Below are 57,671 nucleotides of genomic sequence, written 5' to 3' on the forward strand. Positions count from 1 at the left end.
GTGGGATTAGCGAGACAGGTGAGACCCCGCACGTAGCGTTAGCGGAGGAGGAGGCTCACCGCTCGCCCCACGGAAAGCGTCCGCCTGGAGCGGAAATCATGGCGGACATCTTAGTATCTTACCGCGCCGTTTCCCTAAATGGTGAAATAGTCAATCACTTACCGTATTTTATAATTTTCTAAAGATGAAAAAAGCTGAGATATCTTATACATCTCAGCCGTTTTCCTCACAATTATTTACTTGTCTCTCTTCGCACGATCGGGGCAACTTCTGTTGCAAGTAGTTCAATGCCTTTTGCAATCTCACTAAATGATTGACCACCGATATCTATTTGTGCGATAAAACGGTCGTGTCCGAACGCTTCATGCTGGCGAAGTATTTTTTCAACGATTTGCTGTGGACTTCCCACAAAAAGAGCAGTTTCTGGACTTGCTACTTGCTCGAAATCAGAACGAGTTATTCTAGTTGTCATTCCTCTTTGCTTATTCACATAAGACCAATAATTAGCGTAATAAGGATAAAACTCGTCTTTTGCCTGTTGGCTTTCTTTTGCTATATAGGTGTGTCCGTTTACTGCAATCGGTAAGTTTTCTCGTTTATGCCCCTCTTCAATACCCGCTTGTATATATAAATCTACTAAGGATTTAAAGTGTGTTAGCGGTCCTCCTAATATAGCCATTGCCAATCCAACTCCGAGTTTACCAGCTCTGATTGCACTTTTAGCAGTCCCACCTACTCCAACCCAAAGTGGCAGCTTTTTTTGAATTGGTCGTGGAGAAATCATTGCATTCTCCAGGTTAGAACGGAATGTACCTTGCCAAGTCACCATTTCCTCTGTATTTAACTGTTGCAGTAATTTTATATTTTCTTCAAACAATGCATCATAATCATCCAATTCATACCCAAAAAGGGGAAAGGACTCTATAAATGCTCCCCTACCTGCTATGATTTCAGCCCGTCCTTCGGATATCAAGTCTACCGTTGCAAAATCTTCAAATAAACGAACTGGATCTAGGGTGCTTATAACACTTGTTGCACTCGTTAGTTTAATATGTTTTGTAGCTTGTGCAAGAGCTGCAAGGACAATTGCCGGAGACGAAATAGTATAATCTAACCGGTGGTGTTCGCCAACACCGAAAATATCAAGACCCGCCTCATCAGCCATTTTCCCCAATTCAATCACTTCTTTTAAACGCTGTTTCGCACTAATTGTTTCTCCAGTGTGTGGATTTGGACCTAGGTCCCCAAATGTATATATACCAATTTCCATTATCTACTCCGCTTCTGAAACAACTGAAAAACGTTCATTAACATGCTTGGCATTTTCAATTTCATCTACAATGGCAATAGCATAATCTGCATAACTGATATAGCTTTTACCTTCTGAGTTTAAAATTAGATTATCTTTTCCTAATTGATATGCCCCAGTTCTTTTACCTTCCGGGTCAAAGTGGCCAGCAGGGCTAACAAATGTCCAATTAATATCAGCTGTTTCTTGAAATTCTTTTAAGTTTCTTCCTTGACCTGTTGCTGTAGGTTTGAAAATGGCAGGAAATTCAGGAGTATCCATTACACGGATTGTTTTCGCCTCGTCTACATATAAACTTCCTGCTCCGCCTACAACAATTGCTCTTGTATCAGTTCCTTTGATCGCCTCAATTAAAGCGTGACCAGCATCTACATGGGCTTGCTCTTCTCCAAGCGGTGCACCAAATGCATTTACCACAACATCAAACTGTTTTACATCCTCTGAAGTAAGGGCAAATATGCTTTTTTCTAAAACTTGAACGTCTTTCGCATTCAGCCTCGTAGCATCTCTAACAATTGCCGTTACTTCATGCCCTCTAACTTTTGCTTCTTCTAATATATGACTTCCCGCTTTTCCTGTTGCCCCAATAATACCTATTTTCATGTTTTTCCCTCCAATAAAATTTCATTTCGTTGTAACATAACCTGTTACAACTATAGCAAAAAAATTGAATAGTAATTATCCAATTTTTTTGCTTAACACTTGAACTAACTCTTCCATCGTAACTTCCTTTAAAACTGCCTCCATTGCATCTTGCGCACGGAACAGTATTAGCTCCAAAACCCCTTGAATATTAGCACCGACTGGACAATTGGGATTGGGATTCTCATGTATTTGGAAAAGTTCTCCTTCTTCCACCACTTCTACCGCATCATATACATCTAAAAGGGTTATATCATGTAAAGGCTTTAGAAGTGTCGCTCCTCCTAGCCCACGTCGAATCTCTATAAGTCCTGCTTTTTTTAACTTGCCCATTACTCTTCGAATTACCACTGGATTTGTATTAACACTCTCTGCAATCCACTCAGAAGTACAAACGATGTTTCGATCTAATGTTACGAGAGATAGTATATGAACAGCGACAGTAAATCGACTACTAATCTTCATATTTTTCCACCTTCCGATGTAACCATCATAATTACATCTATTGTTTTTGTCAAATAAATTGCTGGTTCCTTACACAACGTAGTATCTTCCCCTTCTATTATCCCAAAAACTTCTATAAAATAAAAAGAAAGCCTATAGAAAAGAGGAGATTAAATTGAGTGACGTATCTGTAGAACTAAAGGTTGAAAAAACGCCCCATAGAAATGCTCCTAAAAAAGTCATCTTTGCACGAACAGTAATGATTGCTATTGGTGCTATTTTAATGGCAGTTGGACTGGAGTTATTTTTAGTACCAAATCAAATATTAGACGGGGGAGTAGTTGGGGTCTCAATTATCCTTTCACACCTTACTGGTGTCCGTTTAGGTATTTTTATATTTATCCTCAACATCCCATTCTTTTTCCTTGGCTATAAACAAATAGGGAAAACCTTCGCATTATCCACCTTATTTGGCATTACAGTCTTATCTATTTGTACATCCTATTTACATAATATAGATCCCATCACGAAAGATTTGTTGCTCTCCACTGTGTTCGGAGGAATCATTTTAGGAATGGGTGTCGGCCTCGTTATTCGAAATGGCGGTTCCTTAGATGGTTCAGAAATTCTAGCGATTTTATTCAATAAAGCCCTACCATTTTCTGTTGGTGAAATTATTATGATTATTAACTTAGTTATTTTCAGTGTGGCGGGCTTCGTATTTACTTGGGAACAGGCGATGTATTCATTTTTAGCCTATTTCATTGCATTCAAAACAATCGATATTGTCATTCAAGGATTAGATGAGTCCAAATCTATTTATATTATTAGCGATCAGATAGAGGACATTGGAGATGCTATCATGGATCGACTCGGGCGCGGGGTTACCTACTTACACGGGGAAGGTGCCTATACGGGGGACAATAAAAAGGTGATTTTCACTGTGGTTACCAGAATTGAAGAAGCAAAACTAAAGTCGATAGTAGAAGAAATTGATGACCATGCATTTTTAGCAATCGGCAATATCGCCGAAGTTCGTGGCGGAAGATTTAAGAAAAAGGATATTCACTAATAAAAACTACCCTTTTACTTTATATAACAGAAGGATTATTCCTTTCATGCAAAAACCGATCTCAACATAAATGAGATCGGTTTTTGCATTAAACATATGATTTTACTTTTTCATCAAGCATTGTGCCATTTTTCGCTAGATTCGTATGGAACGAGAATGCTTTTTCAAGTACATGTGGAGTTTGTCCACCTCTTGTTAAAGCTTCTTCATAGTAACTACGTAATTGTGATTTGTACATTGGATGTACGCAATTATTAATAATCAGTTCTGCACGTTCTCTTGGAGCTAATCCACGAAGATCTGCATAGCCCTGCTCGGTCACAACCACATCCACATCATGCTCGGTGTGGTCTACATGCGCAACGAAAGGAACAATACTTGTAATGTTTCCGCCTTTTGCTATAGACTTCGTGACGAAAATGGCAAGTTTTGCATTTCGTGCGAAATCCCCTGAACCGCCAATACCATTCATCATTTTTGTTCCTGAAACATGTGTAGAGTTAACGTTTCCGTAAATATCAAACTCAAGCGCTGTGTTGATCGAGATCAATCCGAGACGACGAATAATTTCAGGATGATTAGTAATTTCCTGTGGACGTAGGACTAACTTATCTCGATACTTATCCAAGTTCCCGTATACTTGCTTCATCATCTCTTCTGAAAGCGTAATGGAGCAAGCAGATGCAAAATTGACTTTCCCTGCATCGATTAACTCGAACACAGAGTCTTGCAGCACTTCCGAGTATACTTGTAAATCTTCAAATTCGGAATCAATGAGGCCGTGTAACACTGCATTCGCAACCGAACCGATACCTGCTTGTAGAGGAGCTAGGTTATTAGTAAGTCTTCCTGCTTTTACTTCTTCTCGTAAGAAAGAGATTAAATGGTTTGCCATTTCTTTTGTCTCGTGATCTGGCGGAACAATCGGTGATGGTGAATCTGTGCATTTAGTAAAAACGATACCTCTAATTTTATCCGTGTCAACAGGCATTCCAACTGTACCGATTCGATCATCTGCTTTTGTTAATGGAATCGGAAGTCTTTGTCCTTGTTCAGCTGGCTCGTATAGGTCATGCAATCCTTCTAATTGTTCCGATTGGTCTAGATTAATTTCTACAATAATGTTTTTAGCGTGTGTTACAAAAGCTAAATTGTTACCAATAGATGTAGTAGGAATAATCATACCATCGGCCGTTATTGAAACCGCTTCCACTATAGCGAAGTCAATTTGTGGTAAAGCTCTATTACGTATCATTTCTGCTGTATGTGATAAATGTTGGTCGACAAATAAATGATTACCGGCATTAATATTTTTACGCATCGTTGCATCTGCTTGGAAAGGCAAGCGTTTGTTAATAATACCTGCTTCCGACAAGACTTTATCTAAATCAGAACCTAAAGAAGCTCCTGTAAAAATATTTACTTTAAACTTTTCTTTCTTCGCTCGCTCAACTAATGCAAATGGAACCGCTTTCGCGTCACCCGCACGTGTAAATCCACTTAAACCTAATGTCATACCGTCTCTAATCCACGATGCAGCATTCTCCGCTTTTACGACAAGATCATGCAAGCTGCTATCTTTTATACGCTCAAGATTCTTTTCCATCAATTAACCCCCCCGTATAGTATATGTATCTTATTTTATCGTAAATTGTCACAATTTCGATAAAAGTAGATAAAGAAGCTTAATGATCGATTAAAGCAGAGAATTTTATGATTAAACCAGCAAATACTTTACCGTATAATTTAAAACCATTATTTTAATATAACAAATTAATAAATAAGGCTTGAATAAAAGGATACTTTCCCCTTATACAAGCCTTATTACTATCATTCAGCAGAAGACTCCACCTCTAGAGGTGGTCAAACACTTGGGCATAATGGATTGTTAAAATCCTAATAACTTTCGAAAATAACTAGAGTATGACTGACTAACAGAAACTTTTTCGCCATTGTCCATCACTAGAATAAACGTAGAATGTGTATCTGGATAAATTTCTTTTATATGATGAACATTCACGATAAAAGAACGATGACAGCGTATGAAGGATTGTCTAGGAAGCCTATATTCGAAGTCATTTAGTGAACTAGTATGGGTTCCCGAGAATGTCTTCGTCACTATATGTGTTTTTCGATCCTTTGCTTCTAAATAAATAACATCTGAAAACGAAATAGGAATCCAGCCATCCTGTGTTTTGATCGTTACGACAGACTTTCCTTCCGTAAATGCTGGATAAATAGCTAGTACACAACCTTCAAGCTCTCCTTGATGTTGAAAAGGTACAGCCATCCCGTGATAAGGAACACCAAACACTTCTCGGTCGATAAACTCCGACACTTTTTGCTTTCCGCTCATCGCTTTATAAGCAAGTGTTCCTTCTACCACTGGATCACCAGGAGAAATTTTCAAATCTATTCGTTTACTTGGTCGATAATAGATATATTTTTCTTTATCGGATACTGCAATAGATATTTCATCGGAAAATAGTTCGCCTATTACATCTAAAAGTCCACCAATGGATAAATCCTTCATTCCTGTACTTTCCTTTCGTTCTAAATTACACACAAACGACTATTTCACGCGAAAACTGCTGTTTCTTTGTAATACAACGATCGATTATTTGGAATCCAATCGATTCCAATCGCTCATCCATAGACTCAATTGTTACAATAACGACCTTTTTGGCTATTCTTCTAGCGTGCTTCAATATCGTAAATTGTTCGTCCCATGATGCATGCGTGTACAAATTATACGGCAAATCAATAATGGCAACATCGTAAGTTTCTGTGATATCTTCAATAGCACTTTTTCTTACATCCCCTGTTAAACCAAAGTGTGCAATATTTTCTCTAGAACCTACGCAAACAAGTGGATTAATATCCCTTCCGACTATGTTTATTCCCATAGATAAAGCTTCGACAAGCACTGTTCCAATTCCGCAGCAAGGATCGATTGCTCGAATCCCTTCAGAACGTGGAACTGCGATATTGGCTACTGCGCGAGCCACTCTTGTGCTAAGTGCAGTTGAATACTCTCTTGGTTTTTTCATATGCTTAAACCAAATAGGTTCACTTTTCGTATATAATCCAAAGTACCAGCGACCGCCGTATGGAACTACTGCATATAGTTGATCGGGATTATGTAAATCGAAATCTCCTTGCATTTCACTTCCAATTGCTCGTTCTATTTGAAGGCGCTCATTATTTTCGATTTTATCTTTCCCTTGTCGATCATTAATCTTGAGAAACATTACTTTGTTTGTCTGTTCTTCATTGCCAAACATGGATGCACGTGCAATGATCTCTTCTACCGTGTCTCCCTCTACTAATACTTCGACTCTTCCTTTTATAAATGGGCTTCTACTAGGATCTATCTTCACATCGCTTTTTATGATTTTGGCTTCCGTATCTGCTCCAAAAAAAGAGCGCATCTCTAAATGACATAGGGAGCGTTCTGCATCGTTATATGCAAATGTATAAATGAATGCCGGTTGTCGGCTAAAATTCGTCAATGTATTCCCTCCAATAATATTTCTATTATAACACGCAACAACCGATTCCTCTTTTGAAAGAAATCGGTTGTTTGCTTACTTTATATGTCAATGGAGCTTTCTTGTAAATAGTTATATATCTCTTCACCAATTTCCGCTAGAATTTGCTTGGATAACAGGTCATCTTCTTCCTTTGATAAAACAGTTGCAAGTAACTTTCTTTGTCCAACATAAAAAATGCCAACATCATGACGAGTTCCAGGTATCCAACCTGTTTTATGGGCTAGTTCCCATGGTGTCATACCATCATTAAAGTTAGAATAGGGGGAAGGGAGTTTTTCAGGTAAGCAATCTTTTATTTGTTGCTTTTTCATAATAGCAATCATTTGTTTACTAGCCTCTTCACTTGCTAGCTTACCTGTAGCCATCAGCTTTAATAGTTTTCCAATATCATTCGCTGTTATTTGATTGTAGCCTTTTGGTCTCGGATTATTCATCATTAACTTATTATAAAAAGTGCTCTTTTCCATACCCGCTTCTTTCATCGTTTGTACAATATGTTCTACCCCTACTAAATCTATTAATATATTAGTCGCTGTGTTATCACTTTGAATAATCATTAACATCACTATGTCGCAAATTGAAAGAGACGTGCCAGGAGTTAAATGTTGAAGAACACCTGAACCTCCTACAAAGTCATCTTCCTTTAGAATCAATTCATCTGTTAATGATATTTCCCCGCGTTCAACAGCAGAGAAAACCGCTACCATGATTGGGACTTTTATAACACTTGCTGCATAAAAAAGTTCATCCCCATTTGATATCCACTTTGCCCCTCTATCAAGATCTTCCAATACAATACCCCATGTTCCCGCTGACTGTTCAGTTAAACTTCGGATCTTATTTACTAGTATTTTCATCTTTCGTCCCCCTTTATTTAAAATCATGAAATTACATTCTATTATAATGGAATAATAAGATATATTATGAATAATAGATGAATTTAAAAGGTGGCAATTGCTATACAACAGTTATTATTATTACAACAAGTAATTGATTACATAGACGAACATATTAAAGAGGACATTCATCCTGAGGAGCTAGCTAATCTTGTTGGCTATTCCCCTTATCATTTTTATCGAATCTTTGATAAACATATTGGGTATACGGTTATGAACTATGTGCAGAAAAGAAAGCTCCAATTCGCTTTGTACGAGTTAGTCCGAGGCAAAAAAATTATTCAAATAGCACTAGATTATGGATTTGAAACGCATTCTGGTTTTACAAAAGCCTTTAAAAAGTGTTTTGGAAGTCCTCCAAGTTTATATAGGCTTCACTGTCCAATCTCCTTACCACAAAAACTGGATTTAATTAGTCTTCGTCAAAAACAGACTGGTGGAATAGTGATGCAACCAAAAATTATGTACAAAGATGCTTTTGATATTGCAGGGAAAACATTTGAGAGTCACTTGGAAAGAGTTTCTTACACAAGAGATGCACCTGCTTTTTGGGAACAAAGGATTCCAGCTGATGAAGCAATTGAAAGAACGCTATACAATCTATTGTCTCCTAAAGAACATGGGGAATATTGCATTAATATAAGTGGAACCGAATTGAAAGACAAATTCACTTATTTATTTGCCATAAACTATGATCAAGATGTCAATCTTCCTAAAGAACTGACAAAGTTGAAAATCCCAGCAGCAACATACGCGGTTTTTAGAACCCCGCTCGTTGCAGTAGAACATTTTGTCAGTTCTATTAAAGGGACTTGGCAATATATTTTGGACGATTGGTTGCCATCATCTCATTATGAAGTCGATGAAAGCGTCTATGACTTTGAATACTACGACGAACATTGCCACGACTGGATATACGAAAAAATATTTATGGAAATCTACTTGCCGATTAAGAGAAGAGAAATAGACTGAGCTAAATTCCATAAATATTACCAGTTTGCCCTTTTTCCTACGGGGTAAATATATACGGAGAAACAGATTTAGCATCTGAAAAGATCTCCCTTCGTTTTTCTCATAACTATTTGACAATGCTGCTTGTCCAAATAGGAGCCTCACTCGGCAGAGTGAGGCTTTTAAATTTATTGGATTTAATAAAGAAATATAATATGCGACTTATATTCCCCTCTCTAATGTAGAATTTCTTCGGAATGGTATATTAACAAATTAAGTGCCGAGTTAAATAACGAAAGCATCAGTATTAAGACTGGTGCTTTTTCATAACGATATTATATAAAAATAGAACTGGAGTTAACAAAACTGCGCTAACAATAATCGCTGTTTTTATCGTAGAATTAGCAGCAACAGAACCCATTACAGGACCTCCTCCAATTTGACCGATAGCATCCACTTGGCCTTTTACAGAAAAAAATGTTGCGCGCGTAGAAGATTCTGGAATAATCTTATTTAGCCAAATATCCTCTAACGGATACATTACTTTTCTGGTTACTTGAATAACGATATAAAATACTAATAAGCCAATCGCATACGTTGACACTGCAAAGCCGATTAATGAAGCAATAATAAATAAGCTACAAGTAAATAGCAAGGCATAAATATGCTTTAAATTCTGATGGATGGAGCTTCTATTCATGAAATGGAGTACCCCAAAAGAAATGAGCACAACTATAAATTCAATACCTCCAGTTAATAAAACTAGCTTTTCAGCCGTTAGTGCTACTAAATTAGATACATCAAAAAAATGGGACATCCACAAACGATCGAATCCTTCACTATAAAACCCAATGAATAAAGCAATGAGGAATAGCATTCTGATGATAAAGCTGGTTCTAGTATGAAATATAATCTTCTCCATGCTTACCTTCATACTTTTCCAACTAGATATTCCCTCCGTTTTGTCTAAAGGTTTAAAGTTTTCTTCCTTCATAAATAGGATTAAATATATCGCCAACCCAAACATACAAAGTCCGCCAATAACGATTGGTAGATTAATCATATAAAGACCAGTTAATATACTTAGAGGTATTGCTATGACTTGCCCAAGATTACCAGCCTTTGCTCCTTTCATAAATGCTAAGGAAGCTTGCTCTTCCCCTACTTCATCTGCAATCCAAGCTTGCAAGGAACCACTTGTAAATGTATAACCAATCCCCCATGCAACTTGCGCTAAAAGCACAGCGATAAAATATGGGAATAACCCCTCGATTAAAAAACCACTCCCTATTAAAAAGTACCCAATTATTATGGAGAGCTTACGGCTTTTTGCATCTGAAATTACTCCAGTTGGAATTTCAAATAGAAAAACAGATAGCTCCAAAACAGTTCCTACTAAAACTAGTTGTAATGGATCTAGCATGACAATTTTCACTTGATATAACAAACTTACAGTGAAAATAAATGTAAAAAACAACTGTGATAAAAAACAAGTATAAATATAAACTTGATAAGGATTTTTTGTCTTCCATAGTGTCATTTTTCTCCCCCCTCCTATTGATTATAGAAAGGAGCCTTATCGTTTTCTTGTCCAAATTTGCGATTGTTCACAAAAAAAATCCTTCTACTTCATCTATGTTATATATAGTAAAAGAACATCTGAATAACGTGTAACTTTTGATGCTATTTTCCTTCTGTAAAATAGCTTAAAAGAGAAGTTCGGTGATAAACCGACGCTGTCCCGTAACTGTTTGCCCTATATCACGTATAAAATAAAAAAATCACCTTCTCTTCCTATTTTCCCCTCTTTTCTAAACAAGAAAAAAGCGTGCCGAATCAACAAATATTCGGTACGCTCTCAAATTACTAATTTATCTCTGCATTGTGCCTCCACTAATGGTACCGCCTTTGAAAGCATGTGCATCCATATCCACTACAAACAAGACAACTGTTGTATCTTTGTTTGCTCTGAAAGAAGGGAGTTCCTCAACTAAATCAAGTCATAGCTTCCTGTTTAATGACCGTATAGTCCGCAATTTGAATAATACGAGTAATTGGGAATGGTCCTCTAAAAGGTTGAGCATGATTTCTTGCTCGTAGAACTTGAATCACTAGCCTCTTCTCCTTTACCAATTATAAATCTTGATAATCCTTCTGATATCTTCCGCCGTCTTTTACTTCTGAATGATATAGCGCTTTTAAAGCAAAACTTTTTTCTAAGTCGTGCTCTTTCATTACTTCTTTCAAACGTTTGGAAAGCTCTGCACTATGTTTTACCAGTTGCTCCATTTTAGACTTCGAGTATTGCATGAGCTATCAACTCCTTTCCATTCAATTTGTCATTAAAGTATAACACTAACAAAAGTTTTTTCTTATAATCACCATTATTAAAAAATTTACATACATTACTTTGACAAAATAAAAATGAAGTGTTATCCTTGTGAACAAATGTTTCCCTAAGGAAATTTAATAGCACTTAAGAAAAAGGTGATTTTTTTTATTCTAAAAGTTTCCTAAGGGAAATAAAGTGGAGTGTAGGAAAGTGGAGGAATCAAATTGAAAAAAATCTTGTTTTTATTCATTACAGCTATTTTGTTAGTGGGATGTAGCAACAATGCTAGTGGAGATATTGGAAAAGAGACGAAGCCTTTAGTTGTTACAACAACCGGGCAAATTGCGGATGCTGTTAAAGAAATTGCCGGCGACCAAGTAGAAATAAAATCATTAATGGGACCTGGTGTAGATCCTCACCTCTATAAAGCGACACAAGGGGACTTACAAACCTTAGAAAAGGCCGATATCATTTTTTATAACGGTCTAGAACTAGAAGGCAAAATGAGCGACATTTTTGAGAAAATGAAGAAAGAAAAAAAGGTTGTCGGGATTGGTGATATAGTCCCGCGAAATCAAATACTAAAGGATGAAGCACATCCTGAACTGTCAGATCCACATATTTGGTTTGATATAAAGGTATGGGAATTAGCGACAAAAGAAATAACCAAAACACTTTCGGAAGAACTTCCGGACAGTAAAGAAGAATTTGCAAAAAATGAAGAAGTATTTTTCAAAAAATTATCCGATTTATCCGAATGGACAGATCAACGCATAAGTGAAATTCCGGAAAAACAACGAGTGCTTGTAACAGCCCATGACGCATTTAACTACTTTGGAAATAGTCACGGCATGGAAGTACGAGGTTTACAAGGTTTAAGTACAGATTCCGAGTATGGCTTAAAAGATATTCAAAATATCGTAGACTTTCTAGTAGAAAACAATATTAAAGCTGTTTTCATAGAATCCAGTGTTTCTGATAAAGCAATGAAGGCTGTGATAGAAGGTGCGAAAGAAAAAGGGCACACAATTAAAATTGGCGGGGAACTCTACTCCGACGCAATGGGTGCGGAAGGAACAGAAGAAGGCAACTATATTGGCATGTATAAACATAACGTCAACACAATTGTAGATTCACTTAAATAGGGGGGAAGCAACATGGATGCTTTACAAGTAACAAATTTGTCGGTTGCTTATGAAGAAAAAGTGGTATTACAAAATGTGAATTTAACTACTCCAGTAGGTCATCTAACAGGCATTATCGGACCAAATGGTGCTGGTAAATCTACACTAATCAAAGCAATACTGAACCAATTACCAAATAAAACAGGGGCTGTTCATATTTTAGAACGCCCCCTTAACCCAAAAGATCATCTAGTCGGCTACGTTCCACAACGGAATGCAGTCGATTGGGACTTTCCTGCAAATGCTTTAGATGTTGTTCTAATGGGACGTTACGGACATATCGGTATGATTAGAAAACCTTCAGCAAAAGATAAACAAATTGCCATGGAGTGTTTAAAAAACGTTGGAATGGAAGCTTTTGCTGATCGATCAATTGGTCAATTATCTGGAGGTCAACAGCAGCGTGTATTTTTGGCTCGTGCACTAGCGCAAGAAGCGGAAGTCTATTTTATGGATGAACCATTCGTTGGTGTGGATGCAGCCACAGAACGTACAATTATTGCTATTTTAAAAGACTTAAAAGCAAAAGGAAAATCTGTTTTTGTTGTTCACCATGACTTACAAACAGCAGCTGACTATTTTGATTGGATGATTTTGTTGAATCAAACGATTACTGCATCAGGACCAACAGAGCAAACATTTACAGAAGACAATCTGCAAGAAGCATATGGCGGAAAATTATTTTTTATGGATCAAACGAAATTGAACAAAACGTTCAATTGAGAGAGGTGAGGGAATAATGCTAACCGGAAATTTGCTTTGGGTTCTTATAGGGGCTATTTTGCTAGGTATAGCTGCAGGTTTAAATGGAACCTTTGCCTTTCTTCAAAAACAAAGCTTAGTAGGAGATGCAGCTGCACACGCTGCTCTCCCTGGAATTGCAATAGCGTATTTAGTTACTCAGCAAAAGGATTTACCAATTTTAATGTTAGGTGCAGCCATTACTTCTGCACTTGCTGTCTATATGATCCAGTGGATTGTCGGAAACTCAAAACTAAAAGCAGATGCAGCAATCGGATTTGTTTTATCCGTATTTTTTGGTATTGGAATCGTTCTCCTTACCATTGTCAATCAAAGCGGCACAGGAAATCAAAGTGGATTGAATGATTTTATATTTGGAAAAGCTGCTACCATGGCGAAAAGCGATCTAGTTTGGCTATCAAGTAGCGCTTTGTTAATCATACTAATGTGTTTACTATTCTTTAAAGAATGGAAGTTAATGATTTTTGACCCGATATTTGCAAAAGGGATCGGATTACCAGTCGAAAGACTACGTATTTTGTTGACAGCACTTACCGTCCTAACGATTGTAACTGGCATACAAGCAGTTGGTGTTATATTGATGGCAGCTATGCTCATTATACCTGCTGCTGCCGCTAGATTTTGGTCCAATCACCTTGGAGTTATTCTTGTTACTAGTGCTTTCTTCGGTGCTCTTTCTGGGGCGTTAGGTACGATTATTAGCTCCGTTCGTACAGGACTTTCAACCGGACCAATTATTGTATTATGTGCTGCTAGTCTCTTTGTCATATCCTATTTTTTTGCACCAACGCGAGGGTTCATCGCCAAATCATTAAAGAAAAAAGCATTTAAGCAAAGAAATGTAGTAAAGGAGGCAGCAAACCATGAATGAATTCTGGGTGCTTTTGACTGGGTCATTAGTTGGCATTACTTGTGGGTTAACTGGTGTATTTTTGATCCTGCGCAAAACAGCTATGATTGCAGATGCCATTAGTCACACCGTGTTATTTGGAATCGTAGTGGCATTTATGGTTACACAATCATTAAGTGGATTTTGGATGCTGGTTGGTGCTGCAATAGCTGGATTACTTACTACTTTTCTTGTGCAATTGCTTCAATCAGGAGGCTTACAAGAAGATGCCGCTATCGGAGTTGTGTTTACTTCCTTATTCGCACTAGGGGTGTTATTTATCACTTTATTTGCAGGGAACGTACACTTAGATGTAGAGCATGTGCTGATGGGTGAAATTGCGTTTGTTCCATGGGATACATGGGACATTTTAGGATTTTCTATGCCGAAAGCAGTTTGGATGTTGTTAATCGTTCTTGTATTCAATCTATTATTCCTAGTTTTCTTTTACAAAGAGATGAAGCTCACTACTTTTGATCCAGTTTTTGCACTCTCTATCGGCTTGCCAATAGTAGCTATGCATTACTCTTATATGACACTCGTTTCTTTAACAACTGTTGCTGCTTTTGATAGTGTAGGGGCAGTTCTTGTGGTGGCGATGCTCATCGGACCTGCTGCTACTGCTTACCTGATGAGTAAAAGTGTTATAGGAATGATTGTCTGGAGCATGGCATTTGGAGTTATGGCTGCAATCACGGGATATTATTTAGCAAAACTATGGAATACTTCCATTGCCGGCATGATGGCAGCAATGATAGGTGTACTATTTATGCTCGTGTTTTTATTCAAGCCACATGACGGTTGGATATGGAAAGTGTTCAAACGCATGAAAATAAAAGATACAGAACCTAATATATTATAAGTCACCTTGTTATACATGGTGGCTTTTCTTTTGTGCTGAAAGCTTTGCTATAATAAAGTCATTCAACATAAACGAACAGAGGTGACTTCATGTATAAAACCATTGGGATACTTGCTCATGTAGATGCCGGAAAAACGACTTTTTCTGAGCAACTACTTTATCATACAAAGACAATTCGACAAAGAGGACGCGTCGACCATCAAGACTCTTTTCTCGATAGCCATTCAATCGAAAAAAATAGAGGAATTACGATTTTTGCGGATCAAGGAATCTTCTCCTATAACGATTCCACTTATTATGTCATAGATACTCCTGGTCACGTCGATTTTTCCCCAGAAATGGAACGAGCTATTCAAGTGATGGACTTTGCGATCATTATTATTAGCGCGGTAGATGGTGTAGAAGGACATACCGAAACCGTATGGCAGCTACTACGAAAACATCAGGTACCCACTTTTTTCTTTATCAATAAAACTGATTATGAAGGAACCGACGTAGCGATCATTTTAGATGAGATTCGAGCTAACTTGTCAAAAGACGTGTGTGATATAACTAAGTCTTTTAATGAAGACTTTATCGAATTTTTAGCGGAACGAGATGAGGAACTCCTTGAAACGTATATGGAGAGCGGTTATGACGAGGAATTGTGGATACAAACGTGTAAACGGATGATTCGAGAAAATAAAATTTTCCCTTGTGCAAGTGGCTCTGCTTTAAAAGATATAGGTATTATCGAATTTTTAGAGAAACTGGATTTGTTAACAGAATCCTCTTATAAACAGGAAGAACCGTTTTCCGCACAGGTTTACAAAATTCGTCATGACGAAAGTGGAAATAGAGTCACATTCCTTAAGTTATTAAGTGGCAAGCTAAAAGTAAGAGATGAAGTGCAGTACGGAGACCAAGCAGAAAAAATTACCCAAGTCCGCGTATATAGCGGAAGTAAATTCAAAACGACGGAACAAGCGGTGGCGGGCGAGCTAGTGGCAGTAACCGGGCTATCAAGTGCTTCTATTGGCGACGGGGTTGGCGCCACTAATGACAAAACGACCTTCGATATGATTCCTACTTTAAAATCAAAAGTGAATTTTGATGCTTCCATTCACGTCAAAGAAGTGTTGCGGTGCTTTAAATTGCTAGATGCAGAGGATCCTTCGTTAAGCGTTTATTGGGATGAACATTTTCAGGAAATACATGTGCATGTGATGGGTGTGATTCAGCTGGAAGTGCTTCAACAAATTGTCTTGGAACGCTTCCAATTGAACGTCTCTTTTAGTGAGCCTAGAATTTTATATAAAGAGACCATTGCTACACCAGTTAAAGGATATGGTCATTTTGAGCCATTAAAACATTATGCAGAAGTGCATTTATTAATCGAATCTGCAGAACGTGGCAGTGGCATTTTGTTGGATAATGTATGCCATGCTAATGATTTATCAATCGGTAACCAAAACTTGGTGCTACATCATTTGTTGGAACGTGACCACCACGGGATACTGACCGGTTCTGCTCTCACGGACGTTAAAATAACACTCCTCACAGGTCGAGGGCATAACGAGCATACACATGGCGGAGATTTTCGAGAAGCAACATATCGAGCATTAAGGCAAGGTTTAGAAAAAGCAGAAAATGTCCTCTTAGAACCTTTTTATGACTTTAAATTAAAAGTTGAGATGGACCTCATAGGTAGAGTCCTATCTGATATCCAACAAGCGCACGGAACTTTTGATACACCAGAAAATGTGGGCGACAAAGTGATTGTAAAAGGACGAGTACCTGTAGCAACCTTTATGAACTATAGTACGTCATTTGCTTCCTTCACACATGGTAAAGGAACGCTAAACCTACTATTTGGTGGATATGATCGTTGTCACAATAAAGAGGAAGTAATTGAAAAAATCGGCTACAATAAAGAAGCAGATCCTGAATATACATCCACTTCTATTTTCTGCGCAAGAGGAAAAGGCTATAAAGTTCCTTGGGACGAAGCGGAAGAAGCAATGCACTGCCTATAATACTACTTGATAAGGAGGAAGTTAAATGATCGCAACGATTCAAAAAGAAAAGGACATCTATACGGCATATTTCGAACGTCATATCCAGCATTCGGTAGAAGAAGTTTGGAGCATGTTAACGGAAAACGACAAATTACAACAATGGTTTTCTGAACTTCAAATTGTTGATTTAAGTAAAGAAGGTTTAATCAAGTTTGATATGCAGGATGGTACTTTCATTGATATGCAAATTGTAGATTACGAGCCTTACAAAGTTCTAGCTTTTGAATGGGATAAAGACATCGCTAGATTTGAATTATCACCCGTTCCAGACGGTTGCCAATTAACCTTTATCGAAACGATTTCCTCTTTTACAGAACAAACAATCAAAGATCTTGCAGGGTGGCATGTGTGTCTGGATGTTATTGAAGCGATTTTAGAAGGTCGAACAATAGATAGAAAAGATGAATGGCAAGCTTGGTACGTGAGATACGAGGAGCTCCTTCAAGAAATAATGAAATAATATATACAAGCACTCTACAAACAGCTGTTATTGTAGGGTGCTTTCATCTATTCGTATCTAAATATCACAAATCTTTCATTGTTGTTTTGGTCATATAACTCTGGTACTCTCACTTCTTTCACCAACACAAAAGCAGTATGATCCTCAAGAAATTGTATATATTCCGAAGTAGGATAGTATAAAATAATATCAATCGAACGAGGATGATGTTCTACCGATAATAAGATATTGCTGACAACCTTTTGAAATATTTGAATGGAAAAGGGGTTAAAGAAATAAAACCGATTATCATCTGGTTCGATATCATACCCTTCGGCGAAAATATGCTCAAACCGTATAGATGCCCTGGAAGCCTTTGATCGTTCCATGTATTTTGTTAAATTTTCTAAAGCCTCTTGGTAAAGCTGTCCATTCATCTCCACTCCTGTCACAGACACATGCAGGTGATGATGAATATAAAATGGGAAACGTCCTTTACCACAACCAAAATCTACAAATTTATCATAAGTAGTACTTACATACTCATCAAAAAGTGCCTCAAGTGCCATATAAGGAGTTGCTTCATAGCGATTGTAATGTGCGGATTGATGTTGCCATTCACGTATTCCTTCTGTTTTTATCCGCAATAATCGATCATGATCTTGTTCTTTCATAGTAACTCCCTTCATTACTCAACCTATTCTATTTAACTCTTTTATCATTTCTATAACTTGTATTTTTTTATCTTGAGCGCTTCTTCCTTATTGATATGTTCCAATTCAAAGTCTAAAACGTTTATTACTCCTTGATTTAGGGCAGGAGAAGAGCAACCATTATTGTGCTTTATATCAAAAATGACTTGTATATCCTTCAGACTACAGAGAAACAATTAGATCCATCACGCCGTAACAATTGTCATCTTTCTTTCTATAATCATACTTCAAATTAACAATCATTAATATGATATATATCAATTGTGAACGGTCATTATGTTACTGCAGTTGCAATAACAAAAAAATAAAAAACGACAAGGAAAATTTGGTGCTTCCTTGTCACTTTGTTTATACATTTAACTGGAACACGTATACAAGCACATACCCCAGAGTAGATAATAAAATAGAGCCTACAAATCCTGCTGCAAAAGGCTTTACACCCAACTTTCTAAAAGTTTTTATATCAATATTCAATCCAAGTCCAGCCATTGCCATTGCAATAAGAAGATAAGCGATTACAACAATCCAAGTAGCAAGTTCTTCTGGAATAATCCCCAACGTGTGAACACCACTCATTACTAAAAATCCAATAATAAACCAAGGTATACTGGACATAGAAAACTTACTTTTCGATTCACCTTTTTCCCCTCTTTGTACAATATACCCGATCACTAAAGCGATTGGTACTAAAAGTGCCACGCGTGTGAGCTTCACAATAACAGCTAGATCCACCGCTGCACTTCCTCCGGGATCAGCTGCTGCAATTACGTGAGCAATTTCATGTAATGTACCACCAGCGAATACACCGTAACCACTAGGAGTAAGATGTAAGATAGGATACAAAAAAGTATATACTAATGTAAATAACGTACCTAGAATGGCGATAGTTCCCACGCCTATCGCAGTTTCTTCATCATTCGCCTTCACTTGCGGGGCTATTGCTACAACCGCTGCTGCTCCGCAAATCGCCGTCCCACAAGCTGTTAAAATTCCTAGTTTTTTATCGACCCCAAAAACACATGAAAACCCATATACAACAAATAAAGCAAATAGAATATTAATAAGAGCAATCAAAAAAACACTTAATCCAGCATGATAAATGTCTGCCAAATTTAGACGCATTCCCAATAAAATAATACCTAATCGTAGCAACTTTTTACTTGAAAAAGAAACACCATATTGAAACTTTCCCGGTACACCAATCGTGGCGCTCCAAACTACTCCCAATATGATAGCAATAACCAATTGTCCCATAATAGATAAATACGGAACTTCCGATAATAGTTTAGCCAATATAGCAATAACTAGCGTAATACCTATACCGTAAAAAAAAGGCTGATTCAATGTATTAGCTTTCTCTTTCATCGATATTCCCCCCTATGTTTACTTCCACTTTACGAAGGTTTTCGTTATTAGTAAAATACATATAAATAATCATTACCATTAATATCTTTAATAATTGGAGGTGATCAGTTGTACTATGATGCACTTAAAACATTTATAACACTGGTAGAAACGAAAAATTTTACAAGAGCAGCGGAACTCCTTCACATTTCACAACCAAGTGTCAGTGTGCATATAAAAAATCTAGAAGTAGAATTTCAAACAGAGTTATTCATACGTTCACCCAAATTACTAAAAATTACGCCTACAGGTGAAATCTTATATGATCGGGCTAAACAAATAATTTCCATGTACGAGCAAACTCGAAGAGAAATTCTTGAGCATCATCATGACATTATAGGAAAGCTCATCATTGGAGCAAGCTTTACAATAGGCGAGTATGTCATCCCTCCCCTACTTGTTGAACTACAGAACGTTTATCCAAACCTGGAATTGGAAGTATTTATAGGAAATACAGAAGAAATTGTGCAGTCTGTTCGGTTGCTGAATGTGGATATTGGTTTGATAGAAGGCCAAACAAATGAGAAGGAGTTGCTAGTAGAACCTTTTATGGAGGATGAGTTATTTATCGTTAGTTCAATTGAACATGAGCTTGTTACTAAAAGTTCAGTAAGTATAGCCGATCTTCAAAATCAAACATGGTTTATAAGAGAAGAAGGATCGGGAACACGAGAGTATTTAAAACATATGATCCGTTCCAATGGTTTAAAGGCGAAATCAATAATTACCGTTAGTAGCAATCAAGGGATTAAAGAAACGATTATGCATAATAAACAAGGACTATCACTCCTGTCCGTACATGCAATAGAGAGAGATATCCAACAGCGTAATCTTTCTATCCTTCCCCTTAGCCATCCACCCTTTAAACGATTATTTTCCTGTATATGCTCTCCTGTGATGGAAAACAAACGACATGTAATGGCATTTAGAGATAGGTTACGACAAAAAACAAAACTCTAGCATTCCTAAAAATGCTAGAGTTTTGCTTCTAGAACCTTTATTAAAATCATTCATTGGTAGTTACAATTACCAAATACATGCTGTTGCACCCACTTATCCGTTTGACCAATCTGGTTTTCCACTTGAACAAGCGGTTGCACCGTAAACGGCTCCCCTCTTAATACAGCTGTTGATTCAAAAGAAGGATTCTCTATACTTAACACTTGTTTACCATTAATAGTCTTCTTTAATATTTCTAATTCGGCAATTCCACCGACATTTGTGTTCTCTGTTTTTTGTGCAGAAAAGAAGTTTCCAAGTGAATAAAACACATGCGCTCTATGGCCACTACTTGTTGTGATCAATTCATATGGCTGAATCACATGTGGATGATGTCCGAAAATAATATCTGCTCCTGCATCTGCAATCACATTTGCAAGTCTTTTTTGATCCCCATTAGGTTCCAATTCATACTCTGCCCCCCAATGTATGCTGACTACAACAAAATCTACTTTTCGCTTTAAAGCGCTTATATCCTCCATGATTCGCTCTTCATCGATACGGTTAACTAAATAATCCTTATCACTAGTTGTGTCATGACCATTCGTCCCGTAAGTATAACCGAGAAATCCAAAGTTAATATTATCTACTTGTATAATCCGATCGGTTTGTAAATCTTCAAAAGATTCATATGCACCAATGTAAGGCATCTCAACTGTTTTCATATAATGGATCGCAGCTCGTACACCCGCCTCTTCTTGATCGAGCGTATGGTTATTTGCCATTGATATAAGGTCTACTCCTACTTCTTTTAAATCCCTAATAATATGAGGAGGACTAGAAAAATCCGGATACCCTGACAAACCAAATTCGCTACCGGCTGGAATAGACTCTTGATTGGCTATTAAAATATCTAATGATTCTAGTTCCTCTTTGACTGGCTCAAAAGAGGATAAAAAACTTTTATAGTTGTATAACGGATGATGCAGCAATATATCGCCAATCATCCCGATCTTTATTGTATCTTCCCGATAATCGATATGAAATGTCGAAAATTGTTTCCCGTGGAACTTTTCCTTAAAAGGCTCCTTTATTTGCAAATTAAAATAAAATAAAATCGAAACTAGAATAACCAGTAGTGGAATTAATATTTTCATAAAACACTTCCCTTTTTAAAATCTTCTCTTTATATAATACGATTTCTTCTCATTGTATCTTTTATTTTTCCAAACAGCTATTGACCTATTATAGATTTTGCATATAATGAAAGTGAGTAATCACTCATTTTTATTAAAAGGAGGTTTTATAAATGACTTCAACCATTGAGTTAATACAAGTAAGTAAAAGCTTTGGCAAAAAAAACGTGTTAAAAGCCATTAATATTAAAGTAGATGCCGGACAAATTTTTGGTTTAATCGGTCCTTCTGGCTCGGGTAAAACAACATTAGTCAAAATCATCGTAGGGATGGACCAACCTTCCACTGGCCAAGTCCAAGTTCTAAATACACAAGTTCCTAATTTGAAACTTTTACAAAGCATTGGATATATGGCACAAGCAGATGCTTTGTACAATGATTTGACTGGTCAGGAAAATCTTGCTTTTTTCGCTTCTCTTTATAAATTAAGCAAAGAAGTAAAAAAAGAACGAATTGCTTACGCAGCAAATTTAGTAGAATTAACACCCCATTTGTCTAAAAAGGTACTAAATTATTCAGGTGGTATGAAGCGAAGATTATCGCTAGCTATTGCATTAATACACGATCCTCAAATTTTAATACTTGATGAGCCGACAGTCGGTATTGATCCAGAACTTAGAAAGTCTATTTGGGCAGAGATTGTTCGTTTGAAAAGTGAAGGAAAAACAATATTAATCACAACACATGTAATGGACGAAGCGGAAAAATGTGATCAGCTTGCGATGGTAAGAGATGGAGAAATAATATCGAATGGTTCTCCGGCCACTTTAAAAAGCCATTACAACATTAACAGTCTAGAAGAAGTATTTTTAAAAGCAGGAGGTGAAAAGGATGAGAACAATCGCATTAGTTAAACGTGTTTGCATCCAAATGGTACGTGACAAACGAACACTTGCTTTAATGATGGTCGCACCATTAGTCATTTTAACTTTACTGCATTTTCTAATATCCTCTGATCCAAATACTCCAAGATTAGGGGTAAATGGAGCGGAAGAAAGCTTAATAGATGAGCTAAAAGAAAAAGAATTAAAGGTCATCCAATTCGATCAACTAAAAAGTCCAAATCAACTTATTAAAGTGAAAGATTTAGATGGTGTGCTACAAATGGAGGGAGATCAATTAAATCTTACCCTTACAAATGACGATCCCTCAAAAGCAAAACTTTTACAAACGAAAGTAATGCAAGCGATTTCTACCGTAAACGCAAAAGAACAAGCAACTAATTTAGCCCATTTCGTGGAGGATATCGCACAACAGCAACCAAATGCACCAATAAATTTAAACCAAATAAAAATGCCAGAAATGAGCACTTCTTATATTTATGGAAACAGTGAAACAACATTTTTTGATCAGTTAAGTCCCATTTTAGTAGGTTTCTTTGTATTCTTTTTCGTATTCCTCATTTCCGGAATTGGGTTGTTACGAGAGCGTACGACTGGTACTCTTGACCGTTTGATGGCAACACCTATTCAAAGAAAAGATATTGTGTTTGGGTATTTAATCGGATATGGTTTATTTGCTATCATTCAAACAATAATCGTTGTTTTTTACGCTACTAAGGTTTTAGATATTATGCTTATTGGGTCTCTTTGGAATGTCATTCTGATTAATCTAGCACTAGCACTTGTTGCATTATTACTTGGTATTTTACTGTCTGCTTTTGCAAATTCCGAATTTCAAATGATGCAGTTTATACCAATTGCCATTGTTCCCCAAGTCTTTTTTGCAGGTATCCTACCTTTTGAAGGAATGCCCGATTGGATGCAAATCGTTGCCAAATTTATGCCTATGTACTATGGTGGAAATGCGTTAGTAGATGTGATGTACAAAGGCTTTGGACTAAATGATATTAAAAACGAGCTATTTGTATTATTAGGATTCGCCCTTATTTTTATTGTTTTAAATATAGTTGCCTTAAAGAAATATCGAAAAATTTGAAGGGAGTAACCTATGTCCGAGGATGAAGTATTGTTACAACAACTATTTGAAGAAGAAAAATTAACCGATAAGCAAAAAAAGATTATCATTGCTGCAATAGAATCATTTTCAGAAAAAGGGTATGCAGCAACATCTACTAATGAGATTGCAAAAAAAGCCGGAGTAGCAGAGGGAACTATTTTTAGACATTATAAAACAAAAAAAGAGCTGCTTGTTTCTATCGTCGCTCCCCTAATGACAAAGCTAATTGGTCCGTTCATTGTAAATGATTTTCACAAAGTACTGGATCGCCCCTATGAAAATGTAGAAGATTTTTTAAGAGCGGCGATCAAAAATCGAAGTGACATTATTAAAAAAATGCTGCCTGTTATTAAAATTGTCATACAGGAAATACCATTCCAACCTGAGTTAAGAGAACAGTTTATAGAGCAAGTTGCTCGAAAAACTTTCGAACGTATTTTACAAGTTATTAAAGACTATCAAGATAAAGGTCAACTTATTGAAATGCCAACATTAAGTGTTGCAAGACTTGCCATTTCGAGTATATTCGGCTTTTTAATTTCCAGATATATTTTGTTCCCAGATAGCGAATGGGATGATGAACTAGAGACGGAGCGAACCGTTCAATTTATCATGCACGGGCTAGCAGTAAAAGATTGAATATAGACAAAAAAAGCGCATAAAACCTGCGCTTTTTTTACTTTTTTCTTTGTTTAATATACACATATAAAAATCCAAAGGCGCTTAAAAACCGTAGGATGGAGCTGATATACATAGCCACGTCCATACCTAACAGATCTAATAACCAAATACCAACTTGTGGAGCAACAAATGCCACAAATGCTAACAAGACGTTGTAGGTCGTAATACAATACGTACGATATGGTTCGGGAGACTTCTCTAATAATAAATTAAATAAGATCAATACCGTCCCAGATAAGAAGAAACCTGACGTCGTTTGGATGACCGTTAAATAATACAGATTTGTAGATAGTGTAACTAAAAAAGGGGTTGTTGCCATTCCAAGTGCCGCCCATATAAATACAAGCATATTAGAATACTTATCGGCCCATTTTTTCCAAAGTGAAAATGAAAGTATTTGCATAAGCATACTACCAACAGAAAACATGCTAATCCAAAAAATAGTTGCTCCAGCTATTCGAACATTATATATATTAAAAAGTCCCCAAGCCATTTGCCAAGCAAAGTTAAAAAAGAGAGCGGCTGCTAGAAACCAAACGTAATGAGCATGTTTAAAAATACTCCAATCCATTGATTTCTTTTTGGCTTGATCATTTTCTACTTTCACCACATCTTCTTCATGCTTTAATAAGAAGAACACCTCTAGCAATCCAAAAATGAATGCGACAGCAAATAGGATTTGATAAGCAACAATACTTTCCGAAGCATCCCTCATTAAAATACCAATTAGTAAAGTTGTCACAAGTCCAACCATCGTTAACAAACGATTGCGATCACTGAAAAACTGTCCTCGTCTAGTCTCTTCAATCATCCCACTAATAAGCGTTTGCCAGCCTACATTAGCGACTGTATTTGGTATACTAATAAAAGCAATAATCGCTAAAAAAGCCCATGCTTGAAGCGAAAAAGATGGTAAATACACCACAAATACAATGAATAAGAACATCAATCTTGCAAGAAGCACAGACATAGCCACTAGCTTCTTTTGTACATTGGCTCTATTTAATAACACCGCTGCTGGAATAGTCATTAACAATGCGATCAATGGAGGCAACGAACTGATTAATCCAACTTGATAGTTTGTAGCACCCAGTATCGTGATCGCAAATATCGGGAAAAAGTTATTGGAAAAGTTAAGTGCTGTAGTAGAAGCCATTCCATGATAAATACTGATCTTCTCATTATACGTTCTCATAGATTCCATCCATTCCGAAAAATAATATAGGATATGCTAGAATTATATACTCGTATAAAAAGAAAACAAGTACTTCGAGACACAAAATTTATCCCGCATCGTGGGGGACACAACTAACAATCAGTGGGGGAAAGCGGACTAAAAGCGCGACGTCCATGTCGCAACGTCCGCACTAGCACGTCCTGTGCGTCGGAAGCCCCCACTTATTGAAGTTTCACTTTATCCTGTTTGGCTAAATCTTTTTTTCGCATAAACATACGTCACAGCAAGTGCTGACACTAATACGGCACCTTTGATAATATCAAATGCATAATATGGCAAATTCATGATTGTTAAGCCATTTAATAATATACCGATCACAGCTGCTCCAAAGAATGTCCCGATAGCATTTGGCTTCCCTGCTCCAAGAACAGAGTAACCTACAAAAACAGCCGCCACCGCTTCCATTAACATCGGAGCACCGGCATCAATTTGTCCCGATCCAACACGTGCAGTAAACAATATGCCTGCCATAGAAGCAAATACACCAGAAATCACATATGCTGCGAACTTCACTTTACGAGTATTCACTCCAGACAACGTAGCAGCCTCTGCATTTCCCCCTGTCATATATAAAACCCGTCCCCAACGAGTATGATGGAGTACTACATAAGCGATGAACACCATTCCTAGCATAACCCATACAGGAACCGGTAAACCAAGCATTCTTCCTTGACCAATCCAAAGAAAAGCTTCTGACAACTGACCCGGGGCTGTACCACCAGCAGTAAGCGGCATATTATTGTAAATAGAATACCCTTCCGTATAGGTGCGATGAAAACCCGCAACGATATACATCATACTTAATGTAGCAAGCAAATCTGGAATTCCTAATATTACAATTAGAAAGCTATTAAGTACACCTACTAAAACCCCTACTAAGATTGGTAAAATTATAACGAGCCAGAGCGGCATCTCGTACCATACCATTAAAGAAGCTGTTATGACTGTTGACAATGACATCGTGGAACCAACCGACAGATCAAATCCGCCTACCACTAATGTAAAGGTGACCCCTAATGCAAGTAACGTAACAATAGATATCGACCGCAAAATATCCGTAAAGTTTGCATAAGTTAAAAATGCTTCACTGATCGAACTAAAATATAAAATAATAACGATTAATAATGCAATCGCACCATATTTGAATAGAAATTGAATACCATTTTCTTTTACTTTATTCTTCTTTCCCACCGCTTGCATACAACAAAATCCTTTCTTGGGTCGCATCTCCGCGTGAAAACTCCTTCACGATTTGACCGTTATACATGACTAAAATACGATCTGCAATACCTAGTGCTTCTTGAATCTCGCTCGAAAAGTAAAGACAGCCTTTTCCGCTCTTTGCTAGTTCTCGAATCAGCTTAAAAATATCTGCTTTTGCGCCGATATCGACACCTTTTGTCGGTTCATCAAATAAGTACAGAATGGAATCTCTCGAAGTCCACTTACCGATTACTACCTTTTGCTGATTTCCTCCACTTAAATGAACGAGTGGTGTTTCCGTATCATCTGTTTTAATCTGTAATCGTTTAATAATATCCTTGGCAAAACTTTTTTCCGCTCTTTTATTCATAAATAATAGCTTGGAAAAATTTCGTAAGTTAGGAAAAGAAGCATTTGTTTGCAAGGATTCATGGACGAATAATCCCTCTTTTCTACGTTCTTCTGGAATAAGGGCCATCCCTGCATTAATGGCATCTCTGGGATGTGTCGCTTTTAACTCCTTACCTAAAATCTCCACCCTTCCTCTTTGAAGTGATTCTAAGCCAAATAATGCTTTTGCTAATTCGGTTTTCCCTGCTCCAACCAGACCAACAATACCGACAATCTCTCGTTCGGCAACAGTAAAAGAAAGGTCCTTTAGCTTTTGACCATCTGATAATTCTTTTACATCCAGTAATGTTGCCCCTAGAGTATAATTCCTCCTATACTGCTCTTGTTGATAGGAAGTACCAAGCATTGCTTCAATGACTTCCTTTGCGGTTACATCTGCAGTTTGAAAAACGTCCACCAACTTTCCATCACGCATAACAGTTATTCTGTCACTAATGTCAAACACTTCCGGAAGTCGATGCGAAATAAATATGCAACCGACTCCCTGTGCTTTCAATTCTTCAATGACAGAAAAAAGTTTAGTTGATTCGTGGAGTGATAAAGGAGCGGTTGGTTCATCAAAAATAATGATTTTTGCCGAACTAACAAGTGCTCTTGCGATTAAAACAAGTTGTTTTTCCGCCAACGTGAGTTTAAATGCTGGCTGTTGCACTGGAATATTCTCTGCCTGTAATTGCTTTAGAGCAACGCTTGCCTCTTTGTATAGTTTCGATGTGGAGATAAACAAGTTATTATTCGTTGCTATGGTATCGAGCATAATATTTTCGGCAACAGATAATTCAGGTACAATTGCTGTATCTACTTCCTGGTACACGCAGTAAATTCCATTTTCCTTCGCCGCTTTTGGTGAACGTAGATTAACAAGCTTACCATCTATCAAAATTTCACCATCATCTTGCTCATACACTCCCGATAAAATTTTCATCAGTGTGCTTTTTCCAGCGCCATTTACACCTAACAATGCATGCACTTCCCCTTTTTCTAAGTGAAATTTTGCATCCTCTAGTGCTGTCACTTTTCCAAATGACTTACGTATTGAATTCATCGACAGAAAAGGGTTAGCCACAAACATGCTCCTTTCTATAAAAACAGCTGCCCTATTTTTCAGGACAGCTGCTAGTAGTTGAGTTTATTGGTTTTCCAACTCTTTTAGTGCATCCGTATACCCTTGTTCGCTAGCACCCCAGCCGTCGATAAACTCATGTAAGCTATTAGTCGTCACCGTTTCTTCTGGAAGTTTAGATGCATCGACAAACACTGGTTCTAGTACTACGTTTGCTTCCGGATTTTCGCCATTAATCTTTTGGTATAAATAACGTACTTGAATACGTCCGATATCCATTGGATCCACGGCAGCAGAAGCAACCCAAGGACTATTTTCCTTTTGAATCATCTGAAGATCCTCATCGCTCATATCTATGCTGTACACTTTAATATCAGTTCTACCTGCCTGTTCAATCGCTCGAACTGCACCTTTTGCAAACTCATCCCAAGCTGCCCAAACTGCTGTAATATCCCCTTCGTTTGGATATTGTTTTAATATTGCTTCCATCTGTGATTGTGTATCAAGTGCTGTATTTTGTGTTGCTGCTCCGAATGTAGCAATCTCTTTAATCCCTGGATTTTCAGATAAAAACTGTTCGTAAGCAACTTGTCTTCTTTCCATCGGTGCAAAACCAGCAACCCAAATTTTCACGATATTGGCTTCACCGTTTGCATCTTCTAATAATTTCTGTAACGTCATTTCCGCCATTTTTTGATCGCCTTGCTCTAAAACAGTAATTCCTTCTACGTCCACACCAGCGTCAAATGCTACTACTGGGATTCCTTTGTCTACGGCATTCTGAACACCTTGGTTTAATGCTTCTTTTGTTCCATGATCTATTAAGATTCCGTCCATACCTTGGTTTACCGCTGCATCTAAATTCGATGCCATTTTTGCCAAGTCCCCTTCTGAGTTGAATACAGTAACGGTTCCTCCAAAGTTCTCCACTTGTTCCTTTACACCTTCAATATATTGCGCAGAAAAAGTTCCAAGATTTTGTTGTAAAATTAGTGCGATTTTCTTTCCAGCCAAAGCGTTTTCTGAAACTTTCTCCGAGCTAGGCTTTGACGTTTCTTCTTTTGCATTGCTTTTTGGCTGGCATCCCGACAATAGAATGCCAATTATTAATAGGATGGATATAAACGAAGCTATTTTTGTTTTCATGATTTTTCTCCTTTGTTTGTGCCGAGTAATGCAACAATATTCTTACTGTATTCCGGATAAATGATTCCTTTTTCTGTAATGATTGCCGTTATTAAATGCGCCGGTGTCACATCAAAGGCCGGATTATATACTTTTGTATTAATTGGAGCTACTTGTTTACCAGCAATATGCGTAATCTCCTCCGAAGAACGTTCTTCTATTTGTATCGTTTCTCCATTTGCGATGGACAAATCAAAAGTCGAAGAAGGTGCCGCCACGTAAAATGGAATTTGATATGCTGCTGCCAATAACGCCAAGTTAAGTGTTCCAATTTTATTAGCCGTATCGCCATTTACAGCAATTCGGTCTGCCCCAACAATAATTGCTTCGATTCCTTTTGCTCCTATCGTATGGGCAGCCATACTATCCGTAATCAGTGTGACATCGACGCCAGATTGCTGAAGCTCCCATACAGTAAGTCGTGCTCCTTGAAATACAGGTCTCGTTTCACAAGCGTATACTTGAAACTGCTTTCCTTTTTCACTACCTAGATGGAAAGGTGCTAGTGCAGTTCCATATTTCGCAGTTGCAATGGTTCCTGCATTACATATAGTCATGACTTTTGTAAAGTCTTCAAGTAATGATAAGGCATATTCACCAATAGCTCGGCAGGATGCCTCATCTTCTTTGTATATATTATCTGCTTCATCTAATAATTGCATCTTCGCTTCTTGCACAGTTTCTGCCTGCTCTACTGCACCACGTAGACGCTCCAAAGCCCATACTAAATTGACGGCTGTTGGCCTAGATTCAGCTAAATATAATGCATCTTTACTTAATAGTTGATGGAATTCATCCAATGAGTTTGTTTCATAGAACTGTGCTGCTGCCGCTAATCCATAGGAAGCGGTAATACCAATTGCTGGAGCACCTCGGACTTTTAAAGTTAGGATGGCATCATATACATCTTCCAGGGTTTCTAGAGTTTCATATACGACCTCAAGCGGTAGTTTTTGTTGATTCAATATTTCAAGTTTATTATTGTTCCATTTGATCGATAACGGAATAGTCATTTTTGCAGCTCCTCAAGTAAAACGATTACCGCTTGGATAGAACTAATACTTTCGCGTTTCAATAAGAGAAGTTCTCCGATGCGTAATGCTTGTTTTTTCGACAAAATTCTTTTTTCATCCTCTTTAATTCCGTCCAAGTCTTTCACATGGGCTAAACCAATTGTTCTCCTAATTAACTCACAACCAGCAAAGCCAAGTGCATCTTGGAAAATCTTATCCAATATATAATCTTTAAATCCTTTTGTATCTTTATAGGATTCCACGGCTTTGTTTTCCCAAAGTTCAGAAAAATTAGCAGAAAATACTTCCCATGTTTGCTCAATATGGCGAAGGATAACTTCTCGCTGTTCCCCTTCTCTTGTGACCGTTTGAACAATTAAATTAGCCAAAAATAAACCAACATCAAATCCAATTGGTCCGTAAAAAGCAAATTCCGGATCAATTACTTTCGTTTCCGTTTCACTCGCAAAAATACTTCCTGTATGCAAATCTCCATGGAGTAATGCTTCCGCTTCAGTTAAAAAACTTTTCTTTAATTTTGCTACTTCTAGTTTTAATAGTTCATTATTCCAAAGTGCTTCCACCTCTACACGCAACGAAGGTTCAAAATCATTTGTTTCATGGTCAAAAAATGGATCGGTAAAAATTAAATCCTCCGTAATTTTACATAACTCAGGATTGGAATACTCCGAAACTAGTTTCTTTTTTTCAAATGGATGTAAAGCAAAATCTGATGTATGGAATAAGGTTTGCGCAAGATATTTCCCAATATCGGCCGCTAACTTTGGATAAGATTCAAGGCGGATCAATCCTTCTCTTGCAATGGTGAGATGAGATAAGTCTTCCATCACTGTAATCGCCAATTCTTCATCAATTGCGTATACTTCTGGTACTAATCCTGCTGCGAATTCCCCGTGTTTTTTTAAGGCATTTGCTTCAATTAGCGCACGCTTCAATGTTAGAGGCCAGCTTTCACCAACTACCTTTGCATAGGGCAATGCTTGTTTTAAAATGATACCCTTCCCGCTTCTCAAATCCTTAATGTGAAAAACATAATTCAGATTACCATCACCAATTTCACTACAAGTAAGTTGCGCATCATCTGAAAAAAGGTTCAGATTTTTTGCATATGTGATAGCCTGCTCTTCTGTTAAAGATTCATATTGTTTCTTCGTGGCAATTGTCATTTTTCTCTACCTTCCTTTTACAAAATAAAAAACCTCTTTCCAAAGAAAGAGGCGTAGAATAAGAGATTTCTCGCCTCTTATCTTTCAGAAAGTTTCCTTTCTGATGGAATTAGCACCGTGCCTTAAGAGATCTTCATCTCGGCGCAAAAAGCGCCCCGTCTCACAACGGTATTACGGTCGGTTGCTGGGCTTCATCGGGCCATTACCCTCTGCCTGCTCTTGATAAGAGTGCTATTATTTTTCACGTAATGTTATTTGATTAGAATCCTAGCATATTAGAAAATGGAATGTCAATTACCTTTTTAAATTTTATAAAAAATCTAAATACTGTATTGACATAATTCCACTTGCATGAAATAATCATTATTAATTTGACAATATAACGTAATTTTAATTGAATAATTTTTCTTATTTAGAGCAGGTGGAGGGACGAGCCCTATGATACCCGGCAACCGATTCAGTAATTGAACACGGTGCTAATTCTTGCAGTCAGTTGACTGAGAAATAAGAAGTTGTTAACTACTTAACCTCTTCTTGTTTGAAGAGGTTTTTTATATTATTGGGCAATTTATATTAAAGGAGATTGAAATTATGAGTGGAGTAACTTCTGTTTATCAATTATACGGAAAGCCTGGATCATTCGAAAAAAAAGCAGAAGACATCGCTTTAGGTTTAACGATTGGCTCATGGACCGATTTACCTTTACTGGAACAAGAACAATTAAAACAGCATAAAGGTAATGTTGTTTCAATTGAAGAGTTTGAAAATATACAACACCCAACTAAACTAGATCAAATAAAAGCAGAGATAAAGATAGAATATCCTAGTGTCAATTTTTCAGCAGACTTGCCTGCTATTTTAACAACTGTTTTTGGCAAATTATCATTAGACGGTGAGGTAAAGCTATTAGATTTAGAATTTTCTCCCGAACTATTAGCAAATTTTCCTGGACCGAGATTTGGTATCGAGCAAATAAGAAACTTACTAAATGTACATAATCGACCGCTCATCATGAGCATTTTCAAAGGAGTCATTGGACGGGACATCGATTATTTAGCAGAACAGCTTCGACATCAAGCGCTTGGAGGGGTAGATCTAGTAAAAGATGATGAGATTCTTTTCGACAATCCATTAACCCCTTTTGACAAGCGAATTACAACAGCCAAGGAAGTATTGCGTCAAGTGTATGAAGAGACCGGGCATCGTACTCTTTATGCGGTGAACTTATCAGGACGAACATCTGGTTTGCGAGAAAAGGCTAAAATAGCGAAAGAACTCGGCGCCGATGCTTTACTATTCAATGTCCATGCATACGGGCTGGACGTACTTCAAGAACTGTCTGAAGACGACGAAATCCAACTACCACTTATGGCACATCCCGCGTATAGCGGGGCATTCACTTCTTCTCCATTTTACGGGGTGGCAACATCCCTATTACTTGGCAAATTAACACGTTATGCGGGAGCTGATTTTTCATTATTTCCTTCTCCGTATGGAAGTGTTGCTCTTGAGAAAAAAGTGGCTCTTTCTCTAGGTAAAGAATTAACGAAAGCAAGTGCTGTAAAACGAACTTTTCCCGTTCCTTCAGCTGGCATACACCCAAGTTTAGTGCCTCTATTAATGCAAGATTTCGGGGTTGATAGCATTATTAATGCTGGAGGCGGGGTACATGGACACCCTGCTGGTGCGATTGGTGGCGGACTTGCCTTCAGACAAGCTGTGGAAGCCGTGCTTGCTGGAATACCTCTTACAGAAGCGGCAAAGCAGCATGTTGAACTCAAATCAGCAATCGAATTATGGGGGTAAACACAATGAAAAAACTAGTCATCTTTTGTGATTTTGATGGCACTATTACAAATCAAGACAATATCATCTCGATTATGAAAAAATTTGCTCCTCCTGAATATTTACCGATTAAAGACAATATTTTGGCTCAGAAGCAAACGATTCGTGAAGGGGTAGCTCAAATGTTTGCACTACTCCCTACTTCATTGAAAGATCAAATTGTTTCGTATTTACTAGAGCAAGCACAAATACGCGAAGGCTTTGCTGAATTTGTTTCTTATACAAAACAAAACAATATCCCACTTTATATCGTGAGTGGTGGAATCGATTTTTTTGTGAATCCGATGCTTGAGCCATTCGGACCGTTTTCTGAAGTTTACTGTAATGAAGCAGATTTTTCAGGGGATTCAATACAGATTCACTTTCCATATGGTTGCGATGAGCAGTGTACAAACCAGGGCTGTGGTTGCTGCAAACCTTCCATTATTCGTAAACTGCAAGACAGTGATGCATTAAGCATTGTAATTGGAGATTCTATCACCGATCTAGAAGCCGCAAAATTAGCGGATATCGTCATTGCACGAGATTTCCTTGTTAAAAAATGCGAAGAACTTCATATTCCATTTGAGCCGTTTGAAAGCTTCCATGACGTCATTAACATAATTGATGCAAAGTTAGGGGTAGAAATATGATCGCACTCCAAAACAAATGGAAAGAGTTAGCAGATATTAAAGACGAACTAGCGGCAAGAGACTGGTTCATGGGTACTAGCGGAAACTTAGCGATAAAAGTGAGCGATGATCCACTGCGCTTTTTAGTGACAGCTAGTGGGAAAGATAAAAAGAAGCGCACAATGGAAGACTTCTTGCTCGTAAATGCGAATGCAGATCCAGTTGAAGAAACCGATTTAAAGCCCTCTGCAGAAACTTTACTGCATTGTGCTATATACAACAAAACCTCAGCTGGCTGTAGCCTTCATATTCATACAGTAGCAAATAATGTAATTTCGGAAATATACGGAAACGAGGGCAAAATAGATTTTCAAGGTCAGGAACTTATTAAAGCATTTGGTTTATGGGATGAGGATGCATTACTTTCTATTCCCATAATCACAAATCATGCGCATATTCCAAGTCTAGCGGAAGAATTTAGTTCCCATATCCATGCCGATAAAGGAGCCGTATTAATCCGAAACCATGGCATTACCGTTTGGGGTAAAGATGGTTTTGAAGCAAAGAAACTATTAGAAGCTTGTGAGTTTTTATTTCAGTACCAATTGGCATTACTTCAGATAAAGTGAAACTTATTAAGGCCCACACGATATGGGTTACGCAGGAACAACTCGATGTTGCTTACTTAGACTACGATTATTTCATAAGGCTTTTACGGGCAGTTTATCTCCCACTTATCTTTTCACATCTCTTAAAACTTGATGTGGGAATCTCACTGCCCGTTAATGCGGGATAAAAAAATTAAGAGAGGAAGATTGAAATGGCTATTATTAAAATTCAAGGAACAAACGAAACAATTGAAGCGCAAAACGAGGTTGCGGCATTTTTAGAAAGCCAAGAAGTTGTTTATGAACATTGGAATATTGAAAAGTTACCAGTGCATCTTCGTGAGAAATTTGATCTTAGCGATGAGGAAAAAGAGGAAATTCTACAAGCGTTTCAAGCGGAAATTAATGACATTTCAGAACGTCGTGGCTACCAAGCATCCGATATCATTTCTTTATCAGATTCTAACCCTAATTTAGATGAGCTGTTGAAAAACTTCGAACGCAAACATATTCATACAGACGATGAAGTTCGTTATATTGTAAGTGGTCATGGAGTGTTTATCATCCAAGGGAAGGATGAGCGATTCTTTGAAGTTCATTTATCTCCAGGAGACCTAATATCTGTTCCTGAAAATATTACCCATTACTTTACACTTGCAGAAGACCGTAAAGTAGTCGCAGTTCGAATTTTCGTAACAACGGAAGGCTGGGTACCAGTTTACCAGGATGAAGTTGCACAAAACTAAATGAAAAAAACACCTAAATTGCCGTGGTAAAAAGCAATTTAGGTGTTTTTTTATCAATTATTAAACAAGTAATCCACCTTGTTTTAAGTATGTTTGAATACCTTCTGCAGCACGGTAAGATAGTGCACCAAGTGTACCAGTAGGATTGAAATTACTGTTATGTGGAAATGCGGATGCACCCACAACAAATACATTTTCAGCTTCCCACATTTGTAGATAGGAGTTAACTGCAGACGTAGCTGGGTCTGCCCCCATAATAACACCGCCTGTGTTATGTGTGTTTGTATCTTTGTTCACGTTGAAAGGAGCTTGTTCAGAAACAGTATCAATAATATCTGCACCCATTTCTTCTGCGATTTTACTTGTAACACCAGCCATGTATTTTACTAATTCACGATCTTGATCTGTATAATCATATGTCATACGTAGTAAAGGCATTCCGTATGCGTCTTTAAACTCAGGATCTAAATCAAGATAGTTATTTTTATGCGGCATACTCGACCCTTGGGAAGCAATTTTCAAGAAGCTGTTTGCCCAACGAATAGATTCACTCTTAAACTCAGCACCCCAGCTAGGTGTTCCACTTGGCACCACATTGTTCGCAATTGGGCGTGCACCGTATTGGAACATTCGAATACCAGAACCATGAATGAAATTAAGATCGGAATGGTCGAAGTTATCACCAGTGAACTCAGGAATTTCGATTCCAAGTGCACCAGCACCTGCGTATAGATTAAACTCTCTATCTTTAAAGAATGCAGTAGTGAAGCCTGAAGAAACCTGATAAGCATAGTTTTTCCCGATTGTACCTTTACCTGTTTCCGGGTTATAAGGCGTTCCTATACCAGAGTTTAGTAAAAGACGTGCATTATTAAATACGTAACTAGCAACAACCACAACATCTGCTGGTTGTTCAAATTCTTCTCCAGTTATAGTATTTACATATATTACTCCAGTTGCTCTATTACCATCCTTTGTAAGACGCAATACGTTGGAATGTGTACGTGTTTCTAGTTTCCCAGTTTCTTTTGCAACAGGAATAACGGTTACAACTGGATCTGCTTTCGCACCATACTCACAACCAAAGTTCTCACAGTATGCACAATATTGACATGCAGCACGTGAAATTCCATCCGGATTCGTATAAGCTTCCGAAAGGTTTGCAGATGGAACCATATATGGTTTGTATCCTAGACTTGTCGTAGCTTTTTCAAACACTTCTAATACAGGTGTTTTTAACATCGGACCTGTTGGATATGGATTAGCTCGTTTTCCATAAAGTTCAACGGTTTCACCAGAAATACCAGCCATTTTTTCAAATGTATCATAATACGGTTCCATTTCATCATATGTAATACCCCAGTCTTGAATTGTATATTCGGGAGCAATTTTATTTGGACCATATTTTTGTTCTGTAAGTGTTTTAATCTCGAAATCATACGGTAAAAAACGGTACGTTTGACCATTCCAGTGACTTCCCGCACCGCCCAATCCATCTCCAACTATGAATGTTCCGTAGTTTCGCATAGGTAGTGCACGCATATTCAATGTATTACGATGTGTAATTGTTTCTTTCGATAAATCTTGCATTAACTCCGTGCGATGTTGGAAACGCAGCTCATCGTGACCCATTAAGTAGTCTTCTGTTTTACGTTCTTTCCCACGTTCAATCCCAACAACTGGAATTCCAGCTTTCGTTAATTCAGCTGAGATGATTCCGCCAGCCCAGCCCATTCCTACAACCACAACAGGTACTTTAGGTAATTTTGTAGCCATTCTATTTCATCCTTTCCTCTATTAATGTCCCATGTGGCTGTTTAAGCCTTGTGGATCAAGTTTGACAAATGTTTCACTTTGAATTTCTTTAACGTAGCTCATACGAGATCCCGGATATTTACGCATTGCCCAGCCTTGCATATCTTTGTTTCCACCGTATAACGGGTCTGCATAAACACCTTCAATTGTAAGCTTACGAAGTAGATTAAAGAATTCCGATGAGCTAGTGCCAGCGAATTGTGCTTTACCTTCACTAAACGCTGCTAGTGCTGTGTCTTGATCAGCTGCTTCTAATTCGACAAAATTTGCTTCAAAGTTTTGTTTACTATAGTTATTTAATTCCTTTAAGCCTAATAGGAATAAATCTTTATTGAGGATCTTTGTTTGTGCACCTTGTGTTGGTTCTGGTGCGTAAAAATTCCCTAATCGATAGTCTTTTGAATTTAAACCATATTGCCCAGCAAGTTGATGGTCAATATAAATTGCAGCATTCAAGTCTTTTGCTCCTGGTCCGTTATCATCTGCCGGATAAATGCGTTCTACTGCTGTTTGAGTCATTCTATACTCGTCAGGTGTAAAGAACATTAATGCAACATTTGGGTTTGCAGCAGCACCTGTTTCAGTATGTGCAGGTGCTTCGGGTGTTGCTGTTTTATCTTTGTTTACTAAAAGACTTCCAAGCGCACCACCTAATACAACCCCACCAACTGTTAATCCTGAATTTTTAATAAAAGTACGTCTTGAAGAACGTTTATCTAAAATAGGACTGTTTTTTTCCTTTTCTGACATAATAATTCCTCCATTTATTTTTATTATTTCGAAGTTATTTGTTTATTTCATTCAAAAATGCATATAAATATTTTAATGTAGAAAGACTGGCCAGTTATAAATGATAGAAAACACAACTGTAAATACTAGTAATGAACCGATAAAAAGTGAAACCTTTTTTTCCGTCCAACAATAAACAATTATAGCTAATCCTATCCCTGACCCAAGTAAAGCAAACCATGGAAATTCACTATTGTTAAAGTGAAGAAACAACGCAAAATCGGCAACAAGGAAAAGGGCAAATAATACTTGATTTAACATTTTCAATTCTTCGACATTATATTGATTCACTTTGATTCCCTCTCTTCTTTATCTAGTTAAATAAAAGTTCGATTTTTTTATTGAATTGTAAATTTTAGATGAAAAACAACGTGGACAATTATACTATATCGCTACAATAATTGTATACATTTTAACTTAAAATGTACAATATATATAATGTTCATTTAATTCGATTGATTCTTTTAGATAAACAAGGAGTACTTTTATTTACAAATCCATTGGAAAGAGTATAATGTGAAGATAAAGTGAGTCTATATTATTCACTTTAGGATCTATTTCTGAATAAATATCATAAAACATAAGCAAACTTCACTTTGTTTGAGAAGATGGGGTGGTAAAACCAAATGACTCATGAACCAGAATTGACACTTGTCGAACATTTAACTGAATTACGCAAAAGGCTTATCATTGTAGCGGCAACATTTATCCTTTCACTTGCACTAGGGTTTTGGCTTGCACCAAAGACATTAACTTTTATAAAACAACAACCGACAGCTGCCCATGTTGAATGGAACGTGTTTGGTTATACTGATGGCCTTATGATCTATGTTAAATGTGCTCTTATTTTAGCTATATTAATTACTTTACCAATTGCCATGTATCAAATCTGGTTATTCGTAAAGCCAGGTCTATTAGAAAAAGAAGCAAAAGGAACAATTTACTTTATACCTGTCTCCTTCTTTTTGTTTTTAGCAGGAATTAGTTTTAGTTATTTTATACTTTTCCCGCTTATGTTGAACTTTATGTCGAATATTAACGATTCAATCGGTGCATTAGAAACGTATGGAATGCAGCAATATTTCACATTCATGTTTAACTTAATCATTCCAGTGGGTATTGTATTTGAATTACCAGTCATTATTTTGTTTCTAACTAAACTAGGAATCATAACTCCCGATCGTTTAAGAAAGATGAGAAAGGTTTCTTACTTTATACTAGTAGTGGTTGGAGTTTCTATCACACCTCCAGACTTTATCTCTGATTTTATCATCGTTGTTCCATTACTATTGCTATTTGAAATAAGTATTCTCGTTTCAAGCTGGTCTTATAAAAAACAACTTGCAAAACAAGCCCTTGAGGAAGAAAGCTTAGAGAACTAATCTAATATTACGAGGAGGAACATCCCATGCCAAACATCGGTGTACCAGGATTAATCGTCATTTTAATCATTGCTTTAATCGTTTTCGGACCTTCGAAATTACCTCAATTAGGTAGAGCAGTTGGACAAACTTTAAAAGAATTTAAAAATTCTACGAAAGATATCGTGGATGATGTAACAGAAGAATTTAAACTAGATGACAAAGAAGTAGACCTTAAAAAGAAAAACTAATATGTAAAGCCAGCTATCCTCTTGAATAGCTGGCTTTTACATTTTTTTATAAATTATTAAAGAATACTCGAATTACATCTGCGCCGCCTATAAAAGTTCCGATAGAACCGACAAGATTTGTTAAAACAACGACCAATAAAATTCGAGTCACTTTGTTCCGCCAAAAACCTTTAATCGTAAAAACATCTTCCGATAGTGTCTCAAAGTCGCCGACATTCGGACGACGGAAATATGCTTGAACAATGCCCGAAACCCAGCCAGATGCTATTAAAGGATGTAACGTTGTGATGGGAGCTACAATGAAAGCTGATAAGATTGCGAGCGGATGCCCGAGTGCAACCGCAGCTCCAATAGCAGCAAAACTTCCCGTCCACAGAACCCAGCTTAACGCTTGATCAAAGCCAGCAGTTGGATTTGCTATAAAAGTATATACAACTAATGCAACGAGCAGAGCTGGTATTGCCCACCCTAAAATCTTCGGAACAATTGACTTTGGAGGGATTTCTGTAAGTACATTTAAATCATGCTCCTTGTGAATCTCTTTCGTAATACCAGGTACATGCGCAGCACCTAAAATAGCTACTACCTTCTTACCTGGTGCATCTTTAATTTTTTGTGCAAGATATTGATCTCTTTCATCGATCAATGGAGTTTTTAGCTTGGGAAAAGACTCGGTGAATTCAGCAAGCACTGCATTTAGTGTGTCTTGCGTTTTCATCTTTTCTAATTCTTCCTCTGAAATAGTTTCCTTACTAAAAATACTAAAGATTACTCCGTTAAGCAGTTTTGCTTTTCCCATAAACCCGAGATTATGCCAAATACGAGAAAAGGTAATTTGAATATTTCGGTCTGCAAGCACTAGCTCTGCTCCGTTTTCTTTCGCTGATTCAATCCCTTGAATCATTTCCTGTCCAGGTTTTATCTCAAATTGCTTAGCTAAACGGTTTTGGAAAGAAGATATTGCTAAATTCATCAAAAGCAATGTAGCTTTCTTTTCTTTGATTACTTTAAAAATATCTGTATCTTTCCATTTGCTTCCTTCCATCACGGATTGATATCGCTGTTCGTCTAACTCTATACATACAGAATCTGGTTTTTCTGCCTCAATTACTTCTTTTACTTGTTCTGCACTTTGTCTTGATACGTGCGCGGTTCCGATTAATATTAATTCTTTCCCATCTAAATTTATACGAGTAATATTCTCTTCTCTCACAAGTTTCTTCCTTCGTTGAGCATATTTCTTTTGTACAAATGCATCACAAAAGACTGTCTATTATTAATAATGAAGTAGATTAGGGGAAATTTCAATTATGTTTTATTAATTTGCATAAGAAAATGAAGGTATTTCTATAGTTGTATATTGTGGTACTTCATCGTATAGGGAAACTGCGACGTAAAGAGATACGGCAAAGGCAATTGATTGAAGCGCAAGGCGGATGCTTACCGCGGGGCGGGCGGTGAGCCTCCTCGTCGCATGCTCCTGCGGGGTCTCACCTGTCCCGCTGTTCCCGCAGGTGTCGCCGCCTTGCGCTTCAATCAATAGAACTGGCTGACTATTTAGTAGCTAATCAAAATAAAATTCTACGATTCTACAATTATTAACTTGTGTATATCCCCAAAAATAGTTATTAGCGGCCGATTAAGAGCAACTAAAAGTATCAAAAAACAAGAAATCCTCAAAGAAAAGGACATACTTGGTTTGAGATGCTGATTACTAATACTACATTTTATTTGATGAAGTATTAATAATCAGCATCTATATGGGTGTTTGGTTTCACTCAACTATTGATTGAATTTGGAACGGTGACAATGATTAGTTAGCGAATCTTGTGGATTGTAGCGAAAGGGCGGCGACTCCAACGGGACCAGCGTTAGTCGAAGACCCTGGACTGAGCGAAGTGAAGGAAGCGGCTGAGGCAACGCCCGTGGAAAGCGTCCGCCCTGTAGCGGAAATCCAGTGGACACTAATCAACTCGCTACCCTCGCTGTTTCCCTATAATGCTTACCTCCTAGTAATTCAATGTTTTGCTTCATAAAACAACAAAGGACATCCATTCACGCTTCAACGTAAATGGATGTCCGATATTATTTTAATGTACGTTTTAAAAACTCTCTCGTACGTTCTTGAATTGGATTATTGAAAATTTGCTCTGGGCTACCTTCTTCTGCAATAACCCCTTTATCCATAAATACTACACGGTCTGAAACTTCTTTTGCAAATTCCATTTCATGCGTCACGATTAACATGGTAAGACCTGATTCGGCAAGCTCCTTCATGACTTTCAGTACTTCCCCTACCATTTCAGGATCAAGAGCCGATGTTGGTTCATCAAATAACATCACATCTGGTTCCATCGAAAGTGCGCGAGCGATTGCCACGCGTTGCTTTTGTCCACCAGATAATTGTTTTGCATTTGCGTTCACATATTGATCCATCCCAACGACTTTTAAATACTTCATCGCTATTTTTTCTGCTTCTTCTTTAGAACGTTTTAACACTTTTATTTGTCCAACTACACAGTTGCTCAACACATTATGATTATTAAATAAGTTAAACTGTTGGAAAACCATTCCTAACTTTGTACGGTAAGCGTGGATATCGTGTTTATCATCTAAAATATTTTCACCGTTATAGATAATTTGACCACCGCTCGGTTTTTCTAAAAGATTAATACAACGAAGAAGCGTGGATTTACCAGATCCAGAAGAACCGATTATACTGACCACTTCCCCTTTTTTAACAGAGAAATCAATGTCTTTCAGTACTTCACGTGCTCCAAAGGATTTGCTTAAATGTTGTATATCAATTACTTTATCCATTGTTGCTCCTCCTCCGCCTTAGCTTTCTTTCGTATTCGTTAAAGTTACTTGTGCTGGTTGACCAATCATGCTGTAGTTTTCAGGACCATCTAGTTTTCTTTCAAAATAACGTAGGATTAGTGTTACTGTATATGTCATAACAAAGTACAACACACACGCGACGAAAAATGATTCAAAATAACGGAAGTTGTTTCCTGCAATCGATTTTGTTTGGAAAAATAACTCCGATACACTAATGACGTTTAGTACAGATGTATCTTTAATATTAATGATAAATTGGTTACCTGTTGCCGGTAATATATTACGAATTACTTGTGGTAAAACCACATGAAGCATTGTTTGAATATGATTCATCCCGATTGCTTGGGCAGCTTCAAATTGCCCTTTTTCAATAGAAATGACTCCACCCCGAACAATTTCTGCCATATAGGCTCCTGTATTGATCGATACAATGAAAACAGCTGCCACTAGAGCATTCATATCAATATTAAAAGCTAGCATAGATCCATAATAAATAACCATTGCCTGTACAATCATTGGCGTTCCACGGAAAAATTCTATATATACAGAAAGAATTATATTTACTACCTTTAGTATTATTCGTTTTGCTGCTCTTTCAGGCACCGGAATTGTGCGTATAACTCCTGCTAATAAACCGATAACCGAACCGACTATTGTACCGATAATAGAAATTAATAAAGTAATTCCTGCTCCCCGAAGGAACATCGGCCAGTTATCGGAAACGATTGATACTATCCACTCGAAACTCATCATATTCCTCCTTTTAAGCGTAAAAAACGACTGCAATAAAATTGCAGCCGATATGTTCTGTCATTATTCTGCAGCTGGTTGATTTTTTATTGCGTTATCCATAATTTCTTGACGTTCTTCTTCTGAAACCTTCGCTAAAATCTCATTAATTTTTTCTGTTAGTTCACTATCTTTCTTAAGACCCACTGCAACTGCCGTTTCTTCTTCTGATGCTTTGAATCCATCTGTAAATTCAACCATAACAAAGTTTTCATTGGCAGAGGAAGCACTAATTCCCTCTGGACGTTCGGATACATATCCATCGATTTTACCTGACTCTAAAGCAACTCGCATTGCCGGGAAATTATCCATAGCCGTTTGTTTTTTTACGCCTTCAATTTGATCGATCACTCCGTAATGGGATGTGTTTAGCTGACCGGTCACTTTTGCCCCTTTTAAATCTTGGATGGACTTAGCCCCTTCATAAGGTCCGCCCTTTTTTACGACCATTACAAAATTAGAAGTATAATAGTTGTCAGAGAAGTCAATTGTTTCTTTACGTTCTTTTGTTGGAGACATCCCCGCCATTATTGCATCAATTTTACCTGATGTTAGAGCCGGAACTAAACCATCCCACTCTGTTTTAACAATGACTAATTCTTTTCCTAAACCTTCCGCAATTTTCTTAGCCATTTCTACATCGTATCCACCTGCGTACTCTGCGTTGCCTTTAAGTTTCACTCCACCGTTGGAATCGTCCATTTGTGTCCAGTTAAATGGTGGATATCCAGCTTCTAAACCGATTGTAAATGTATCGCTTTCTTGTGTGGCCGAACCTGAACCTGTTTTTTCTGTGTTATCCGTTCCACATGCCGCTAAAAGTAACAAGATTGATGCGAACATCATTAGTAATAGAAATTTATTTTTCACTTGTATTTCTCTCCTTTTATTTTTAGTTTATGTTCGAAAACAATAAAAAAGGACAACCTATAAAAAAGACCTGAGATGAACTCAGGTCGCAATTTGTATAGTTGCCCTAAATCCTCTACTTTACCCAAATGAGATAGCACACCACTATTAACCGGGACGTTTATAGTGGACAGTCCTGCAATTATTCACTGCAGACCCAGCATGTAATACGGAGAAATATTTACAAACTTCGGCGACATTTCCTTCTCCTTAGCATCATTGCTTCTCAAACTCCGCTAAAGACTAATAAATATCGCGCCTCTACCCCACTTATCAAGTGAGGTCATATTTAATTAATTTATGTTTCATAGTCTACAACAACATCAGATATGTGTCAACCGGTCTATTTAAAACGACTTTTTAAACTTCCAGAAAAATCATTTTTCGTATGCCCTTAAAAACACCACATTTGATAAAACTCTGATTTTATTGGTATAATGGAAAATGGATGAATTGGTGAACGAATATATATACAAAAAATGGAAATTGCATTTTCATAAATTTATACAAAAAGGGAGTTGATATTATGGGATCTGTCCAAGTCGCAGATCACAAAGTGTCAGAAGAAATGAAAGATGATTATTCACTAGACAGAGTGCCACGAGATAAGAGAAAAATGGGTTGGTTTAGCATTACCAACATCACATTTGGTATCGCAACGGCAATTTTTTATTTTCAAATGGGAAGCGTTATGGCACTCCAATTCGGAGCCATCAATGCCATCATATCCTCCATATATGCGATAATCGTTGCTGGTATACTCGGAACATTCATTGCTTATCTTTCAGCAAAATCCGGTATGAATGTCAATTTATTATCTAGGGGTGGAGGTTTTGGTTACATAGGTGCATCGTTAACCTCATTCATTTATGCAACAAACTTCATCATGTATTGTGCATTTGAAGGATTAATTCTAGTTTCCGCAATTCACACCTTCTTCCCCGCCCTACCAGAATGGGCGCTTATCATTTTCTTCGGATCAATAGTCATTCCATTAAATTGGTTTGGAATCAAACAGCTCGATAAATTACAAAAGTGGTCATTACCGATTTTCGGTATTTTTTTAATAGCGGCCATTGTTATGTCATTCTACAAGCCCTCCGTTTATGAAGGAGCTTTTTGGACGTACATGCCAGAAGGAGTCCAAATGGGTGGACAAGCCTTACTACTTTGTATCGGGATGCATCACGGAATAATGGGTCTTACAGCTTTACTATCATCGGACTATGCACGTTTTCTTAAACCGAAAGATATTAAAGTGGGTTCTTTCGCCATTGGATTTATTCCTCAAATTTTCTGTTTTGGTGTCATGGGAGGTCTAGGTATATGGTTTGGTGTTCGTTTAGGTGAGCCAAATCCAGGAGTTTATATTGTACTGCTCTTAGGTATAGGTGGCGCCTTGTTTACAATGCTAACGCAACTACGTATAAATGTTACAAATATATACAGTAGTTCCTTATCACTTGCTAACTTCTTCGAGAACATTTTTAAATTTACACCAGGTAGACGCTTTTGGGTAGTTGTATCCGGAGTAGTTGCTATTGGTTTAATGCTAGGTGGTATTGTCGATCATCTAGATACTGCCATGACATTCCAAGGAGTCTTCTTACTCGCTTGGGCAGCTATATTAGTGACTGATGCGATGATCGTGAAAAAGCTATTGAAAATTGGACCTGGTTATTATGAAGCTCGGCACGAGTATTTATATAAATGGAATCCTGTTGGAGTCGTTTCTCTATTAATCTCCAGCGCACTAGGAACGATAGCTGCATTAGGATATATGGGATCATTTTTGCAAAGTACTGCAGCATTTTTCGCAGCGATCCTAGCAGCTATACTTACAGTAATTTTAGCTATTTCTACTAAAGGAAAGTATTATAGCAAAGGAATTCCTACCGACATTCCTAAAGATGATTACATTGCTTAATAGGTAGAAATGGATTGCCTCTTTAATAGCAATTAACCAATCGATCAGCCCACCATTCATTTTATCGACTGATTTCCATGTTTCCTTATTTAAGGTATTTGATTCGTTACACGCTATATTCACGCTTCTTTTTTTGAGGTTGTATTTATAGTATGCTGATCATTTTGATTGGTTTTTCATTCGTAATCTCTCCAACATATATACCTCAATATTTTTCCACATATAAAAAAGAGTAGCTATTCAGTCTGAGAAAGGCTGGCTACTCTTTTTACATTTACTACTTATCCGAAACAGAAATCATTTATCCAGTTGAGGAATAAAATAAACAACAAGTACTTACTTTTACAAGTTAGTGCTTGTTTTTATTTTTGGACGCTCTCAGGCTGTTAGTTATGAACAAAAAAGCAATGACATATGGTTAAATGAATGACTAAAGTGGAGATGAGGGATTTGTATATTTATTTATGTAGTTAAAACGGGCGATTCTTTATTTTCCATTGCGAACAAGTACCAAGTCTTAATGGATAGTATTCGCGCGATTAACGATTTAACAACAGAAAGTTTAGTAGTCGGCCAGGATTTACTTATTCCGACAAATATCTACATTGTGCAGCCTGGAGATTCATTATATACAATTTCTCGGATGAGCTTCATTTCAATGGAAAAAATACGCCTATATAATGGATTACATTCGGATGTGCTAATGATAGGAACGAAATTATATTTGCCTCCACGGACAAAGTACAGCGCAGAAAATTTAAGTTATATTACACCTTCAACACCCGATAGAAATACGAGACTTATAGAAAGATATGCACCTATTAATACCTTTTTAGGCATCTTTGAATATCATGTTTTAGAAGATGGAAGCTTAAGTCTATTAGACGATCAGCAAATGATACAAACAGCAAGAGAAAGTAGAGTAGCCCCTTTAGCCGTTGTTACGAACCTAACTTCCACTGGTTTTAGCCCTGAGTTAACGCGTCGAGTATTAGGTTCAACGGAAATAAGAAATCGGGTTATCAATAATATATACCAGTTAGTTAAGAACAAGAACTATGCAGGTGTAAATATCGATTTTGAACAAGTACCAGAAGAACTAAGGGATCTATATACTGGCTTCTTGCATACATTAAGGGCTAGATTAAGCCCTGAAGGATATTATATATCTGTTGCTGTTCCACCTAAAACGAGTGATAATATCCCTTGGCTAAGAGGATATGATTATGGAGGAATTGGGGCATCTGTAGATTTTGTTTTTATCATGGCGTACGATTTTCACGAAGCAAGTAGTCCACCCGGTCCTGTAGCCCCTATTACTGAAGTAAGAAAAACCATTCAATTTGCACTTCAACATATGAACAGAAATAAGATTATTCTCGGTGTTCCCCGCTATGGCTACGATTGGACAATGGACTACGGAAACGTGGTAAGTGCTAGGGCAGTTTCTGTAGCTGAAGCAGTTGAAACTGCTATGATATCACAAGTACCCATTTCCTATTCTACCGAGTATCAACAACCCTTTTATCAGTATTTGGATATAAAAGGGAAAAGACATATCGTGTGGTACGAGGATTCGAGAGCTCGTGCTGAAAAACTAGAACTAGTAGTGGAGTATCGTTTGAAAGGGGCAGGAGCTTGGCAATTGGGATTGCAATTTGCCCAGTCTGCCATCTTGGTTGAAGAGTTTTTTAACACGAAGAAGGTTCTATAAGAGCAGTGAGATTCCTCCATGTAAAGTGGGATCTTAAGCGTCTATACAAGGGGGAACATAGTGAAAAAAACATGGTTACTAGGGGTTGGTTTTTTTAGTATTAGCTTAGGATGGGCATTATACAATGGATTTGTCCCATATTTTCTAAATGATTATCTAACAAGTACTGCCCTTATTGGCTTTCTAATGACAATTGATAATTATTTCGCTCTTTTTTTACAACCTTATATCGGAAACCGTAGTGATCGAACGAATACCCGATTTGGACGCCGCATGCCTTATTTACTCATCGGCATTCCTTTTGCCGCAATCTTTTACGGGCTTATCCCTTTTCATACAAGCTTGCTTACGTTAATCCTATTTATGGTTTGTATGAATGTATCCATGGCTATTTTCCGGTCACCAACTATTGCATTAATGCCTGATATAACACCTGAAGAAAAGCGTACAAAAGCAAATGGTATCATTAACTTCATGGGTGGTTGCGGTGGTATTTTAGCATTCAGTATAGGCTCATATCTTTTCGGTATCAAAGAGTCTTTACCATTTTTAGCAGTATCCGTCGCCTTAATAATAGCGCTGATTGTTGTTTTTAAAAATATACGGGAAAAAGAAGACACTATCCCTTTCATTGAACCCGTGAAGCCAACTATTAACTACAAAGCAGAATTAAATAAACCAACTATCTTTCTTTTAGCCGCGATCTTCTTTTGGTTTATGGCTATTCAAGGAATGGAAGCATTATTTACATTATATGGAGTAAATGAGCTCGGATTATCCAAAAGTGCCTCTGCCTTTTCTTTAGCATTTTTTTCGTTAAGTTTTGTCCTGTCGGCTATTCCAAGTGGCCTTTTGGGAGCAAAGTTTGGAAAGAAGAGGATCATTCTTTTTGGTATTGTTGGATTATTTTTCGTTTTCTTATTATTAAACTGGGTCCAATCGGTCTTCTCTTTACGAAGTCTGCTTTTAGTAGGAGGCATGTTTTGGGCATGCATCAATATTAACTCTTACCCTTATATCGTTTCCCTGGGAGATGAACACAGCTTTGGAACAAGAACAGGCTTATACTACTTCATTTCCTCGTTAGCAGCCATTATTTCTCCACCGACTTTAGGATTGCTAATTGATATATTTGGTTTTGGTTTTTTATTTAATGCCACAGCTGGTAGCATGCTTTTCGCATTAATATGCATGTGGAGAGTCAAAAGCATTTCCAATCCAAAGACAGTTATAAGCACATAACAAAACCGACCTCCAAATGGATAGCCGGTTTTGTGCACACAATTAAATTCTTACGCTAGTTCTTCCATAGAAGCAACGTATTTTTCTTCTTTTTCTTTATCAAATCTACCTTCCCATTTAGCCATAACAACTGTTGCTAATGCATTTCCTACAACATTTACAACTGTACGTGCCATATCTAAAAGTCGGTCGATTCCTGCGATAAATGCTAGTCCTTCTAAAGGAATTCCTACTGTTCCGAGCGTAGCTAGTAGTACAACAAATGATACACCCGGTACACCAGCGATTCCTTTTGAAGTAACCATTAACACAAGTACTAATGTAACTTGTTGCATAATACTTAGATCAATACCATACATTTGAGCGATAAAGATCGCTGCAATTGCTTGATATAATGTAGAACCATCTAGATTAAATGAATACCCAGTCGGCACAACAAACGATACAATATCTTTTGGCGAACCGAACTTCTCCATTTTTTCCATTACTTTCGGCAGAACAGTTTCTGAACTAGAAGTAGAGTAGGCAAGCAGTAGCTCGTCCTTCAATACTTTAAGAAGGTGGAAAATATTCACGCCAACGAGCTTGGCAATTCCACCGAGTACAACAAGGATAAAGAAAATCATCGTTGCATAAACCAAAATCATTAACTTACCAAGTGGCAGTAATGACTCTAAACCGAATTTAGAGACGGTTACCCCGATTAGAGCGAATACACCAAATGGAGCAAATTTCATAATAAAGTTTGTCACCCAGAACATCGCATCTGCGGTTCCTTGGAAGAATGCTAATACTGGTTTTCCTCTATCTCCAATAGCTGCAATACCTAAACCGAATAGTACTGAAAAGAAAATAATTGCAAGCATATCTCCGCTTGCCATAGACTGAACAATATTACTTGGAACAATTCCTACAATTACATCCATGAAACCATGGTCTTGTACTTGTTCCGTTGTTTGCACGTATTGATCGATGTTTCCTTTTGAAAGTGTTGACATGTCTATACCTTCACCTGGTTTGAAAACATTCGCTGCCAATAAACCAACGATAATGGCAATCGTCGTCACAACTTCAAAGTAAATTAGTGTTTTACCACCTAATTTACCTAATTGCTTTATATCCCCAGTTCCAGCTACACCTAAAATAAGTGTAGAAATAATGATCGGAACAACAATCATTTTAATCATATTAATAAAAATTGTACCTATAGGCTGCAAGTAAGTTTCTACAGCAGGGTTACCAAAAAAGATAGCCCCCACGATAATACCTAAGACAAGCCCAACTAAAATTTGATATGCCAATGTAAATTTAAATTTTTTCTTCAACCGTAAGTCCCCCCTTAACAACAATGAAAACGCTTTCCTAACTTAAGAGTAAGCTTAAGAATAATTTTAAAGGAAACTTACAAAATCCGACAAAATCCGACAAAAATTTTTAGAGTTATCTTTTTGTTTGAATCTCATTGTATTTTTCTTGCACTTCCATATAAAGAACTTGGAGAAACTTCTTAATGTTTACTTTCATTTTCGCAAAGTTTTTTCTTCCTTCTTGCATGTGAATCATTTGACTTCTAATTTCTTGAAAATCAAAATAGCGAGGAGCATAGTATTCGAAGTCGGCATTCGTGTAATCGATGGCACCTAAAGAAGCTATATTATTCATCGCATTTAAAATTGTTCGACGTAAGCGTTGTTCTATTGCCTTACTTTCTTTTTGTAAATGAGTGAAAGAAATACCTGATTTTGTAGCAACAGCTTCGTATAGTTCTTTTAGTGGAGGTAGTTGAATCATTGAATCTTTTTGGTCGAAGAGAAACTCGATCATTGCAACAATATCATCAATTCCTACCTCTCCTAGGATACCCATGTCACTTAATATAGAATGAACAATTTCTTTTACACTTTGTTTTTTATAGACTGTTTTAATAGGTACAATATTAGCCAAAGACTCTTTAATCGCTAGAAGGGAATCCTGCAGTCGAATTTGTTCTGCCGTTTTTCTTAAAATAGTTAGAACTTCAATTCGATTTATCGGCTTATGTATAAAGAATTCAACCCCTTTTTCATAAGCTTCGCCAACCATTTCTTTATTAATAATTTGAGAAATCATGATAAACTGCCCTTGATATCCCTTTTTTCTTAACTGTTCAATTGTTTCAATGCCGTCCAATTCCGGCATTAAAAAATCGATTAAAACAACGTCTGGCTGCATTGTAGTGATTGGAGATAATGAACTGATACCACTATTAGCTTCACCAATTACTAGTCCAATATCCCCTTCTGTTATTATCTCTTTTAGCATTTTTCTACTTGCTAGGTCATCATCAACTATAAAATAGCGCAGGTTGATTCACTCACTTTCTTAAATTGTTCGTCGGGATTTGGATTTGAAAAGCAGTTCCTTCTTTCCTCGTTTCCACACGAATGTCGCCATTCAATGTTTGGATAATTTCTTTCACATGTGAAAGACCAATCCCTGTTGCGGCAACTCCCTTATCGTTGTACTTCGTCGTATATCCAGGCTCAAAAATGATCGGTATATCTTCTTTTGGAATTCCTTTACCTGTGTCCTTTATCAAAAAATATGTATAGCTAGATTTCTCAAAAAGACTTATATGTATTTCTCCTTTATCCCCTATCGCTTCTACGGCATTGGCTACAATATTATTTAGCAAAGCAAGTAAGGGGATTTGTTTGTCTGTTTCAAAATCCAATTCTGTCAAAATGGAAAAATGAACCTGTTTCCTTAACAACTCACTATATTTTTCATTTGCATGGATAACAAGCTGAATTACTTCAGACAAATAGATAGGTTCATCTTTTTTCCCATCTGTTACATTCTTTAATCCTGCTAAAATTCGTTGGGAATCTTTTTTCACTTCATGGATTTCCTGTGCAATATGTAATGCTTGTACACTTAATGCTTGCATATTATGTTGCTTTAATTTTCGATACAGATCATGACTAGAAACAGTAATTTGTTCAATATGATTCATCGATTTTTGCAAATAAAGTGTTTCTGCATATAGCTCAGAATTTACGTTAAGCATTTCTTCCATCCGTTTCTTTTGCTCCGACATCGCGATGGAACTATACAATCCTACTACAAAATAGCTACGAAGTACTGCCACTCCTAATAGTAATGCCCATTCTTCAAAACCTAAATTCTCCTGATACATAAACCAGTTTCTTACAAGATGCTCTGTGCCATTGGCGATAAATTCAAATCCAACCCCGAGAGCCCCTAAAATGAAGGGATTAGCCTCGTATTTTTCCAAATTTATCATTCGCAATCCTAATGCAAATAAAAAGTAATATAAAAAAGCTGGAGCATGGTCAACAAAACCTACAAAGACTGTATCCCCATGGAATAATATATCTCTTACCGTTCGAGCAATCACAACAGAAAGCCCTGTTATGGATCCCGTTAAAAGGAGAGAAGCTGGTGGTCGGATAAGGATAAGTAGAAAGAATGTTATGCTCCCTAGACCAAAACGAAAGGCTTCTCCGCTAAATGGAATTACCTTGAACTCACTTGCCAATACAGTCAACAATACAGTCAGAATGATTGCATACTTACTATCTCGTAAAACCATAAAACTCTCCTAGTAAAGCTTATTTAATAATTTGAGTATAACATTGAACAATAAAGAAGAAAAAAAAGACGAAACATAAACTTACCTGCTTCGCCTTTTCACTATTTTATGCCTTTTTTACAAATTCAGATTTTAACTTCATCGCACCAAAACCATCAATTTTACAATCTATATTATGATCACCATCAACTAAACGAATACTTTTAACTTTTGTACCTATTTTTAAAGTAGAAGAGCTGCCTTTTACTTTTAGGTCTTTAATGACAGTTACAGAATCACCGTCACTTAAAATATTTCCGTTCGCATCTCGCACTATTTGCGTTTCTTCGTTTTCCTCTGCTCCTGCTCCTCCTATAGTCCACTCATGCGCACACTCTGGACAAACGTAAATATTACCATCCTCATATGTATATGCTGAATTACACTTTGGGCAGTTAGGTAAGTTATCCATACTTTCATCTCCTCCATTTCGAAACAGTTCCTATTATGCCTCTATACTAACATGTCTAGTTTTTTTGACAACTCCTTTACAGAAAAAGCATAAGTCACTGTTACTTTAATAATTAGTTATTTTAGCAAAGGGTTTTGGTGCTCTAATCGATTCTTTTTGTAGCATTTTATCCTAAGCACTCATGCTTCTTTCACTATTTGGTATAGCATCTGGGAACAATCAATAGAAGCTTGCACTTAATAGAGATAACTCGTCGTAAAGAGTTGTATGAAGTATCTCCTGGGATTTCCGCTACAGGGCGGACGCTTTCCACGAGCGTTGGAGTCGCCGCCCTTTCGCTACAATCCAATAGAGTTTACTATTTACTCCGAATTGATGCACTAGGTCTAGTACTATGTTGCATTTTCTATAGCTAAAAACCTTTGATTAGTGGAAGAAGATATACTATCTAACGATTGGTATCAATTATTGGAAGCTATCATTGCTTGAATGGCTAATAGCAACCTTACCTGTAATAATAATCCTAAATAAGAAATTGCAAGGCAGATGTAAATTAAGCAGCTTTTTTGCATTTAGTTATGGATTAACTAGCAAGTTCTAGGGAGTGAAGTGCAAGGCGGCGACACCTGCGGGATTAGCGGGACAGGTGAGACCCCGCAGGAGCATTAGCGACGAGGAGGCTCACTGCCCGCCTGGAGCGGAAATCTTAGCGGACATCTTATAGGATTTTTAAGACGCATTTTCCCTATATAGCATTTTATATCAAAATGGCACAACTTCTATCACTCGATAAAATTATCCCTACTTCTAGCTTTTTATAAATTCCAAAAGCACGAAAAAAATCGTCAGTCCATTAGTGGATTGACGATTCTTATGCATACTTTCATTAAACCTTTTCTAACTCCTGTATCTCGTCCTCTGGGTAATTTCCTCCGTTCAGAATGTCTTCGTCTAAACCAAGCACCTTCGCAGTTGAAGTATGAAGCTCGCGGAAAAGCTCTGGGTTTTCTACTAGAGATACACCATACGAAGGAACCATTTCTTTAATCTTTGGTTCCCACTCTTTTGCATGTTGCGGGAAGCACTTATTGATTATTTCAAGCATAACGTGAACTGCAGTAGATGCACCTGGAGAGGCACCTAGTAATGCAGCAACTGAACCATCAGCCCCTGTGACAACTTCCGTACCAAATTGAAGCGTACCTTTACCACCTGCCTCGGTATCTTTAATCACCTGTACACGCTGTCCTGCTACTACTATATCCCAGTCTTCACTTTTAGCGTTCGGAACAAATTCTCGTAATTCTTCGATGCGTTGTTCTTTTGATAGCATCAATTGTTGGACTAAGTATTTTGTTAATCCCATGTTTTTTGCTCCTGCCGATAACATAGTTAATACGTTATTTGGCTTTACAGAGCCTAATAAGTCCATATTAGAACCGGTTTTTAAGAATTTTGGCGAGAAGCCGGCAAACGGTCCAAATAGTAATGATTTTTTATTGTCAATATATCGAGTATCCAGATGTGGCACCGACATTGGAGGTGCACCAACTGCAGCTTTACCATAAACTTTTGCATGGTGTTGCTCTACAATCTCAGGGTTTTTACATACTAGGAATAGCCCACTTACCGGGAATCCACCAACATGCTTACTTTCCGGTATACCTGTTTTTTGCAGTAAAGGTAAGCTTCCCCCTCCACCGCCGATGAAGACAAACTTCGCATTAAGATATTCGAGTTTACCGCTATCGCTTTGTACTTTCACTTCCCATAAACCATCGGGCGTGCGTTTAAGGTCATTCACTTGATGATTGTATCTAATATCCACATTTTTACTTGCTAAGTGGTCAATTAACATGCGCGTTAAAGCACCAAAGTTTACATCAGTTCCGGAATCTATTTTTGTCGCCGCTATAGGTTTATCTAAAGTTCGATCTTTTAACATTAACGGAATCCATTCCTTCAGTTTTTCTGGGTTATCGGAAAACTCCATCCCTTCAAACAATGGATTAGTTGAAAGCGCTTCAAAACGATTTTTTAAAAACTGTACATTTTTTTCTCCCTGTACATAGCTTATATGTGGTAATGGCATGATAAAGTCTTGTGGATTACTAATAAGATCACTTTCTACAAGATAAGACCAAAACTGTCTAGAGAGTTGAAACTGCTCGTTAATTTTTATCGCTTTACTGATATCTACTGTTCCATCTGGTTTTTCAGTTGTGTAGTTTAGCTCGCATAGTGCCGAATGCCCTGTTCCCGCATTATTCCACTCATTCGAACTTTCCTCACCTGGTTTGTCCAGTTTTTCGAATACTGTAATTTTCCAGTCTGGTGCTAATTCTTTCAGCAATGTTCCCAAAGTTGCACTCATGACTCCGGCACCAATTAAGATAACATCTGTATTTGTTTGTCCGTTACTCATTTTTACCATATCCTTATATGTGAAGTTTTGCAGAAAGGATGTAAACGCTCCTTCTTTGGCGTCATAATAAGACAAGACGCAACCTGGGAACACATCTTTTCTATATCAATATCCTTTTATTAGTTTATCATAGTTATTTTAATAATAAAACATCCCTATCTCAATCTATGTCGCATATTGTAGTTTTAAGTCATGGAATATAAGAGAATTCATGGAAAACTCTTGGCGTAATATGTTTTTTGTCACATGAGCTTCCGTAGACCTCACCAATCAAGCCAGTTTCTTTTTTAATTAACATTCTCTATGTATTACTATATATTTAAACTAGGTGATGAGATGAATACAAAAATATACGTAAACAATGAAAAATTCATAGCAGGTATAAGCTTGAAAGATAGTCGGGAACCAGAGCAAAACAATATGGCACTTCATGTATGTGAAAACATAGATCAGGTAGTAGAAAATCGTCAGAAACTGGCTGCATCTTTAAATTGCGGGCTGGAGACTTTTGTTTGTGCCAATCAAACGCATAGCGCTAATTTCCACCGAGTAACACTCGATGACAAAGGCCGAGGAGCTGATACGATAGATAACGCCATAGCGGATACAGATGCCTTGTATACATATGAGTCGGATCTGTTATTATGTAGCTTCACCGCTGATTGTGTTCCCGTAATCTTCTTCAATGAGCAAACGGGCCTCATTGGTGTCATTCATTCTGGATGGCAAGGTACTGTCAAAGAAATTACATGGAAGCTTTTTGAACATTTAAAGCAAGTTGAACAATGTAATATACAGGATATACACGTCCAACTTGGGCCAGCCCTTAGTCAGGAAAAATTTGAAGTGGATGAAGATGTATATGTTCAATTTAAAAAGCTAGGTTATGCAGATGATTTTATTTATTACAATGACGAAACATGCAAGTATCACATTGATAACCAGTTAACCGTGAAAAAACAGTGTGAGTTAGCAGGAATCTCTTCTACGCAAATTACATTAGACCAGACTTGTACATTTATGAGCCCGAATGGATTCTCCTATCGACAAGACAAAAAAAGTGGAAGACATATGAGTTTTATTATGAAAAAGGGCGCTTACGATAGAGCTTAACATTCAAAAGTGTTTATTACATTTGAATACTATATAAAAAAGGACCTAGGCTGTAGGTCCTTTTATAATTGACTATATTTATCTACGCTTACTTTTGTATAAACATTTGGGTCCAGTAATTACCGTCCTTCACGTATCCTACTCCAATATGCGTGAAGTTTTTATTGAGAATGTTTGCTCTATGTCCTTCGCTATTCATCCATGCTTTTACTACATCAGCTGCAGACTGTTGACCTTTTGCAATGTTTTCTCCAGCTGCTTTATATGTAACTCCATAGGCTTTCATCATATCGAACGGTGAACCATAAGTTGGACTTGTGTGATCGAAATAATTCTTATCATGCATATCTTGAGACTTTGCTTCTGCTACTCTTGCAAGCTCCCAATCGTCTTTAAGTGCTGGAAGCCCAGCATTTGCTCGTTCTATGTTTATAAGCTTAATCACTTCTTGCTCTACACTTGCTTGTTCTTTTGTTGGAACATTAATCTTTTGACCAGCGTAGATAAGATTTGGATTTGCAAGCTGTGGATTTGCCTCGATTAATTCCTGAACTCCTGTTTGTGTTTTCGATGCTATTTTCCATAGTGTGTCTCCCCCTTCGACTGAATATGAACTATCCGCCATAGCGCTCATCGGTACTAATAATGATATAGATAAAACAGAAGCAATCGTAGCTTTCCCTAATTTTTTTAGCATTATATTCAATCCTTCCAATTCGGTATATATTCATAGTAAGTAGTTTCATAGAGTTATTCACTACTTAATATATGGAAGGATTTTTACGATTTTATTACATATGTAATAAATAATTTTTAATCAATAGAGTTGCAACGCTTTCTTCTAATGACTTCGGTAATATAATTGAAATATAGCTTGAATAGGTAAAAGTTACCTCTAACAATTCCGCTATTCATATTAGTTATCCCATACTTCTTTTAATGTTTCTCTAAACAAAACATCTAGTTTTTCTGTAGGGTCTTCTATTTTCATTGCTAAAGTTTTAATATAAGCTTCAAGTCGCACCATTTCACTTTCTAAAAATTCATTGATCACT

Annotated in this window: 54 protein-coding genes and 3 riboswitches (1 of these 57 running past the window's edge); of the genes, 22 read left to right on the plus strand and 32 right to left on the minus strand. The window is 37.2% G+C overall.

Features of this window, described 5'->3' with window-relative positions:
* Positions 1–232 precede the first annotated feature (232 nt).
* The 3 genes from FG382_RS20600 to FG382_RS20610 form a co-directional block, all read right to left on the minus strand.
* Positions 233–1,270 (minus strand): LLM class flavin-dependent oxidoreductase, encoded by a 1,038-nt coding sequence (locus FG382_RS20600; RefSeq protein ID WP_142540736.1) that lies wholly within the window; start codon positions 1,268–1,270, stop codon positions 233–235.
* A 3-nt stretch (positions 1,271–1,273) separates the two neighbouring features.
* Positions 1,274–1,912 carry an NAD(P)-dependent oxidoreductase gene (locus FG382_RS20605; protein WP_142540737.1) on the minus strand — a complete coding sequence of 213 codons (639 nt, stop codon included), beginning with the start codon at positions 1,910–1,912 and terminating at the stop codon, positions 1,274–1,276.
* A gap of 75 nt (positions 1,913–1,987) precedes the next feature.
* Complete coding sequence (locus FG382_RS20610; RefSeq protein WP_142540738.1) at positions 1,988–2,416, minus strand: Rrf2 family transcriptional regulator; 429 nt, start codon at positions 2,414–2,416, stop codon at positions 1,988–1,990.
* A gap of 238 nt (positions 2,417–2,654) precedes the next feature.
* Between FG382_RS20610 and FG382_RS20615 the strand changes: the two genes are divergently transcribed.
* Positions 2,655–3,467, plus strand: coding sequence for a YitT family protein (locus tag FG382_RS20615; RefSeq protein ID WP_142540831.1), 813 nt, complete (start codon positions 2,655–2,657; stop codon positions 3,465–3,467).
* Positions 3,468–3,555: 88 nt separating this feature from the next.
* Here the strand turns inward: FG382_RS20615 and FG382_RS20620 are convergent, their stop codons facing one another.
* The 4 genes from FG382_RS20620 to FG382_RS20635 form a co-directional block, all read right to left on the minus strand.
* Positions 3,556–5,073: a succinyl-CoA:acetate CoA-transferase ScpC gene (locus FG382_RS20620; protein ID WP_142540739.1), complete on the minus strand. Its 1,518-nt coding sequence runs from the start codon at positions 5,071–5,073 to the stop codon at positions 3,556–3,558.
* A gap of 282 nt (positions 5,074–5,355) precedes the next feature.
* Entirely contained in the window at positions 5,356–6,000 is a 645-nt protein-coding gene (locus FG382_RS20625) for a LytTR family DNA-binding domain-containing protein (RefSeq protein WP_142540740.1), read from the minus strand.
* Positions 6,001–6,025: 25 nt separating this feature from the next.
* Positions 6,026–6,979 carry a TRM11 family SAM-dependent methyltransferase gene (locus FG382_RS20630; RefSeq protein WP_142540741.1) on the minus strand — a complete coding sequence of 318 codons (954 nt, stop codon included), beginning with the start codon at positions 6,977–6,979 and terminating at the stop codon, positions 6,026–6,028.
* An 80-nt stretch (positions 6,980–7,059) separates the two neighbouring features.
* The gene (locus FG382_RS20635; protein ID WP_170206593.1) at positions 7,060–7,878 is read right to left on the minus strand and encodes a serine hydrolase; all 819 of its coding nucleotides are present in this window, start codon (positions 7,876–7,878) and stop codon (positions 7,060–7,062) included.
* Positions 7,879–7,968: 90 nt separating this feature from the next.
* On the opposite strand from FG382_RS20635, the gene FG382_RS20640 reads away from it, so the two are divergent.
* Positions 7,969–8,889 carry an AraC family transcriptional regulator gene (locus FG382_RS20640; protein WP_229677443.1) on the plus strand — a complete coding sequence of 307 codons (921 nt, stop codon included), beginning with the start codon at positions 7,969–7,971 and terminating at the stop codon, positions 8,887–8,889.
* 286 nt (positions 8,890–9,175) lie between these two features.
* On the opposite strand, the gene FG382_RS20645 is transcribed toward FG382_RS20640, so the two are convergent.
* Together FG382_RS20645 and FG382_RS22825 are read right to left on the minus strand one after the other, a co-directional pair.
* Positions 9,176–10,408: an MFS transporter gene (locus FG382_RS20645; RefSeq protein ID WP_142540743.1), complete on the minus strand. Its 1,233-nt coding sequence runs from the start codon at positions 10,406–10,408 to the stop codon at positions 9,176–9,178.
* A 593-nt stretch (positions 10,409–11,001) separates the two neighbouring features.
* Entirely contained in the window at positions 11,002–11,178 is a 177-nt protein-coding gene (locus FG382_RS22825; RefSeq protein ID WP_170206594.1) for a hypothetical protein, read from the minus strand.
* Positions 11,179–11,424: 246 nt separating this feature from the next.
* On the opposite strand from FG382_RS22825, the gene FG382_RS20650 reads away from it, so the two are divergent.
* From FG382_RS20650 to FG382_RS20675, 6 genes are all read left to right on the plus strand, one after another.
* Positions 11,425–12,345 carry a metal ABC transporter solute-binding protein, Zn/Mn family gene (locus FG382_RS20650; protein WP_142540744.1) on the plus strand — a complete coding sequence of 307 codons (921 nt, stop codon included), beginning with the start codon at positions 11,425–11,427 and terminating at the stop codon, positions 12,343–12,345.
* A 12-nt stretch (positions 12,346–12,357) separates the two neighbouring features.
* A complete protein-coding gene (locus FG382_RS20655) occupies positions 12,358–13,107 on the plus strand; it encodes a metal ABC transporter ATP-binding protein (protein ID WP_142540745.1) in 750 nt (249 codons plus the stop codon).
* A 16-nt stretch (positions 13,108–13,123) separates the two neighbouring features.
* Positions 13,124–14,017, plus strand: a complete 894-nt coding sequence (locus tag FG382_RS20660) for a metal ABC transporter permease (protein WP_142540746.1) — start codon at positions 13,124–13,126, stop codon at positions 14,015–14,017.
* A complete protein-coding gene (locus FG382_RS20665) occupies positions 14,010–14,897 on the plus strand; it encodes a metal ABC transporter permease (protein WP_142540747.1) in 888 nt (295 codons plus the stop codon). The genes FG382_RS20660 and FG382_RS20665 overlap by 8 nt, the downstream gene beginning before the upstream one ends.
* Before the next feature lie 89 nt (positions 14,898–14,986).
* A complete protein-coding gene (locus FG382_RS20670; RefSeq protein ID WP_142540748.1) occupies positions 14,987–16,912 on the plus strand; it encodes an elongation factor G in 1,926 nt (641 codons plus the stop codon).
* A 25-nt stretch (positions 16,913–16,937) separates the two neighbouring features.
* Positions 16,938–17,414: an SRPBCC family protein gene (locus FG382_RS20675; protein WP_142540749.1), complete on the plus strand. Its 477-nt coding sequence runs from the start codon at positions 16,938–16,940 to the stop codon at positions 17,412–17,414.
* A gap of 47 nt (positions 17,415–17,461) precedes the next feature.
* On the opposite strand, the gene FG382_RS20680 is transcribed toward FG382_RS20675, so the two are convergent.
* Together FG382_RS20680 and FG382_RS20685 are read right to left on the minus strand one after the other, a co-directional pair.
* Positions 17,462–18,067 (minus strand): class I SAM-dependent methyltransferase, encoded by a 606-nt coding sequence (locus FG382_RS20680; RefSeq protein WP_142540750.1) that lies wholly within the window; start codon positions 18,065–18,067, stop codon positions 17,462–17,464.
* Positions 18,068–18,454: 387 nt separating this feature from the next.
* Positions 18,455–19,471: a YeiH family protein gene (locus tag FG382_RS20685; RefSeq protein WP_142540751.1), complete on the minus strand. Its 1,017-nt coding sequence runs from the start codon at positions 19,469–19,471 to the stop codon at positions 18,455–18,457.
* 108 nt (positions 19,472–19,579) lie between these two features.
* On the opposite strand from FG382_RS20685, the gene FG382_RS20690 reads away from it, so the two are divergent.
* Positions 19,580–20,470 carry a LysR family transcriptional regulator gene (locus tag FG382_RS20690; RefSeq protein WP_142540752.1) on the plus strand — a complete coding sequence of 297 codons (891 nt, stop codon included), beginning with the start codon at positions 19,580–19,582 and terminating at the stop codon, positions 20,468–20,470.
* Between the two features lie 50 nt (positions 20,471–20,520).
* Here FG382_RS20690 and FG382_RS20695 read toward each other — a convergent pair whose 3' ends face one another.
* Entirely contained in the window at positions 20,521–21,606 is a 1,086-nt protein-coding gene (locus FG382_RS20695; protein ID WP_142540753.1) for a CapA family protein, read from the minus strand.
* 152 nt (positions 21,607–21,758) lie between these two features.
* Here FG382_RS20695 and FG382_RS20700 point away from each other — a divergent pair, with 152 nt between their 5' ends.
* Genes FG382_RS20700 through FG382_RS20710 form a run of 3 tightly spaced genes read left to right on the plus strand, consistent with a single transcriptional unit; the run spans position 21,759 to position 24,243 of the window.
* Entirely contained in the window at positions 21,759–22,499 is a 741-nt protein-coding gene (locus FG382_RS20700; RefSeq protein WP_142540754.1) for an ABC transporter ATP-binding protein, read from the plus strand.
* Positions 22,477–23,583, plus strand: coding sequence for an ABC transporter permease (locus FG382_RS20705; protein WP_142540755.1), 1,107 nt, complete (start codon positions 22,477–22,479; stop codon positions 23,581–23,583). The genes FG382_RS20700 and FG382_RS20705 overlap by 23 nt, the downstream gene beginning before the upstream one ends.
* A 12-nt stretch (positions 23,584–23,595) precedes the next feature.
* Positions 23,596–24,243, plus strand: coding sequence for a TetR/AcrR family transcriptional regulator (locus FG382_RS20710; RefSeq protein WP_142540756.1), 648 nt, complete (start codon positions 23,596–23,598; stop codon positions 24,241–24,243).
* 37 nt (positions 24,244–24,280) lie between these two features.
* Here the strand turns inward: FG382_RS20710 and FG382_RS20715 are convergent, their stop codons facing one another.
* The 6 genes from FG382_RS20715 to mtnK all read right to left on the minus strand — a co-directional run bounded on the left by FG382_RS20715 (position 24,281) and on the right by mtnK (position 31,584).
* On the minus strand, positions 24,281–25,480 hold the full coding sequence (locus FG382_RS20715; protein WP_142540757.1) for an MFS transporter: 1,200 nt from the start codon (positions 25,478–25,480) through the stop codon (positions 24,281–24,283).
* 219 nt (positions 25,481–25,699) lie between these two features.
* Complete coding sequence (locus FG382_RS20720) at positions 25,700–26,713, minus strand: ABC transporter permease (protein WP_244950553.1); 1,014 nt, start codon at positions 26,711–26,713, stop codon at positions 25,700–25,702.
* Positions 26,697–28,181: a sugar ABC transporter ATP-binding protein gene (locus FG382_RS20725; RefSeq protein ID WP_244950554.1), complete on the minus strand. Its 1,485-nt coding sequence runs from the start codon at positions 28,179–28,181 to the stop codon at positions 26,697–26,699. The genes FG382_RS20720 and FG382_RS20725 overlap by 17 nt, the downstream gene beginning before the upstream one ends.
* Positions 28,182–28,265: 84 nt before the next feature.
* Positions 28,266–29,345, minus strand: a complete 1,080-nt coding sequence (locus tag FG382_RS20730) for a sugar ABC transporter substrate-binding protein (protein ID WP_142540760.1) — start codon at positions 29,343–29,345, stop codon at positions 28,266–28,268.
* On the minus strand, positions 29,342–30,397 hold the full coding sequence (gene mtnA, locus FG382_RS20735; RefSeq protein ID WP_142540761.1) for an S-methyl-5-thioribose-1-phosphate isomerase: 1,056 nt from the start codon (positions 30,395–30,397) through the stop codon (positions 29,342–29,344). The genes FG382_RS20730 and mtnA overlap by 4 nt, the downstream gene beginning before the upstream one ends.
* The gene (gene mtnK, locus FG382_RS20740; RefSeq protein ID WP_142540762.1) at positions 30,394–31,584 is read right to left on the minus strand and encodes an S-methyl-5-thioribose kinase; all 1,191 of its coding nucleotides are present in this window, start codon (positions 31,582–31,584) and stop codon (positions 30,394–30,396) included. The genes mtnA and mtnK overlap by 4 nt, the downstream gene beginning before the upstream one ends.
* A gap of 74 nt (positions 31,585–31,658) precedes the next feature.
* Positions 31,659–31,813, minus strand: a riboswitch (SAM riboswitch).
* Between the two features lie 176 nt (positions 31,814–31,989).
* A riboswitch (SAM riboswitch) is annotated at positions 31,990–32,095 on the plus strand.
* A gap of 80 nt (positions 32,096–32,175) precedes the next feature.
* Between mtnK and mtnW the strand changes: the two genes are divergently transcribed.
* The 4 genes from mtnW (at position 32,176) to FG382_RS20765 (ending at position 35,394) form a co-directional block, all read left to right on the plus strand.
* Entirely contained in the window at positions 32,176–33,390 is a 1,215-nt protein-coding gene (gene mtnW, locus FG382_RS20745; protein ID WP_142540763.1) for a 2,3-diketo-5-methylthiopentyl-1-phosphate enolase, read from the plus strand.
* Positions 33,391–33,395: 5 nt separating this feature from the next.
* Positions 33,396–34,061 carry a 2-hydroxy-3-keto-5-methylthiopentenyl-1-phosphate phosphatase gene (locus FG382_RS20750; protein WP_142540764.1) on the plus strand — a complete coding sequence of 222 codons (666 nt, stop codon included), beginning with the start codon at positions 33,396–33,398 and terminating at the stop codon, positions 34,059–34,061.
* Positions 34,058–34,669, plus strand: a complete 612-nt coding sequence (locus FG382_RS20755; RefSeq protein ID WP_142540765.1) for a methylthioribulose 1-phosphate dehydratase — start codon at positions 34,058–34,060, stop codon at positions 34,667–34,669. The genes FG382_RS20750 and FG382_RS20755 overlap by 4 nt, the downstream gene beginning before the upstream one ends.
* Before the next feature lie 191 nt (positions 34,670–34,860).
* Positions 34,861–35,394 (plus strand): 1,2-dihydroxy-3-keto-5-methylthiopentene dioxygenase, encoded by a 534-nt coding sequence (locus FG382_RS20765; RefSeq protein WP_142540766.1) that lies wholly within the window; start codon positions 34,861–34,863, stop codon positions 35,392–35,394.
* A gap of 60 nt (positions 35,395–35,454) precedes the next feature.
* Here the strand turns inward: FG382_RS20765 and FG382_RS20770 are convergent, their stop codons facing one another.
* The 3 genes from FG382_RS20770 to FG382_RS20780 all read right to left on the minus strand — a co-directional run bounded on the left by FG382_RS20770 (position 35,455) and on the right by FG382_RS20780 (position 38,289).
* Positions 35,455–37,170 (minus strand): GMC family oxidoreductase, encoded by a 1,716-nt coding sequence (locus FG382_RS20770; protein ID WP_142540767.1) that lies wholly within the window; start codon positions 37,168–37,170, stop codon positions 35,455–35,457.
* Positions 37,171–37,191: 21 nt separating this feature from the next.
* Entirely contained in the window at positions 37,192–37,959 is a 768-nt protein-coding gene (locus FG382_RS20775; protein ID WP_142540768.1) for a gluconate 2-dehydrogenase subunit 3 family protein, read from the minus strand.
* 72 nt (positions 37,960–38,031) lie between these two features.
* The gene (locus FG382_RS20780; RefSeq protein WP_142540769.1) at positions 38,032–38,289 is read right to left on the minus strand and encodes a hypothetical protein; all 258 of its coding nucleotides are present in this window, start codon (positions 38,287–38,289) and stop codon (positions 38,032–38,034) included.
* A gap of 335 nt (positions 38,290–38,624) precedes the next feature.
* On the opposite strand from FG382_RS20780, the gene tatC reads away from it, so the two are divergent.
* Both tatC and tatA read left to right on the plus strand, forming a co-directional pair.
* Positions 38,625–39,380 (plus strand): twin-arginine translocase subunit TatC, encoded by a 756-nt coding sequence (tatC, locus tag FG382_RS20785; protein ID WP_142540770.1) that lies wholly within the window; start codon positions 38,625–38,627, stop codon positions 39,378–39,380.
* A gap of 26 nt (positions 39,381–39,406) precedes the next feature.
* Positions 39,407–39,610 carry a twin-arginine translocase TatA/TatE family subunit gene (gene tatA, locus FG382_RS20790; protein ID WP_142540771.1) on the plus strand — a complete coding sequence of 68 codons (204 nt, stop codon included), beginning with the start codon at positions 39,407–39,409 and terminating at the stop codon, positions 39,608–39,610.
* A gap of 46 nt (positions 39,611–39,656) precedes the next feature.
* Here tatA and FG382_RS20795 read toward each other — a convergent pair whose 3' ends face one another.
* The 4 genes from FG382_RS20795 to FG382_RS20820 all read right to left on the minus strand — a co-directional run bounded on the left by FG382_RS20795 (position 39,657) and on the right by FG382_RS20820 (position 44,110).
* A complete protein-coding gene (locus FG382_RS20795; protein ID WP_142540772.1) occupies positions 39,657–40,823 on the minus strand; it encodes a TraB/GumN family protein in 1,167 nt (388 codons plus the stop codon).
* Between the two features lie 872 nt (positions 40,824–41,695).
* Positions 41,696–42,430, minus strand: a complete 735-nt coding sequence (locus tag FG382_RS20810; protein WP_142540775.1) for an amino acid ABC transporter ATP-binding protein — start codon at positions 42,428–42,430, stop codon at positions 41,696–41,698.
* 18 nt (positions 42,431–42,448) lie between these two features.
* Complete coding sequence (locus FG382_RS20815) at positions 42,449–43,201, minus strand: amino acid ABC transporter permease (protein WP_188713358.1); 753 nt, start codon at positions 43,199–43,201, stop codon at positions 42,449–42,451.
* A 63-nt stretch (positions 43,202–43,264) separates the two neighbouring features.
* Positions 43,265–44,110 (minus strand): transporter substrate-binding domain-containing protein, encoded by an 846-nt coding sequence (locus tag FG382_RS20820; protein ID WP_229677445.1) that lies wholly within the window; start codon positions 44,108–44,110, stop codon positions 43,265–43,267.
* A 126-nt stretch (positions 44,111–44,236) separates the two neighbouring features.
* Positions 44,237–44,421, minus strand: a riboswitch (Lysine riboswitch).
* Between the two features lie 254 nt (positions 44,422–44,675).
* Here FG382_RS20820 and FG382_RS20825 point away from each other — a divergent pair.
* The 3 genes from FG382_RS20825 to FG382_RS20835 all read left to right on the plus strand — a co-directional run bounded on the left by FG382_RS20825 (position 44,676) and on the right by FG382_RS20835 (position 49,032).
* Positions 44,676–46,076, plus strand: a complete 1,401-nt coding sequence (locus FG382_RS20825; protein ID WP_142540777.1) for a purine-cytosine permease family protein — start codon at positions 44,676–44,678, stop codon at positions 46,074–46,076.
* 520 nt (positions 46,077–46,596) lie between these two features.
* The gene (locus FG382_RS20830) at positions 46,597–47,790 is read left to right on the plus strand and encodes a glycoside hydrolase family 18 protein (protein ID WP_229677446.1); all 1,194 of its coding nucleotides are present in this window, start codon (positions 46,597–46,599) and stop codon (positions 47,788–47,790) included.
* Between the two features lie 60 nt (positions 47,791–47,850).
* Positions 47,851–49,032, plus strand: coding sequence for an SLC45 family MFS transporter (locus tag FG382_RS20835; protein ID WP_142540779.1), 1,182 nt, complete (start codon positions 47,851–47,853; stop codon positions 49,030–49,032).
* 50 nt (positions 49,033–49,082) lie between these two features.
* Here the strand turns inward: FG382_RS20835 and FG382_RS20840 are convergent, their stop codons facing one another.
* The 5 genes from FG382_RS20840 to FG382_RS20860 form a co-directional block, all read right to left on the minus strand.
* Positions 49,083–50,357, minus strand: a complete 1,275-nt coding sequence (locus tag FG382_RS20840; RefSeq protein ID WP_142540780.1) for a cation:dicarboxylate symporter family transporter — start codon at positions 50,355–50,357, stop codon at positions 49,083–49,085.
* Positions 50,358–50,472: 115 nt separating this feature from the next.
* Positions 50,473–51,375, minus strand: coding sequence for a response regulator (locus FG382_RS20845; protein WP_142540781.1), 903 nt, complete (start codon positions 51,373–51,375; stop codon positions 50,473–50,475).
* Between the two features lie 10 nt (positions 51,376–51,385).
* Positions 51,386–52,627 carry an ATP-binding protein gene (locus FG382_RS20850; RefSeq protein ID WP_142540782.1) on the minus strand — a complete coding sequence of 414 codons (1,242 nt, stop codon included), beginning with the start codon at positions 52,625–52,627 and terminating at the stop codon, positions 51,386–51,388.
* A 106-nt stretch (positions 52,628–52,733) separates the two neighbouring features.
* Positions 52,734–53,078 (minus strand): zinc ribbon domain-containing protein YjdM, encoded by a 345-nt coding sequence (locus FG382_RS20855; RefSeq protein WP_142540783.1) that lies wholly within the window; start codon positions 53,076–53,078, stop codon positions 52,734–52,736.
* An 886-nt stretch (positions 53,079–53,964) separates the two neighbouring features.
* Positions 53,965–55,536: a malate:quinone oxidoreductase gene (locus FG382_RS20860; protein ID WP_268238283.1), complete on the minus strand. Its 1,572-nt coding sequence runs from the start codon at positions 55,534–55,536 to the stop codon at positions 53,965–53,967.
* Positions 55,537–55,839: 303 nt separating this feature from the next.
* Here FG382_RS20860 and pgeF point away from each other — a divergent pair, with 303 nt between their 5' ends.
* Positions 55,840–56,616 carry a peptidoglycan editing factor PgeF gene (gene pgeF, locus FG382_RS20865; RefSeq protein WP_142540784.1) on the plus strand — a complete coding sequence of 259 codons (777 nt, stop codon included), beginning with the start codon at positions 55,840–55,842 and terminating at the stop codon, positions 56,614–56,616.
* Positions 56,617–56,704: 88 nt separating this feature from the next.
* Here pgeF and safA read toward each other — a convergent pair whose 3' ends face one another.
* Together safA and FG382_RS20875 are read right to left on the minus strand one after the other, a co-directional pair.
* Positions 56,705–57,313, minus strand: coding sequence for a SafA/ExsA family spore coat assembly protein (gene safA / locus FG382_RS20870; RefSeq protein WP_142540785.1), 609 nt, complete (start codon positions 57,311–57,313; stop codon positions 56,705–56,707).
* A 219-nt stretch (positions 57,314–57,532) separates the two neighbouring features.
* A protein-coding gene (locus FG382_RS20875) for a nucleotidyltransferase domain-containing protein (protein WP_142540786.1) crosses the window boundary here: on the minus strand, positions 57,533–57,671 show its 3' portion. Its footprint extends 650 nt past the window's final position; 139 of the gene's 789 nt are visible here — the last part of the coding sequence; its start codon lies beyond the right edge, outside the window; the stop codon is at positions 57,533–57,535.

The sequence above is a fragment of the Psychrobacillus lasiicapitis genome (assembly GCF_006861795.1).
GTDB classification, from domain to species: domain Bacteria; phylum Bacillota; class Bacilli; order Bacillales_A; family Planococcaceae; genus Psychrobacillus; species Psychrobacillus lasiicapitis.

What these genes read in the sequence shown, in the direction of transcription:
- FG382_RS20600 (WP_142540736.1), bottom strand. Translation starts at nt 1,270, where the DNA reads ATGGAAATTGGTATATATACATTTGGGGACCTAGGTCCAAATCCACAC.
- safA (WP_142540785.1), bottom strand. Translation starts at nt 57,313, where the DNA reads ATGCTAAAAAAATTAGGGAAAGCTACGATTGCTTCTGTTTTATCTATA.
- FG382_RS20680 (WP_142540750.1), bottom strand. Translation starts at nt 18,067, where the DNA reads ATGAAAGAACAAGATCATGATCGATTATTGCGGATAAAAACAGAAGGA.
- FG382_RS20730 (WP_142540760.1), bottom strand. Translation starts at nt 29,345, where the DNA reads ATGAAAACAAAAATAGCTTCGTTTATATCCATCCTATTAATAATTGGC.
- FG382_RS20645 (WP_142540743.1), bottom strand. Translation starts at nt 10,408, where the DNA reads ATGACACTATGGAAGACAAAAAATCCTTATCAAGTTTATATTTATACT.
- FG382_RS20615 (WP_142540831.1), top strand. Translation starts at nt 2,655, where the DNA reads ATGATTGCTATTGGTGCTATTTTAATGGCAGTTGGACTGGAGTTATTT.
- FG382_RS20710 (WP_142540756.1), top strand. Translation starts at nt 23,596, where the DNA reads ATGTCCGAGGATGAAGTATTGTTACAACAACTATTTGAAGAAGAAAAA.
- FG382_RS20655 (WP_142540745.1), top strand. Translation starts at nt 12,358, where the DNA reads ATGGATGCTTTACAAGTAACAAATTTGTCGGTTGCTTATGAAGAAAAA.
- FG382_RS20610 (WP_142540738.1), bottom strand. Translation starts at nt 2,416, where the DNA reads ATGAAGATTAGTAGTCGATTTACTGTCGCTGTTCATATACTATCTCTC.
- FG382_RS20775 (WP_142540768.1), bottom strand. Translation starts at nt 37,959, where the DNA reads ATGTCAGAAAAGGAAAAAAACAGTCCTATTTTAGATAAACGTTCTTCA.
- FG382_RS20695 (WP_142540753.1), bottom strand. Translation starts at nt 21,606, where the DNA reads ATGAAAATATTAATTCCACTACTGGTTATTCTAGTTTCGATTTTATTT.
- FG382_RS20770 (WP_142540767.1), bottom strand. Translation starts at nt 37,170, where the DNA reads ATGGCTACAAAATTACCTAAAGTACCTGTTGTGGTTGTAGGAATGGGC.
- FG382_RS20715 (WP_142540757.1), bottom strand. Translation starts at nt 25,480, where the DNA reads ATGAGAACGTATAATGAGAAGATCAGTATTTATCATGGAATGGCTTCT.
- tatA (WP_142540771.1), top strand. Translation starts at nt 39,407, where the DNA reads ATGCCAAACATCGGTGTACCAGGATTAATCGTCATTTTAATCATTGCT.
- FG382_RS20750 (WP_142540764.1), top strand. Translation starts at nt 33,396, where the DNA reads ATGAAAAAACTAGTCATCTTTTGTGATTTTGATGGCACTATTACAAAT.
- FG382_RS22825 (WP_170206594.1), bottom strand. Translation starts at nt 11,178, where the DNA reads ATGCAATACTCGAAGTCTAAAATGGAGCAACTGGTAAAACATAGTGCA.
- FG382_RS20660 (WP_142540746.1), top strand. Translation starts at nt 13,124, where the DNA reads ATGCTAACCGGAAATTTGCTTTGGGTTCTTATAGGGGCTATTTTGCTA.
- FG382_RS20685 (WP_142540751.1), bottom strand. Translation starts at nt 19,471, where the DNA reads ATGAAAGAGAAAGCTAATACATTGAATCAGCCTTTTTTTTACGGTATA.
- FG382_RS20765 (WP_142540766.1), top strand. Translation starts at nt 34,861, where the DNA reads ATGGCTATTATTAAAATTCAAGGAACAAACGAAACAATTGAAGCGCAA.
- FG382_RS20675 (WP_142540749.1), top strand. Translation starts at nt 16,938, where the DNA reads ATGATCGCAACGATTCAAAAAGAAAAGGACATCTATACGGCATATTTC.
- FG382_RS20755 (WP_142540765.1), top strand. Translation starts at nt 34,058, where the DNA reads ATGATCGCACTCCAAAACAAATGGAAAGAGTTAGCAGATATTAAAGAC.
- FG382_RS20620 (WP_142540739.1), bottom strand. Translation starts at nt 5,073, where the DNA reads ATGGAAAAGAATCTTGAGCGTATAAAAGATAGCAGCTTGCATGATCTT.
- FG382_RS20830 (WP_229677446.1), top strand. Translation starts at nt 46,597, where the DNA reads ATGGATAGTATTCGCGCGATTAACGATTTAACAACAGAAAGTTTAGTA.
- FG382_RS20700 (WP_142540754.1), top strand. Translation starts at nt 21,759, where the DNA reads ATGACTTCAACCATTGAGTTAATACAAGTAAGTAAAAGCTTTGGCAAA.
- FG382_RS20705 (WP_142540755.1), top strand. Translation starts at nt 22,477, where the DNA reads ATGAGAACAATCGCATTAGTTAAACGTGTTTGCATCCAAATGGTACGT.
- FG382_RS20625 (WP_142540740.1), bottom strand. Translation starts at nt 6,000, where the DNA reads ATGAAGGATTTATCCATTGGTGGACTTTTAGATGTAATAGGCGAACTA.
- FG382_RS20665 (WP_142540747.1), top strand. Translation starts at nt 14,010, where the DNA reads ATGAATGAATTCTGGGTGCTTTTGACTGGGTCATTAGTTGGCATTACT.
- FG382_RS20725 (WP_244950554.1), bottom strand. Translation starts at nt 28,181, where the DNA reads ATGAATTCAATACGTAAGTCATTTGGAAAAGTGACAGCACTAGAGGAT.
- FG382_RS20670 (WP_142540748.1), top strand. Translation starts at nt 14,987, where the DNA reads ATGTATAAAACCATTGGGATACTTGCTCATGTAGATGCCGGAAAAACG.
- FG382_RS20855 (WP_142540783.1), bottom strand. Translation starts at nt 53,078, where the DNA reads ATGGATAACTTACCTAACTGCCCAAAGTGTAATTCAGCATATACATAT.
- FG382_RS20635 (WP_170206593.1), bottom strand. Translation starts at nt 7,878, where the DNA reads ATGAAAATACTAGTAAATAAGATCCGAAGTTTAACTGAACAGTCAGCG.
- FG382_RS20825 (WP_142540777.1), top strand. Translation starts at nt 44,676, where the DNA reads ATGGGATCTGTCCAAGTCGCAGATCACAAAGTGTCAGAAGAAATGAAA.
- pgeF (WP_142540784.1), top strand. Translation starts at nt 55,840, where the DNA reads ATGAATACAAAAATATACGTAAACAATGAAAAATTCATAGCAGGTATA.
- mtnK (WP_142540762.1), bottom strand. Translation starts at nt 31,584, where the DNA reads ATGACAATTGCCACGAAGAAACAATATGAATCTTTAACAGAAGAGCAG.
- FG382_RS20815 (WP_188713358.1), bottom strand. Translation starts at nt 43,201, where the DNA reads ATGAGTTTCGAGTGGATAGTATCAATCGTTTCCGATAACTGGCCGATG.
- FG382_RS20810 (WP_142540775.1), bottom strand. Translation starts at nt 42,430, where the DNA reads ATGGATAAAGTAATTGATATACAACATTTAAGCAAATCCTTTGGAGCA.
- mtnW (WP_142540763.1), top strand. Translation starts at nt 32,176, where the DNA reads ATGAGTGGAGTAACTTCTGTTTATCAATTATACGGAAAGCCTGGATCA.
- FG382_RS20850 (WP_142540782.1), bottom strand. Translation starts at nt 52,627, where the DNA reads ATGGTTTTACGAGATAGTAAGTATGCAATCATTCTGACTGTATTGTTG.
- mtnA (WP_142540761.1), bottom strand. Translation starts at nt 30,397, where the DNA reads ATGACTATTCCGTTATCGATCAAATGGAACAATAATAAACTTGAAATA.
- tatC (WP_142540770.1), top strand. Translation starts at nt 38,625, where the DNA reads ATGACTCATGAACCAGAATTGACACTTGTCGAACATTTAACTGAATTA.
- FG382_RS20605 (WP_142540737.1), bottom strand. Translation starts at nt 1,912, where the DNA reads ATGAAAATAGGTATTATTGGGGCAACAGGAAAAGCGGGAAGTCATATA.